Source organism: Actibacterium sp. (assembly GCF_055134745.1).
Genome location: NZ_JBSRVX010000018.1, coordinates 1 through 49,891 on the forward strand (window position 1 = coordinate 1; position 49,891 = coordinate 49,891).

At 61.1% G+C, this 49,891-nt stretch carries 55 protein-coding genes, 2 tRNA genes, 1 pseudogene and 1 riboswitch; of the genes and pseudogenes, 42 read left to right on the plus strand and 16 right to left on the minus strand.

What is annotated here, in order from left to right:
• The 5 genes from ACTCHC_RS03700 to ACTCHC_RS03720 form a co-directional block, all read left to right on the plus strand.
• A partial coding sequence (locus tag ACTCHC_RS03700; RefSeq protein WP_463021111.1) for an SDR family NAD(P)-dependent oxidoreductase occupies positions 1-677 on the plus strand: 677 nt, incomplete at its 5' end.
• A complete protein-coding gene (locus ACTCHC_RS03705) occupies positions 674-2,401 on the plus strand; it encodes an FAD-dependent oxidoreductase (RefSeq protein WP_463021112.1) in 1,728 nt (575 codons plus the stop codon). The genes ACTCHC_RS03700 and ACTCHC_RS03705, both read left to right, overlap by 4 nt.
• Positions 2,388-3,257: a hypothetical protein gene (locus ACTCHC_RS03710; RefSeq protein WP_463021113.1), complete on the plus strand. Its 870-nt coding sequence runs from the start codon at positions 2,388-2,390 to the stop codon at positions 3,255-3,257. Before ACTCHC_RS03705 ends, ACTCHC_RS03710 begins: the two co-directional genes overlap by 14 nt.
• Positions 3,239-3,574, plus strand: coding sequence for an NIPSNAP family protein (locus tag ACTCHC_RS03715; protein WP_463021114.1), 336 nt, complete (start codon positions 3,239-3,241; stop codon positions 3,572-3,574). The genes ACTCHC_RS03710 and ACTCHC_RS03715 overlap by 19 nt, the downstream gene beginning before the upstream one ends.
• A gap of 80 nt (positions 3,575-3,654) precedes the next feature.
• A complete protein-coding gene (locus ACTCHC_RS03720; protein ID WP_463021115.1) occupies positions 3,655-4,056 on the plus strand; it encodes a cupin domain-containing protein in 402 nt (133 codons plus the stop codon).
• Between the two features lie 31 nt (positions 4,057-4,087).
• On the opposite strand, the gene ACTCHC_RS03725 is transcribed toward ACTCHC_RS03720, so the two are convergent.
• Positions 4,088-4,288, minus strand: coding sequence for a hypothetical protein (locus ACTCHC_RS03725; RefSeq protein ID WP_463021116.1), 201 nt, complete (start codon positions 4,286-4,288; stop codon positions 4,088-4,090).
• Between the two features lie 111 nt (positions 4,289-4,399).
• Here ACTCHC_RS03725 and ACTCHC_RS03730 point away from each other — a divergent pair, with 111 nt between their 5' ends.
• The 6 genes from ACTCHC_RS03730 to ACTCHC_RS03755 all read left to right on the plus strand — a co-directional run bounded on the left by ACTCHC_RS03730 (position 4,400) and on the right by ACTCHC_RS03755 (position 10,685).
• The gene (locus ACTCHC_RS03730; RefSeq protein WP_463021117.1) at positions 4,400-5,542 is read left to right on the plus strand and encodes an acyl-CoA dehydrogenase family protein; all 1,143 of its coding nucleotides are present in this window, start codon (positions 4,400-4,402) and stop codon (positions 5,540-5,542) included.
• 33 nt (positions 5,543-5,575) lie between these two features.
• A complete protein-coding gene (locus tag ACTCHC_RS03735; protein ID WP_463021119.1) occupies positions 5,576-6,022 on the plus strand; it encodes a MaoC/PaaZ C-terminal domain-containing protein in 447 nt (148 codons plus the stop codon).
• Between the two features lie 396 nt (positions 6,023-6,418).
• Positions 6,419-7,975 (plus strand): OpgD/OpgG family glucan biosynthesis protein, encoded by a 1,557-nt coding sequence (locus ACTCHC_RS03740; RefSeq protein ID WP_463021167.1) that lies wholly within the window; start codon positions 6,419-6,421, stop codon positions 7,973-7,975.
• Positions 7,972-8,169 carry a hypothetical protein gene (locus ACTCHC_RS03745; RefSeq protein WP_463021120.1) on the plus strand — a complete coding sequence of 66 codons (198 nt, stop codon included), beginning with the start codon at positions 7,972-7,974 and terminating at the stop codon, positions 8,167-8,169. The genes ACTCHC_RS03740 and ACTCHC_RS03745 overlap by 4 nt, the downstream gene beginning before the upstream one ends.
• Complete coding sequence (gene mdoH, locus ACTCHC_RS03750; RefSeq protein ID WP_463021121.1) at positions 8,156-9,946, plus strand: glucans biosynthesis glucosyltransferase MdoH; 1,791 nt, start codon at positions 8,156-8,158, stop codon at positions 9,944-9,946. Before ACTCHC_RS03745 ends, mdoH begins: the two co-directional genes overlap by 14 nt.
• A gap of 358 nt (positions 9,947-10,304) precedes the next feature.
• A complete protein-coding gene (locus tag ACTCHC_RS03755) occupies positions 10,305-10,685 on the plus strand; it encodes a response regulator transcription factor (RefSeq protein ID WP_463021122.1) in 381 nt (126 codons plus the stop codon).
• 12 nt (positions 10,686-10,697) lie between these two features.
• Here ACTCHC_RS03755 and ACTCHC_RS03760 read toward each other — a convergent pair whose 3' ends face one another.
• The 3 genes from ACTCHC_RS03760 to ACTCHC_RS03770 all read right to left on the minus strand — a co-directional run bounded on the left by ACTCHC_RS03760 (position 10,698) and on the right by ACTCHC_RS03770 (position 13,075).
• A complete protein-coding gene (locus ACTCHC_RS03760) occupies positions 10,698-10,919 on the minus strand; it encodes a nitroreductase family protein (RefSeq protein WP_463021123.1) in 222 nt (73 codons plus the stop codon).
• 107 nt (positions 10,920-11,026) lie between these two features.
• Positions 11,027-12,265, minus strand: coding sequence for a CaiB/BaiF CoA transferase family protein (locus tag ACTCHC_RS03765; protein ID WP_463021124.1), 1,239 nt, complete (start codon positions 12,263-12,265; stop codon positions 11,027-11,029).
• A 6-nt stretch (positions 12,266-12,271) separates the two neighbouring features.
• Positions 12,272-13,075, minus strand: coding sequence for an enoyl-CoA hydratase/isomerase family protein (locus tag ACTCHC_RS03770; RefSeq protein WP_463021125.1), 804 nt, complete (start codon positions 13,073-13,075; stop codon positions 12,272-12,274).
• Between the two features lie 545 nt (positions 13,076-13,620).
• Between ACTCHC_RS03770 and ACTCHC_RS03775 the strand changes: the two genes are divergently transcribed.
• The 6 genes from ACTCHC_RS03775 (at position 13,621) to ACTCHC_RS03800 (ending at position 17,948) form a co-directional block, all read left to right on the plus strand.
• Positions 13,621-14,805 carry an acetylornithine transaminase gene (locus tag ACTCHC_RS03775; RefSeq protein WP_463021126.1) on the plus strand — a complete coding sequence of 395 codons (1,185 nt, stop codon included), beginning with the start codon at positions 13,621-13,623 and terminating at the stop codon, positions 14,803-14,805.
• A gap of 38 nt (positions 14,806-14,843) precedes the next feature.
• Positions 14,844-15,770: an ornithine carbamoyltransferase gene (argF, locus tag ACTCHC_RS03780; protein ID WP_463021127.1), complete on the plus strand. Its 927-nt coding sequence runs from the start codon at positions 14,844-14,846 to the stop codon at positions 15,768-15,770.
• Between the two features lie 287 nt (positions 15,771-16,057).
• Positions 16,058-16,345, plus strand: a complete 288-nt coding sequence (gene rpmB / locus ACTCHC_RS03785; protein ID WP_463021128.1) for a 50S ribosomal protein L28 — start codon at positions 16,058-16,060, stop codon at positions 16,343-16,345.
• Between the two features lie 100 nt (positions 16,346-16,445).
• A complete protein-coding gene (locus tag ACTCHC_RS03790) occupies positions 16,446-16,802 on the plus strand; it encodes a hypothetical protein (protein ID WP_463021129.1) in 357 nt (118 codons plus the stop codon).
• Positions 16,803-16,842: 40 nt separating this feature from the next.
• Positions 16,843-17,316 (plus strand): copper chaperone PCu(A)C, encoded by a 474-nt coding sequence (locus ACTCHC_RS03795; protein WP_463021130.1) that lies wholly within the window; start codon positions 16,843-16,845, stop codon positions 17,314-17,316.
• Between the two features lie 80 nt (positions 17,317-17,396).
• Positions 17,397-17,948 (plus strand): 2OG-Fe(II) oxygenase, encoded by a 552-nt coding sequence (locus ACTCHC_RS03800; RefSeq protein ID WP_463021131.1) that lies wholly within the window; start codon positions 17,397-17,399, stop codon positions 17,946-17,948.
• A 6-nt stretch (positions 17,949-17,954) separates the two neighbouring features.
• On the opposite strand, the gene ACTCHC_RS03805 is transcribed toward ACTCHC_RS03800, so the two are convergent.
• Complete coding sequence (locus tag ACTCHC_RS03805; RefSeq protein ID WP_463021132.1) at positions 17,955-18,650, minus strand: NAD-dependent deacylase; 696 nt, start codon at positions 18,648-18,650, stop codon at positions 17,955-17,957.
• Positions 18,651-18,689: 39 nt separating this feature from the next.
• Between ACTCHC_RS03805 and ACTCHC_RS03810 the strand changes: the two genes are divergently transcribed.
• Complete coding sequence (locus ACTCHC_RS03810) at positions 18,690-19,154, plus strand: low molecular weight protein-tyrosine-phosphatase (protein ID WP_463021133.1); 465 nt, start codon at positions 18,690-18,692, stop codon at positions 19,152-19,154.
• Here the strand turns inward: ACTCHC_RS03810 and ACTCHC_RS03815 are convergent.
• Positions 19,142-19,441, minus strand: a complete 300-nt coding sequence (locus tag ACTCHC_RS03815) for a hypothetical protein (RefSeq protein WP_463021134.1) — start codon at positions 19,439-19,441, stop codon at positions 19,142-19,144. The genes ACTCHC_RS03810 and ACTCHC_RS03815 overlap by 13 nt on opposite strands.
• Before the next feature lie 225 nt (positions 19,442-19,666).
• Between ACTCHC_RS03815 and ACTCHC_RS03820 the strand changes: the two genes are divergently transcribed.
• Positions 19,667-20,452: an SDR family NAD(P)-dependent oxidoreductase gene (locus ACTCHC_RS03820; RefSeq protein WP_463021135.1), complete on the plus strand. Its 786-nt coding sequence runs from the start codon at positions 19,667-19,669 to the stop codon at positions 20,450-20,452.
• A 2-nt stretch (positions 20,453-20,454) separates the two neighbouring features.
• Here ACTCHC_RS03820 and ACTCHC_RS03825 read toward each other — a convergent pair whose 3' ends face one another.
• Positions 20,455-21,225, minus strand: a complete 771-nt coding sequence (locus ACTCHC_RS03825; RefSeq protein WP_463021136.1) for an enoyl-CoA hydratase-related protein — start codon at positions 21,223-21,225, stop codon at positions 20,455-20,457.
• Positions 21,226-21,371: 146 nt separating this feature from the next.
• On the opposite strand from ACTCHC_RS03825, the gene lepA reads away from it, so the two are divergent.
• From lepA to gcvP, 6 genes are all read left to right on the plus strand, one after another.
• Positions 21,372-23,171 (plus strand): translation elongation factor 4, encoded by a 1,800-nt coding sequence (gene lepA / locus ACTCHC_RS03830; RefSeq protein WP_463021137.1) that lies wholly within the window; start codon positions 21,372-21,374, stop codon positions 23,169-23,171.
• A gap of 62 nt (positions 23,172-23,233) precedes the next feature.
• A complete protein-coding gene (locus ACTCHC_RS03835; protein ID WP_463021138.1) occupies positions 23,234-23,863 on the plus strand; it encodes a DUF5343 domain-containing protein in 630 nt (209 codons plus the stop codon).
• A complete protein-coding gene (locus tag ACTCHC_RS03840) occupies positions 23,860-24,390 on the plus strand; it encodes a hypothetical protein (RefSeq protein ID WP_463021139.1) in 531 nt (176 codons plus the stop codon). The genes ACTCHC_RS03835 and ACTCHC_RS03840 overlap by 4 nt, the downstream gene beginning before the upstream one ends.
• 411 nt (positions 24,391-24,801) lie before the next feature.
• Positions 24,802-24,892: riboswitch (glycine riboswitch) on the plus strand.
• 136 nt (positions 24,893-25,028) lie between these two features.
• Positions 25,029-26,156: a glycine cleavage system aminomethyltransferase GcvT gene (gene gcvT / locus ACTCHC_RS03845; protein ID WP_463021140.1), complete on the plus strand. Its 1,128-nt coding sequence runs from the start codon at positions 25,029-25,031 to the stop codon at positions 26,154-26,156.
• A 9-nt stretch (positions 26,157-26,165) separates the two neighbouring features.
• Complete coding sequence (gcvH, locus tag ACTCHC_RS03850; RefSeq protein WP_463021141.1) at positions 26,166-26,525, plus strand: glycine cleavage system protein GcvH; 360 nt, start codon at positions 26,166-26,168, stop codon at positions 26,523-26,525.
• A gap of 55 nt (positions 26,526-26,580) precedes the next feature.
• Positions 26,581-29,430: an aminomethyl-transferring glycine dehydrogenase gene (gene gcvP / locus ACTCHC_RS03855; RefSeq protein WP_463021142.1), complete on the plus strand. Its 2,850-nt coding sequence runs from the start codon at positions 26,581-26,583 to the stop codon at positions 29,428-29,430.
• 1 nt (position 29,431) lies between these two features.
• Here gcvP and ACTCHC_RS03860 read toward each other — a convergent pair whose 3' ends face one another.
• Positions 29,432-30,688, minus strand: coding sequence for a DUF2254 domain-containing protein (locus tag ACTCHC_RS03860; RefSeq protein WP_463021143.1), 1,257 nt, complete (start codon positions 30,686-30,688; stop codon positions 29,432-29,434).
• Positions 30,689-30,816: 128 nt separating this feature from the next.
• Between ACTCHC_RS03860 and trxC the strand changes: the two genes are divergently transcribed.
• Positions 30,817-31,263 carry a thioredoxin TrxC gene (gene trxC, locus ACTCHC_RS03865; protein ID WP_463021144.1) on the plus strand — a complete coding sequence of 149 codons (447 nt, stop codon included), beginning with the start codon at positions 30,817-30,819 and terminating at the stop codon, positions 31,261-31,263.
• A gap of 36 nt (positions 31,264-31,299) precedes the next feature.
• Positions 31,300-31,375 (plus strand) — tRNA-Ala (locus tag ACTCHC_RS03870).
• Between the two features lie 127 nt (positions 31,376-31,502).
• On the opposite strand, the gene ACTCHC_RS03875 is transcribed toward ACTCHC_RS03870, so the two are convergent.
• Positions 31,503-31,709: a cold-shock protein gene (locus tag ACTCHC_RS03875; protein ID WP_463021145.1), complete on the minus strand. Its 207-nt coding sequence runs from the start codon at positions 31,707-31,709 to the stop codon at positions 31,503-31,505.
• A 209-nt stretch (positions 31,710-31,918) separates the two neighbouring features.
• Between ACTCHC_RS03875 and ACTCHC_RS03880 the strand changes: the two genes are divergently transcribed.
• Both ACTCHC_RS03880 and ACTCHC_RS03885 read left to right on the plus strand, forming a co-directional pair.
• The gene (locus tag ACTCHC_RS03880) at positions 31,919-32,443 is read left to right on the plus strand and encodes a PhnA domain-containing protein (RefSeq protein ID WP_463021146.1); all 525 of its coding nucleotides are present in this window, start codon (positions 31,919-31,921) and stop codon (positions 32,441-32,443) included.
• A gap of 7 nt (positions 32,444-32,450) precedes the next feature.
• Positions 32,451-33,131: an FkbM family methyltransferase gene (locus ACTCHC_RS03885; RefSeq protein ID WP_463021147.1), complete on the plus strand. Its 681-nt coding sequence runs from the start codon at positions 32,451-32,453 to the stop codon at positions 33,129-33,131.
• Positions 33,132-33,171: 40 nt separating this feature from the next.
• Here ACTCHC_RS03885 and ACTCHC_RS03890 read toward each other — a convergent pair.
• Together ACTCHC_RS03890 and metG are read right to left on the minus strand one after the other, a co-directional pair.
• Positions 33,172-33,248: transfer RNA gene (locus ACTCHC_RS03890), tRNA-Met, on the minus strand.
• 92 nt (positions 33,249-33,340) lie between these two features.
• Positions 33,341-35,056 (minus strand): methionine--tRNA ligase, encoded by a 1,716-nt coding sequence (gene metG / locus ACTCHC_RS03895; protein ID WP_463021148.1) that lies wholly within the window; start codon positions 35,054-35,056, stop codon positions 33,341-33,343.
• A gap of 78 nt (positions 35,057-35,134) precedes the next feature.
• Here metG and ACTCHC_RS03900 point away from each other — a divergent pair, with 78 nt between their 5' ends.
• Positions 35,135-36,067 (plus strand): EamA family transporter, encoded by a 933-nt coding sequence (locus ACTCHC_RS03900; RefSeq protein WP_463021150.1) that lies wholly within the window; start codon positions 35,135-35,137, stop codon positions 36,065-36,067.
• 5 nt (positions 36,068-36,072) lie between these two features.
• Here the strand turns inward: ACTCHC_RS03900 and ACTCHC_RS03905 are convergent, their stop codons facing one another.
• Positions 36,073-36,756 carry an NUDIX hydrolase gene (locus ACTCHC_RS03905; RefSeq protein WP_463021151.1) on the minus strand — a complete coding sequence of 228 codons (684 nt, stop codon included), beginning with the start codon at positions 36,754-36,756 and terminating at the stop codon, positions 36,073-36,075.
• Positions 36,740-37,126: a DUF983 domain-containing protein gene (locus ACTCHC_RS03910; protein WP_463021152.1), complete on the minus strand. Its 387-nt coding sequence runs from the start codon at positions 37,124-37,126 to the stop codon at positions 36,740-36,742. The genes ACTCHC_RS03905 and ACTCHC_RS03910 overlap by 17 nt, the downstream gene beginning before the upstream one ends.
• A gap of 206 nt (positions 37,127-37,332) precedes the next feature.
• Here ACTCHC_RS03910 and ACTCHC_RS03915 point away from each other — a divergent pair, with 206 nt between their 5' ends.
• From ACTCHC_RS03915 to ACTCHC_RS03930, 4 genes are all read left to right on the plus strand, one after another.
• Positions 37,333-37,869 (plus strand): EF-hand domain-containing protein, encoded by a 537-nt coding sequence (locus ACTCHC_RS03915; protein WP_463021153.1) that lies wholly within the window; start codon positions 37,333-37,335, stop codon positions 37,867-37,869.
• Between the two features lie 61 nt (positions 37,870-37,930).
• Complete coding sequence (locus ACTCHC_RS03920) at positions 37,931-38,515, plus strand: RNA polymerase sigma factor (protein WP_463021154.1); 585 nt, start codon at positions 37,931-37,933, stop codon at positions 38,513-38,515.
• Positions 38,508-38,882, plus strand: a complete 375-nt coding sequence (locus ACTCHC_RS03925) for a hypothetical protein (protein WP_463021155.1) — start codon at positions 38,508-38,510, stop codon at positions 38,880-38,882. Before ACTCHC_RS03920 ends, ACTCHC_RS03925 begins: the two co-directional genes overlap by 8 nt.
• Entirely contained in the window at positions 38,879-39,373 is a 495-nt protein-coding gene (locus tag ACTCHC_RS03930; protein WP_463021156.1) for a periplasmic heavy metal sensor, read from the plus strand. The genes ACTCHC_RS03925 and ACTCHC_RS03930 overlap by 4 nt, the downstream gene beginning before the upstream one ends.
• 21 nt (positions 39,374-39,394) lie before the next feature.
• Here the strand turns inward: ACTCHC_RS03930 and ACTCHC_RS03935 are convergent, their stop codons facing one another.
• Complete coding sequence (locus ACTCHC_RS03935) at positions 39,395-40,768, minus strand: diguanylate cyclase (RefSeq protein WP_463021157.1); 1,374 nt, start codon at positions 40,766-40,768, stop codon at positions 39,395-39,397.
• A 109-nt stretch (positions 40,769-40,877) separates the two neighbouring features.
• On the opposite strand from ACTCHC_RS03935, the gene ACTCHC_RS03940 reads away from it, so the two are divergent.
• The 4 genes from ACTCHC_RS03940 to ACTCHC_RS03955 all read left to right on the plus strand — a co-directional run bounded on the left by ACTCHC_RS03940 (position 40,878) and on the right by ACTCHC_RS03955 (position 43,636).
• Positions 40,878-41,156 (plus strand): DUF3572 domain-containing protein, encoded by a 279-nt coding sequence (locus ACTCHC_RS03940; protein ID WP_463021158.1) that lies wholly within the window; start codon positions 40,878-40,880, stop codon positions 41,154-41,156.
• Positions 41,157-41,268: 112 nt separating this feature from the next.
• Entirely contained in the window at positions 41,269-41,970 is a 702-nt protein-coding gene (locus ACTCHC_RS03945) for an HAD family hydrolase (protein WP_463021168.1), read from the plus strand.
• 71 nt (positions 41,971-42,041) lie between these two features.
• Entirely contained in the window at positions 42,042-42,629 is a 588-nt protein-coding gene (locus ACTCHC_RS03950) for a heme NO-binding domain-containing protein (protein WP_463021159.1), read from the plus strand.
• Between the two features lie 5 nt (positions 42,630-42,634).
• Entirely contained in the window at positions 42,635-43,636 is a 1,002-nt protein-coding gene (locus ACTCHC_RS03955) for a diguanylate cyclase domain-containing protein (RefSeq protein ID WP_463021160.1), read from the plus strand.
• 193 nt (positions 43,637-43,829) lie between these two features.
• Here the strand turns inward: ACTCHC_RS03955 and ettA are convergent, their stop codons facing one another.
• Complete coding sequence (gene ettA, locus ACTCHC_RS03960; RefSeq protein WP_463021161.1) at positions 43,830-45,461, minus strand: energy-dependent translational throttle protein EttA; 1,632 nt, start codon at positions 45,459-45,461, stop codon at positions 43,830-43,832.
• Positions 45,462-45,606: 145 nt separating this feature from the next.
• Between ettA and ACTCHC_RS03965 the strand changes: the two genes are divergently transcribed.
• The 3 genes from ACTCHC_RS03965 to ACTCHC_RS03975 all read left to right on the plus strand — a co-directional run bounded on the left by ACTCHC_RS03965 (position 45,607) and on the right by ACTCHC_RS03975 (position 48,491).
• Entirely contained in the window at positions 45,607-46,209 is a 603-nt protein-coding gene (locus tag ACTCHC_RS03965; protein ID WP_463021163.1) for a nicotinate-nucleotide adenylyltransferase, read from the plus strand.
• A gap of 68 nt (positions 46,210-46,277) precedes the next feature.
• Positions 46,278-47,768, plus strand: coding sequence for a D-alanyl-D-alanine carboxypeptidase/D-alanyl-D-alanine endopeptidase (dacB, locus tag ACTCHC_RS03970; protein WP_463021164.1), 1,491 nt, complete (start codon positions 46,278-46,280; stop codon positions 47,766-47,768).
• Positions 47,769-47,855: 87 nt separating this feature from the next.
• Positions 47,856-48,491 carry a TVP38/TMEM64 family protein gene (locus ACTCHC_RS03975; protein ID WP_463021165.1) on the plus strand — a complete coding sequence of 212 codons (636 nt, stop codon included), beginning with the start codon at positions 47,856-47,858 and terminating at the stop codon, positions 48,489-48,491.
• Positions 48,492-48,498: 7 nt separating this feature from the next.
• On the opposite strand, the gene ACTCHC_RS03980 is transcribed toward ACTCHC_RS03975, so the two are convergent.
• Positions 48,499-48,921 (minus strand): tellurite resistance TerB family protein, encoded by a 423-nt coding sequence (locus ACTCHC_RS03980; protein ID WP_463021166.1) that lies wholly within the window; start codon positions 48,919-48,921, stop codon positions 48,499-48,501.
• 115 nt (positions 48,922-49,036) lie between these two features.
• Between ACTCHC_RS03980 and lysK the strand changes: the two are divergent.
• A pseudogene (gene lysK, locus ACTCHC_RS03985) lies at positions 49,037-49,891 on the plus strand (lysine--tRNA ligase); the annotation flags it as partial.

Below are 49,891 nucleotides of genomic sequence, written 5' to 3' on the forward strand. Positions count from 1 at the left end.
GCCCACAGGCCGATACGGCGTCGGTGCTTGCCGAATTGCAAGCCAATGGCGGGCTGGCGGCGGCCCATGACTGTGACGTTGCGGATGCGCACAGCTGGGCCGATCTGGCACGACGGGTGCTGGCCGATTGCGGGCCTGCCGCCGGGCTGGTGAACGCAGCCGGTATCTTGCGTCCGGGTCCTATTGCAGACTTGGGATATGACGAATGGCGCCAGGTGCTGGCGGTGGATCTGGACAGTTGTTTTCTGGGCGCGCAGGCGTTCCTGCCGCAACTGGCGCAGGCAGATGGTGGATCAATCGTTCATATTTCATCTATTGCGGGGCAGGTGCCGCAAACCGGGGGCGGTGCCTATTCGGCGGCCAAGGCGGCGTTGATCGCGCTCAGCCGTCAGATCGCGGTGGAATCCGGCGCGCAAGGCGTGCGCAGCAATACGCTGAGCCCCGGCATGATCGACACGCCGATGGCGGCGGCCTTCAACCGCGATCCCGACATTCGTGCGGCCCGCGAAAGGTTCGTGCCGCGCCGTGCGATTGGTCAGCCGGACGAAATTGCCAATGTCGCGCTGTTCCTGCTCAGCCCGCGATCATCTTTCGTGAACGGTGCCGATATCGCCGTTGATGGCGGGATGAGCAGCATGTTGATGGATCTTTTGCCGCGCCCGGGTTTTTCGCAATGACGCAAGGCCCGGACGATGAATATGACGTGGTCGTGGTTGGCAGCGGTGCCGCCGGCCTGGCCACCGCAATAACGGCCTGCAAGCACGGGCTGCGGGTCTGTGTTCTGGAAAAGGAACCGCTGTTCGGCGGCACGACAGCGCGATCGGGCGGGGTGCTGTGGATACCCGGAAACCCCGTCAACCAGCGCGAAGGGGTCAGCGATAGCCCGGCCGCCGCGCGTGCCTATCTTCGCGCGATCACCGGCAATTTCTTTGACGCGCCCAAGATGGATATGTTTCTGGAAACCGGCCCCGAAATGGTTTCGTTCTTTGAACGTGAAACCCGCGTGGCGTTTCAGCCGCAAACCGCCTTTCCAGATTACCGCCCCGACCTGGACGGCGCCAGCCCCGGCGGGCGCTCCATCGTCGCCGCCCCGCTGGATGGTCGGCTGTTGAGGGCCGATCTGAAACGCCTGCGGCCGCCCCTGCGTGAAATCACATTTGTCGGCATGATGTTCAATGCCAGCATGGAGGTGCAGCATTTCTTCAAGGCCACCAAATCGGTGCGCTCGGCCTTCTATGTGATGCGGCGCCTGATGGCGCATACGGTGGAAATGGCCCGCTTTGGCCGCGCGATCCGGTTGACGAATGGCAATGCGCTGGCCGGACGTCTGGCGCTGAGCGCGCTTGATCTGGGCATACCGATTTTTACTGATACGCCCATGGTCGATCTGGTGATGGATGGCGCGCGTGTCGCCGGGGTGCGCATTGGCGGTGACAGGCCCCCGCGCGATATAATGGCGGCGCGCGGCGTGGTGATGGCGGCGGGTGGTTTTCCGCTGGACAGGGCGCGGCGGGCGGCGGTGTTCCCGCATGGCAACGCGCATTATTCGCCCGCCCCGCCCGGCAATACCGGCGATGGCATACGCATCGCCGCCGCCCATGGCGCGGCGCCCCAGGATGCCTTTCCCAATGCCGCGGCGTGGATTCCGGTATCGGTTGTGCAACACCGCGATGGCAGCACCGGACATTTCCCGCATCTGATCGACCGATATAAGCCCGGTATCATCGCGGTGAACGCCGCCGGCCAGCGATTTGTGAACGAGGCCGAGTCCTATCACCAGGTGGGGCAGGCCATGCTGGGGCAGGCCAATGGCGGCGATCCCTTCGCCTGGCTGATCTGTGATCACCGGGCGCTGAACCGGTATGGCATGGGCTTTGTCAAACCCTTTCCGGTGCCGCACGGTCGGCTGATAAAATCGGGCTATCTGAAACGCGGGCGCACGCTGCGCGATCTGGCCGGGCAGATCGGCGTGCCGCCAGATGCGCTGGCGGCGACGGTGCAGGCCTATAATGGGCCAGCCGCGCAAGGGCAAGATCCGCAGTTCGGCAAGGGCAGCACGGTCTACAACCGCTATCTGGGTGATCCCGAACACCGCCCCAATCCCTGCAACGCGCCGCTGGCGCGGGGGCCGTTTTATGCAATCCGCATGCAATTGGGCGATCTGGGCACCTTTGGCGGTCTGAAAACCGATGCGCTGGGCCGGGTTTTGAACAGCGCGGGCCAGCCGATTGCGGGCCTGTTCGCCGCGGGCAATGACATGGCGTCGGTCATGGGCGGGCAATATCCGGGCGGCGGCATCACGCTGGGGCCCGCAATGACCTTTGGCTATGTCATCGGGCGGTATCTGGCCGGGGTCGCCGACAATGAAATTCAACAGGAGAACAAACATGGCACAGCATGATCATCTGGCGGACGGATCAATCCGGGTTCGGTTCGAACAGGGCGGCACACGGATCATTACCTTTGATTCCGCCACCTTTGTCACCGGGTTCTATCAGACCGACGGCGGGGCGGGCGATGTCGTGGTGGCGGCGTCCTATGCCGGGGTGCTGTGCGCCCGTATGGTGATGCGGGGCCGCCCAAAGGGCGTGATCGTGCTGGATTGCGCCATCGGCAAAGAGGCCGCCGGAATCGCCGGGCTGTTCTATTACGAGGCCCTTGGCGTGCCAGCCGCCGCCGCCGATGTGATGACCGCCGAAATGGGCAACGGCACCGATCTGTATGACGAGGGCGTGATAAGTGTCGCCAACGAACTGGCCCAGCTGCTGGGCGTGCGGGTCGGCATGTCGGTGACACAGGCCGCCAAGGTGCTGTTTGATGCGGATGTTTCGACCCTTGATCTGACATCTGACCGAGAGAACCGCGAGGTCATGCTGACCAATGACAAGGGCAGGGCGATCATCTGCACCGATTCCATTGCCTTTGCCCGGCCCGAAGACAAGGGCGCCAACGTGCTGTGCACCGCCGGGCATACCGGGCGCAGCGTGGTTAATTACATCATCGATTCAGCGCCCTGGGGGTTCATCTGTTCCGATGGCGGGATCGGCAAGAATGACAGCGGCATTACCGCGTTGCCGCTGGCCAATGCGGCCGGTATTCCCGGTGCATCCGTCAGCGCCCAAAGCGCGCGCATGGGCGACGGGCACAGCACCTATCTGGATGGGGAAATCAGCGCCTGCAACGATCTGGCCAGCGCCAAGGGCGTATTCGTGGGCCAGTCGGCGGTGGACGCCGCAAAATGCCTATTGGGGGACTGACCATGATCGTCGAGGAACGTATTTACCGCATTCAGCCCGGCAAGATGGGTGAAATGTTGAAACATTATGAGGCGGTGGGGTTGAAGGTGCAGACCCGGATACTGGGCAATCTGATCGGCTATTTTCAGACCGAAATCGGCGGGCTCAGCACTCTGGTGCATCTGTGGGGGTATGACAGTTTCGAAGACCGCGAAACCCGCCGGGCGGCGTTGGCGGGCGAACCGGACTGGCAGGAATATCTGCGCCTGTGCACGCCGCTGATCCAGCAAATGGAAAACCGTATTCTGGTGCCCACGTCGTTTTCACCGATCCGCTAGCGCGAATTTGATCTGAGTCATATCGTTTAGCGGGAAGTCATGCAGATTCCACATATGTAATAATATGAGAGAAATCCGAAATGACCGCCGTTACCCCGTTCATGAAGGGCCACGAAAATCTTGGCCCGCTGGAATCGCGCTATGTCGATGTGGCGTCGCTGCCATGGAAGAAGACGCCGACAGAAGGTGTCGACATGAAAATCCTGATGGAGGACAAGGAAACCGGCATGTTGACCGCCCTGTTCCGCTGGGCACCCGGATCGGTTCTGGGCAAACATGAACATGTCGAGATCGAACAAACCTATGTCCTGTCGGGCAGCATCGTCGATGACGAGGGCGCGGCGCTGGAAGGCAATTTCGTCTGGCGGCCCGCCGGGCATCAGCATGTGGCGCGGTCGCCAAATGGCGCGCTGGTAATCTGCTTTTTCCTGAAACCTAACAAGTTTCTGGAAGGCGATCTGGCCGGACAGGAACTTAAATAGATCGGGGTCGACCGCCCTGACGATGCAAGGTTCATCGGCCTGACAGCCCGTCGATGGGCTGCATCGGCCAGGGTGCAGCTTCGAACAGGCGCGCGCGGATGTGGTTCTGGCGATAATCGCGCAGGCCACACAGGTGGCGCGCCAATTCGCCATTCACGCGGACCCAGTAGTTGGTGAAGGTCTTCAGGCTGTCGCCGTCGCGCCTGCAGATTGCCTCGATCATGTGACTCATATGCGTTCCGCGCGGGTGCTCCGCGGAATTGCCAAAAGCTGTAGACATGTCGCCTTGACGAGAGATAACCATTGTGATCTCTTTATTTGAGATTTTTTGGAGGATATGAGATTGCTGAATCTGGCCGGCTTGGATGACACCCAGAAAGTGATGCGCGAAAGCGTATTGGAGCTGCTGCGGCGCGAACTGCCCGAAGAAAAGATACGTGAACTGGATGAAAAAGGCGAATTCCCCTCGCAAGCCTATGATGCGCTGGCCGCAGCGGGCTGGATGGGGCTGTTCTTTTCGGAAGAATTCGGCGGCATGGGCGGCAGCCACAAGGATCTGACCACATTCGTCGAGGCGCTGGGCTATCACTATGGCGGAATCACGGTGGGCTATCTGCAAACCGCGGTCAACGCGGCGGGCCATCTGAAACTGGGCAGCAAGGAATTGCAGCAGATGGTATTGCCCAAGATCATCTCGGGCGAAGTAAAGCTGGCGCTGTCCATGACCGAACCCGGCGCCGGCTCGGACGCGGCTGCCATAACCACCCGCGCGGTGCGCGACGGGGATGAATATGTGCTGACCGGGCAGAAGCTCTATACTACCTGCGCCCATGTCGCCGATTACCTGATCGTCAGCGCCAAGACAGCGCCCGAATTGGGGCGGCGCGGCATCAGCATGTTCCTGGTAGACGCCAAGGCGCCAGGCATCACGATCAATCGCATCAAGACGCTTGGCCGCAACACATCGGCCACCAACGAAGTCTTTTATGACAACGTGCGCACGCCGGCATCATGGCTGATCGGCGAAGAAAACGGCGGCTGGGGCAATCTGATGAAATGCCTCAACGTGGAACGGCTGGGGATTTGCGCAATGGGAGCGGGGGATACTTTCCGCATTCTGGACGACGCCATCGCCTATGCCAAGGACCGGGTGCAGTTCGGCCAGGCCTTGTCCGATTTCCAGGTCATCCAGCACAAGCTGGCCGATATCAGGATCCTGGGCGAAACCGCACGCCTGTATAGCTATCGCGTGGCCGAATTGCTGGATGGCGGCCATGACGCCGTTACCGAAACCGCCATGGCCAAGGTCGTGGCGACCGAAGCCAATTTCGAGGCTGCCGATATCGGCATGCAGATCCTGGGCGGGGCTGGATACACTATGGAATATGGCATGCAACGGCATTTCCGCGATTCGCGCATCACCCGGATCGGCGGCGGCGCGTCCGAGGTCATGAAAAACGTCATCGCCAAGCGTCTGGGCGTCTAGGGCGCGCGCGGCCCGTTATTCAAGGAGGACATGATGGTCAAATACCTGGAAGATTTCGAGATTGGTGAAGTATCGAAAAGCGATGGTCGGACATTCACCGAATCGGACCTGACCGCTTTTTCGAACCTGTCTTGGGATACCAACCCGGCCCATACCGATGAAGAATTCTGTAAAAAGAACAGCCCCTTTGGGCAACGCATCGCGCAGGGCGCACTGGGTTTCGCGATCGCAACGGGCCTGAGCGGGCGTATCGGCGATTTCCACGGTTCTGCAATCGCCTTTCTGGGTGTGGAGAATCTGCGATTCATGTCGCCGCTGATGATCGGCGATACCGTGCATCTGGTGGGCGAAATTCTGGATACCCGGGCGACATCGACACCCGGTCGGGGCATCGTCAAGCGCAAGACGACGCTTGTGAACCAGCGCGGCCAGATCGTGCAGGAAGGCATTTACAACGTGATGGTCTATACCCGGCCCTGATCTGCTGACAGCGATCCCGCGGCGTTCCACCAAGGCTAGGTGGGCGCCGGATGGTCAAGCGCCTGCTTTGGGGCGTAAAATGGTGCTTGGCCGCACCATTGTGATCACATTCATATGAATTTTCTTGCAGGTATAAATCGAAGGCGCTAGGTGATTTCAATCATGCTGCGCTTGCAAGAATCTGCGCCAACCCGTCTAGCCCAGGATCATGAAAATGGTTTGATCCCCGGGGGAAAGGCGTATTCCCGCACATCATGACGCGAAAATCCGCCGTTCTGCGGCGCGGCATTTGCAGCCATCTAATCTGTGCGTATTTTATATGAAATGCGTAAAATGAAAGTGTCGCCTGTCGTGAATTCCAAACTCTGTGCTTCTGTTGATGAACCCGCCCGCGGGATGACGCGGCGCGGTATGCTTGCCTTGGCGCCTGCCCTCGGGGCATTGCTGGCTGGCGGCATGCTTCCGGCTGAATTGCTCGCACAAGAAGCGGCCGGGCAGCCATTCTCTTACGACATCCTGACGGAAATGATGCGCAATCGGGCCGCAACCCCGGATGCGCCCCCCGCCGCGCCCGCCAGTTTTCTGGATAATCTCAGCTATGATGACTATCAGCGTATCCAGTTCTGGCCAGACCGCGCCCGCTGGAACGATCCGGGCAGCCTGTTCCGGCTGCAGGCCTTTCACATGGGCTGGCTGTTCAAGGAACCCGTGCCGATCTACGAGGTGACTGACAGCACGGCGCGCGAGATCGTGTTCACCACGGATGATTTTGAATATCGCGGCGAACTTGCCGCGCGTGTGCCGCAGCACGCCGCCTTGCCCGGCGTTGCCGGTTTCCGGCTGAACATGCCGCTGAACCGCGCCGACAAGTTTGATGAAACTGTTGCCTTTGTTGGGGCCAGCTATTTCCGGGCGTTGGGGCGCGATAATGCCTATGGCCTGTCCGCGCGCGGCCTGGCGATCAATACCGGGCTGTCGGGCGCGGAAGAGTTCCCCCGCTTTTCGGCTTTCTATATCGAAAAGCCCGCACCGGGCAGCTTGCATGTCGTGATCTATGCCACGCTCGAAAGTCGCTCTGTGACGGGCGCCTATCGTTTCGTGACCACGCCGGGCGCAGAGACCGTGATGGATGTGACCGCCCGCCTGTTCTTTCGGGCCGATGTCGAACAACTGGGTGTGGCGCCGCTGACCTCGATGTATCTTTATGGCGAAGGCGACGCAGGCCGGTTTGACGATTTCCGCCCCGAAGTGCATGACAGCGACGGGCTGATGCTGGTCAACAATGCGGGCGAGCCGTTCTGGCGGCCGCTGAACAACCCGCGCCGCCTGTCCGGCGCCTATCTGCAAAGCCCCGGGCTGCGTGCCTTTGGCCTGCATCAGCGTGACCGCAATTTCGACAACTATCTTGATGTGCCCGCCGCCTATGACCGCCGCCCGTCACTGACGGTCGAACCGATGGGCGACTGGGGCAATGGCATGGTGCGGCTGGTTGAAATCCCCTCCGATCTGGAAGTGAACGACAATATCGTCGCTTTTTGGGTGCCTGAGACGCCTGTAAAGGCCGGAGATATGCGTGAATTCGCCTATCGGCTGCATTGGGGGATGCTGCCGGTTGATCCGGGCACCGATCTTGCCCATGTTCGCTCTACGCGTACGGGGCACGGGGGCACCTCGGGCGTGGCTGACAATCCTGATACACGTAAATTCGTGATAGATTTTGCAGGGGGGTTGATGGGCGATCTGAATGAAGACGCCGATCTTCACCCTGTTGTGACAATCAACAAGGGCAAAATCGCCGAGCAGGATTTGTCGAAAGTGCCGGGAACACATATGTGGCGCCTGGTGATTGATATCGAGGCCCCCAAAGGTACGACGGTCGAATTGACGGCGCATATCGCCGGCTATGACCGCAAGCTGTCTGAAACCTGGCTTTATCAATGGATAAAGGAATGAAACCGGTAGAACTTATTTCTGGTGCAACTGACCCTGTTCAGACCATGACCGGTCTGGACCATGGCTTGCCTTCTGCGCCGCTGGTCATGCCACGACAGCAGCTGGAGGATCAACGCGGCTGGTTCAGGCTGGCCCGCGCCTTGCATTTGTCCGGGCCGGGGGCGCATGGGCCTGCCGCACATGATCAAAGTTGATCAGGCTGCCGGCTCTGTACTCGCAGCGCGCTCGATTGCACTGATCTTCAGCGCCACGGTCGGCGTCGGTGCCTTCTCGCTGTTTCTGCAGGCCGGTGCCGAAGACGGGCTGCACTGGATCGACGTGTTGCGTTCGACCCTGATCCTTGTTTCGACATGGTGGCTGGCATGGGGGGCGGCGGGGGCCTTGCTGGGCCTGCCGGGGCGGCGGTTCGGCGTGACACCGCCCGCAGCGACCGATCTGCCGCCGGGGCGCACCGCGATCCTGGTGCCGGTGTGCAACGAAGATCCTGTTGCCACATTTGCCCGCATTGCTGCAATGGATGTGTCGTTGCACCATGAAGGGCTGGCCGATCACGTCGATTTCGCGGTTCTGTCAGACACCTCTAACCCCGACATTGCCGGGCAGGAACAGCACTGGTTCGCGCGCCTGGTGACGGAACGCAACGGCCAGGGCCGCATGTTCTATCGTCGCCGCACCGTGAACACCGGGCGCAAGGCGGGCAATATCGAGGATTTCATAAAAACCTCGGGCGCACGCTATGATTATGCCGTGATCCTGGATGCCGACAGCCTGATCGAAGGGGGCACCATCGGTGAAATGATCCGCCGCATTGCCGCCCAACCCGATCTGGGCTTGCTGCAGACCCTGCCCAAGGTGATCGCGGCGCAATCGGTCTTTGGCCGCGCCATGCAGTTTTCGGCCAGCTTCTATTCCCCGGTCTTTGCACGCGGGCAGGCGCGGATGCAGGGCCGGACGGGCCCGTTCTGGGGCCATAACGCCATCATCCGTGTGCGCGCCTTTGCCGAAAGCTGTGGCTTGCCTGTGCTGAGGGGCGATCCGCCCTTTGGCGGCCATATCCTCAGCCACGATTATGTAGAGGCCGCGCTTTTGGCGCGGGCGGGTTGGCGGGTGCGACTGGATGAAGATATCGAAGGCTCATTCGAGGATGGCCCCGAAAACATCGTCAGCTATGCCAAGCGTGACCGGCGCTGGTGCCAGGGCAATCTGCAGCACGCGCGGCTGCTGGCCGCCCCGCGGCTGAAATTCTGGAGCAGATTCGTGTTCCTGCAGGGCATCCTGGCCTATCTGTCATCGCTGTTGTGGGGAATGTTCCTGATCTTCAGCGTGCTGGCGACGGTGACAGCCCCAGCGCCCGATTATTTCCCCGAACCTTATCAGCTGTTTCCGGTGTTTCCGGGGGACAGGACCAAGGAAATCATCGGACTGGCCATCGGCATCGTCGGCCTGCTGGTGTTGCCAAAGTTTCTGATCCTGGGGCAAGCCATAGCAACGGGTCGGGCGCGCGGCTTTGGCGGTGCGATGACGGCGCTGGCCTCGTCACTGGCGGAACTGGTTCTATCGTCAATCACCGCGCCGGTGATGCTGATGTATCAGTCGCGCGCCGTGCTTCAGGTCTTGCTGGGGCGTGATGGCGGGTGGCCCACCAACCAGCGCGGCGAAGGGCGTCTGACGATCCGGCAGGGCTGGGTCGCCAGTCGCTGGATCGTGGCGACAGGGGCGCTGGTGCTGGCCACGACGCTGAAATTCGCACCCGGCCTCGTCATATGGCTGTTGCCGATCTGCCTGCCGATGCTGCTGTCTCCGCTGCTGATCGCGCTGACCTCTCGCCCGTTGTCGGGGCCGCTGTTCGCCGTGCCCTCTGAAACCGCGCCCGTTGATGTCATCACTACCTATCACAAGATTCTGGCCCGCTGGACCGGCGCGGTATCACACACCCAGGCCGCGCCCGGGGCGATGCCGTCGCCGGCCTAGAAAGACGACAAGGCTGCCATGATGGCTGCAATCCGACGCTGTGCCTATCGTCGGGCCGACGGATTTGATCTTCTCTATATGCCGTACCCGATACCTGAGCCGCCAAATTGCGGGCTGATAGCACCGAACGACGCGCTGCGATCATGTTTGCTGATATCAAAACTGGTACGGAATACCATTTTGTTGCGGGCGAAGCCTGACAAATTCACATCTGTGGGATCATGCCGCCGCTTCGGACGGTATCGACAGGGGCAGGGACAAATCCAGCCAATATTTGCGCGGCAAGGCAACGCATAGCCGGGTGCCAAAGACCGGGGTATTCGGGGCGGGTGATACTGCAAGAATTGGGAGGATTACCGTGACCTCGCCGATTGCCAAGCATGTTTGCCAGTGGCGAAATTCCAGCCCGTCCCATTCGCTTACCACGTTAAGCGTGATCGAGGATTGCCTTGCCTCTGCGCCAAACCTGTTTTCCCCGCGTGAGGCCGAGGTTTGCGCGCGCATTCTGAACGGTGTTTCTACCGCCGGTATCGCTGACGAGCTGGGGATTTCGGAAGAAACGGTTTCGACCTATCGCAAGCGTGCCTATCACCGGTTGGCGATCGGATCGCAGCGAGAACTGTTACTGTGGTATCTCGACTTTTGGGCGCAATGCAAAAGAGAGCTTCAGATGCGCCCGTCACAATTTACTGACGATACCGCCAGCGGGCGATATCGCCAGATGATCGCACATCGCTGAGGCCAGAGCCGGTTAGCCGATCCAGTCGACCACATTGGCGATGTTTTCGCGCGAGGTTCTGAACGCATTGGCCACATTCTCGCGGTCTTCATGCCCGAAAGAGATACCGCAGACCACGTTGCGGTCAGCGGCAATGCCCTGACGCTGTTTCAGAAAACCTGAATAGTTTGCCACCGCGGCCTGCGCGATTGCAGCCACACCCATGCTTTGGGCCGCCAGCAGGAAGCTTGACACATAAGCCCCCAATCGACCGCGCAGCAACTGTTAGACAACCTGATCGGGGTTGGCGGGGTTTGGCTTGCTGTTCATTGACTTCTCCTTTGGGCGAGATGGCGCGGGGACTAATCCGTTTGGCTGCCGCCAAACGCGCCGGCCGCGCGCGCCTGTTGGTATTGCTGATCGTCATATCCGAGCACCTCGCGCACAACCTCTTCGCTGTGCTGCCCGGCTGAGGGGGCCGCGACAGGGCGTATGACAGGCGTGTCGGAAAAATGCAGCGGCAGCGCGATATTGGGAACCTTGCCGGCAGTCGGGTGGGGGATATAGGACACCAGCCCACGTTCGGCCATCAGGTCCGAAGCGAAGGCTTCGGGAAGGTCATTGACGGCACCTGCCGGGATATTGGCCTTGCCCAGGCGGCGCAGCCAGTTTTCGCGCGTGTCCTTGCGAAACTCGGGTATGACGATCTCGTATATCCGGTCGCGGTGCAGGTTGCGCGACGAGCTGACCTGCAATTCGGGGTCTTCAGCGATTTCCGGCATTCCAAGAACATCGCCGAACAGGCGTTTGAACTGCGGAGTCGCCGCGCAGGTCACAAAAATCGGACGATCGGCGGTTTCGAAAATGCCGCTGGGGGTGGCGTCATTGCTGAGATTGCCCGTTCGTTTGGGAATTCGGTCGCTCATCAGATAATTCATCGCGGCGAAACCGTTCATGATGACCGAGGTGTCGAACAGTGGAACTTCCACGAATTGGCCCCGTCCGGTATGCGCACGGGCCAGCAGCGCAATAAGGATCGCGTTCGAGGCCATCATCGCGGTTGAAATATCCATGATCGGCGATCCGGCGCGGGTGCCCACATCCTCGGCGCGGCCGCTGAGCGACACAAAGCCGCTTTCGGCCTGCATGATCGTATCGAAACCGGGACGATCGGCATGTGACCCGCTTCTGCCGAAGGCCGATACCGAACAATAGATCAGCCGCGGGTTTTCCTTGGCCAGCGTGTCATAATCCAGCTGGTATTTCGTCATGACCCGGCTGGTGAAATTCTCGACCAGCACATCGGCACTGCGAACCAGGTCCTGTGCGATCTTGCGGCCGGCCTCGGTGCGCAGATCAAGCGTGATCGACCGCTTGTTTCTGTTCGCCCACAAAAAGCTGGCCCCTTCGCCATTCAGCCGTTCGTCACGCGGCGGAAAATGGCGCTGATCGTCACCACCGGGTTTCTCGATCTTGATAACCTCGGCCCCGGCATCGGCCAGGATCATGGTGGCGAGCGGCCCCGCGATATAATGCGTGAAATCAACGACACGCAGGCCTTTGAGGGCGGTTGGGGTGACAGATTCATGATCGTTGTTCATAGGGTATTACTCGCCTCTGAATTGTGGAATGCGTTTCTGTGTAAAGGCTTCCAGACCTTCGTGCCGGTCAAAGGACTGGTTGTGCCGCGCGACCATGTCCGCCTCGGCGGCCAGCGCCTTGGCCAGCGGTTGATCCAATCCTTCGTCAACCAACTGTTTCATGCGCCGAATGCCCAATGGGCTTTTATCCACGATTTGTGCCGCCAGCGCATCTGCAGCCTGTTGCAGCGCGTCAGCTGAATGAACTTCGTTCACCAGCCCCCAGTCCATCAGCATCGCGGCGGGAACATGCCGGGCGGTGAACATCAGGTATTTGGCGCGGTTGGCCCCGATCTTGCGCGGCAGCCGTGCCGAGGCGCCCCAACCGGGCAACAGACCATAGCGCGCATGGGCATCACCAAACTTGGCGGTGTCGGCGGCAATAACCAGATCGCAGACCAGCGCAATCTCAAGCCCGCCAGCCAACGCCAGCCCGTTCACGGCGGCAATCACCGGAACCGGCAGCGTTTCGATACGCTGCAACAATTTGGTCATCCGGGTCAGGAAGGCCTGCGATGCCTGTTCGGGATCGGCACCCGACGCCGCAGCCTTGACCGCCTTGAGATCGGCCCCGGCGCAAAAGCTGCGCCCGGTGGCGGTCAGGATGATGCACCGGATTTGCGGATTTGCCAGAATTTCGTCCAGCGCGCGGTCCAGATCATCCGCCATTGCCGGGCTGATCGCATTCATGGCATCGGCCCGGTCAAAGATGATGCGCGCCGTTCGCTCGTCAAGCTCGACGATCAGGGTTTCGAAACTGGAAGGGGTCATATGGTATTGTCCCTGATGCCGGCCGTTAGGAATGTTAATCCGGTTGGATTATCGGTCGCTTTCTGCGCAACATCGGCGCTGGTTCTATTCACACCCACCGAACGACGCTGGTCGCGATCGGGCCCGGCTAGGGTATCCGCATCAGTTCAAAGTCGCATGTCCCTGTCCGGGGGAACCGGACGGGGCTGATACAACCTCTCTGCATCTATGCAATAGCATCCGGCTGGTCGCAACATGAGATGCGAACCGGCCAGTACACCGGTCGCCCGTTATGCACAGTCGGCCCGGTCTGTGACCCGGTAGGGAATGGCTGTTGCAACTCCGGCGGTGCGGGATCATTCTTGCGCTTTACAGCGCATCCGTTCCCCGCTAGATGCAGCCGCATGATCACATGTGCCGCCCTTTTCGCGCTGCCCCGACGCCGACGCACCCGCGCCTGACGTCTGATCCCGCATGCTCTGTCGCATGCCTGTTTACCGCAAATCGTTGACTTGGCCCGCCGCCTTTGGCACCTATCGGGCTTCCCTGTTTTCAAGGATATGACCATGATCACGCCCATTCTGCCCACTTATGCACGTGCTCCCGTCGGTTTTACCAAGGGTGAAGGCCCCTGGCTGACAGCCGAGGACGGCAGCCGATATCTGGATATGGGGGCAGGGATCGCGGTCAATGCGCTTGGTCATGCCAACCCCGCGCTGGTTGCGGCGCTGACCGAACAGGCGGGCAAGCTGTGGCATGTCTCCAATCTGTACCAGATCCCCGAACAACAGCAACTGGCCGAGGCCCTGGTGGACAACACCTTTGCCGATACGGTGTTCTTTACCAATTCCGGCACCGAGGCCTGCGAACTGGCCGTCAAGATGGCTCGCAAATACTGGTATGACAAAGGGCAGCCCGAGCGGGTCAAGATCATCACCTTTTCCGGCGCATTCCACGGCCGCTCCTCGGCCGGTATTGCGGCGGCGGGATCGGAAAAAATGACCAAGGGGTTCGGCCCCCTTCTGCCGGGCTTTGTGCATCTGGAATTCGGCGATCACGGCGCCCTTGCCGAAGCGATGAAAGACCCTGCAGTTGCCGCAGTGTTGATCGAACCCATCCAAGGCGAGGGCGGCATCCGTGTCGTGCCCGATCAATGCCTGAAGGGGTTGCGTGATGCCTGCGACGAAACCGGCGCGCTGTTGATCCTTGACGAGGTGCAATGCGGCATGGGCCGCACCGGCAAGCTGTTCGCCCACGAATGGGCCGGGATCACACCCGACATCATGATGGTCGCCAAGGGCATCGGCGGCGGCTTCCCATTGGGCGCGGTGCTGGCGACCGAAGACGCTGCCAGCGGCATGGTGGCGGGCACGCACGGGTCCACCTATGGTGGCAACCCGTTGGCCTGCGCCGTGGGCCTGGCCGTGACGCGCATCGTGGCGGACCCCGCGTTTCTGGACGCGGTGAACCGCAAGGCCGGGCAGTTGCGGCAAAGCCTGGAGGGGCTGGTGGCCGCCCACCCGGATGTGTTCGAATCCGTGCGCGGCACTGGCCTGATGCTGGGTGTAAAATGCGTGCTTCCCAATACCGATGTGGTCAAGGCCGGCTATGCCCAACATATCCTGACGGTGCCCGCCGCCGATAACGTGATCCGCATCCTGCCGCCCCTCAATATCGACGAGGCAGATATCGCCGAGGCCGTGGCCCGGCTGGATCGTGCGGCACAGGCATTGGCGCCGACAACAAACTGAACATTTTGCAAGGGGCGATATTGCCCGAAGGACAGCAGATGCCGCATTTTCTGGATATCAACATGACCGATCCCGCCGAACTGCGGGCGATGATCGACAAGGCCCGCACGATGAAGGCTGCCCGCACCGGCCTGCCCAAAGGCGCGCCCGATGCCGATCAGCCGCTGGCCGGGCATATGGTCGCGCTGATCTTCGAAAAGCCATCTACCCGCACGCGGGTCTCATTCGATGTGGGGGTGCGGCAGCTGGGCGGGCAGACGATGATCCTGTCGGGCAGCGACATGCAGCTTGGCCATGGCGAAACCATCGCCGATACAGCCCGCGTTCTGTCGCGCTATGTCGATCTGATCATGATCCGCACCTATGAAGAGGCCACCCTGCTGGAAATGGCTGAATATGCTACCGTGCCTGTGATCAACGGGCTGACGAACCGAACCCATCCCTGCCAGATCATGGCCGATATCATGACGTTCGAGGAACATCGCGGTCCGATCAAAGGCAAAAAGGTGGTGTGGTCGGGCGATGGCAACAATGTCTGCGCCAGCTTCATCCAGGCCGCCGGGCGCTTTGGGTTCGATTTCACCTTTACGGGCCCGCCGACGCTCGACCCCGAGGCCGTGTTCATGGACGAAGCCCGCGCGGCCGGAGTTCAGGCCGATATCGAGCGTGACCCCTATCGTGCCGTGCAGGGCGCCGACCTGGTGGTGACAGATACCTGGATATCCATGCACGATCCGCAATCGGCGCGTGAACGTCGCCACAACCAGTTGCGCCCCTATCAGGTGAACGCAGCCCTGATGGAACGCGCCAATCCCGGCGCGCTGTTCATGCATTGCCTGCCGGCCCATCGTGATGAAGAAGCCACCAGCGCCGTAATGGATGGCCCCAATTCGGTGATTTTTGACGAGGCCGAGAATCGCCTGCACGCTCAAAAGGCAGTGCTGCGATATTGCCTGGGCCTTTGATGATATTGGGCGCCTGGCGGCGCAAACCATTCCTGATCCGGGCCTGAGGCCCGGAAGTATGAGTATTTGATCCAAGGTGATAGGGAAAGATCCTGTTATCACCTTGGTCCAAATACTCTCTCGCCGAAGGCGTGCGGTGTGATTGGCGGTGCCTTTCGTGCAAACAATGCAGGGCAGAGCATGAATCGCTTGACGCCCCGCGCCACAGCCCTTAAAGCAGCCCAACAGATTTCGGGGCGTCGCTGTCATGCGGCGCCTGAGTATTTATCGAGACAAGGAAGAACCCCATGTCACGCGTGTGCGAACTGACAGCAAAAGGCCCGATGTCTGGCAACAATGTCAGCCATGCCAACAACAAGACCCGCCGCCGGTTTTTGCCGAACCTGAACGAGGTGACGCTGATTTCCGACGTTCTGGGGCAATCGTTCAAGCTGCGGATTTCGGCGGCGGCGCTGCGCACCGTTGATCACCGCGGTGGGTTGGATGCGTTCATGGCCAAGGCGAAAGATGCCGAACTGTCGGCCAAGGCGCTGAAAATCAAGAAAGACATCGAAAAGGCGCGGGCCACAGCCTGATTTCGCCATTCGGTCTTGCCAGATCCGGCCCTGCCCATCGTGGCGGGGCCGCTTCGTTTTGACGCCTTTCTTTTTATCGGCAAGGGCGCTAAAGCGCAGCATGGTCTTGCGATATCTGCCTTTCCGGATTTTTGCGGCGCTGGTTCTGGCGCTGGTGATGGGCGTTACGTCGCTGTCGTTGGCCATCGCGCGTGGCCAGTCGGTGGGAACGATTGAAATCTGTTCCAGCTTTGGCCTGCAGACCATCAGCGTCGATGCAGACGGCCAGCCTGCAGGACCGCCACATCTTTGCCCCGATGGCATAGCTGCCTTCGTGGCACCGGCGCTGGCCGCGCCCTGCCTGCCGGCGCTGGCGCTGGGGGTAGTAGGGGAAGCGCTTCCGGTCTGGCAGGCCGATCCCGTATGCAGCCCTGTCTTGCCGGTTGTAATGGCGCGTGGGCCCCCCGTTCTTTCCTGACACCCCCAATTTTTGCTAATTTCAGTCAGGAGAGAACAACATGTTCCTTAAATATACCGCTGCGGCGGCCCTTCTTGCCATATCAAACGTTCTGCCGGCGATGGCGGGCGATATCACCATTTCGGATGCCTATGCACGCGTGTCATCCGGAATGGCCAAGTCAGGCGCGATTTTCATGGTCATCGAAAACGGCGGCGATCAGGATGACCGCCTGGTCGCCGCCCGCAGCGATGTGGCCGAACGCACGGAATTGCATACCCATGTCCAGCAGGCCAATGGCGTCATGCAGATGGTCGAGGTCAAGGAGGGATTCGTCGTGCCCGCGAACGCCGCGCATGCCTTGGCGCGGGGCGGCGATCATGTGATGCTGATCGGGCTGACGGGCCCGCTGGCGCAGGGTGACATCGTCAAATTGACCCTGCAATTCGACAAGGCCGGCGAAGTTTCGCTGGATGTTCCCGTCGACAACGATCGCGCGCCCGAAATGGGCATGGGCATGAAAAAACACAACTAGCCAAAGATCGCGGGAAACGGCATTAGACTCGTTTTCCGCGACATTCTGCTGGCTGTCGCGGTTTTCGGGGCAGGAGCAGGATGCACACCCACTATTTCTGTAACGATGCGTTTTCGGTGCCGGAATGCGACAGGATTGTCGCGCTGGCGCAGGCGCGGGCGCTGGAGCCTGCCGGCCTTGTGGGCGGGCAGTCCGATCACAACCTGCGCCGCGCCGATGTGGCCTGGCTGGATGAGCGCGCCGATACCGGCTGGATCATGGACAGGCTGATCGCGCTGGTGGCTGATGCCAATCGCACGGCCTTTGATTTCGATCTGCGCGAATTTGCGGAAAGCGCGCAGGTCGCGCGGTATGATGCGGTGGCGGGCGGGCATTTCGCCTGGCATTCCGATATCGGTGACGGTCCGGTTGCCCGTCGGCGCAAGCTGACGATGGTTGTGCAATTGTCCGACCCGGCTGACTATGATGGCGGTTTGCTTGAACTGATGCCTGACGCCAATGTTCACGTCGCGAACCGCGATCGCGGTGCGGCCATGTTGTTTCCCAGTTTCGTGTTGCATCGGGTCACCCCCGTCACCCGTGGCGCGCGTCATTCGCTGACGATCTGGGTGCATGGACCCGCGTTCAGATAGGTCTGTCTAACGCCCTGAAAGAATTTCCTCGACCCAGGCTGGAACGATGTTGCTGGCGGGGCCATGGCGGGCCTGTGCGAAATCGGTAATGGTCTGCGAAGGTTCCAGGTTCAGCTCCAGGCTGTCGGCGCCGGCCAAGTTTGCCATCTGCACGAATCCGGCGGCAGGATAGACATTTCCCGATGTCCCGATCGCCACGAACAGATCGGCCTGTGACAGCGCCTGTTCGATATCGTCCATATGAAAGGGATACTCGCCGAACCACACGATATCAGGCCGTGTTTTGGGGGCTGTGCAGGCGGGGCAGGGGTGTTGGACCGCCATGACAGCCGGCGCATCCCAGCGGTGGTTGCAGGAGGCACAGCGCGCCCGTGCCAGACGGCCATGCATGTGCCAGACATCGGTGCTGCCGGCCTGTTCATGCAAGTCGTCGACATTCTGGGTGATGATCTGCACCTGTCCGGGCAGGGCGGCCTGCAGGCGCGCCAACGCATGATGCGCGGCATTGGGGTGGGCAACTGCGGCATTGGCGCGACGGGCATTGTAAAAGTCGTGAACCAATCCGGGGTTGCGGGCAAAGCCCTGCGGCGTGGCCACCTCGTTCAGGTCATAGCGTGTCCAAAGCCCGTCCTTGTCGCGAAAGGTGCCCAGGCCGCTTTCGGCGGAAATGCCTGCGCCTGTCAGTATTACGATCTTGGCCATGCTGCCCCCTTTCATGTATGATTCCAGATGGAGGCACATATGGCGACCCGCATTCTGTTCGTCTGTCTGGGAAATATCTGCCGATCACCCACGGCGCATGGTGTATTTGCCCACAAGGCCGCCCTTGCCGGGCTTGATGTCATGATCGAAAGCGCGGGAACCGGCGGTTGGCATGTCGGCGATCCGCCAGATCCGCGCACGATACAGGCCGCGGCGGGGCGGGGATATGATCTGGCCGGTCTGCGCGCGCAGCAGGTTACCGCTGCCGATTTCAGGCGTTTCGACCTGATCCTTGCGATGGACCACAACAATATTGCGGCGTTGGAACGCATGCGGCCCATTGACAGCGAAACGCCCGTGGCGCTGTTTCTGTCTTATGCCGATCTGCCATATATCGAGGTGCCGGACCCCTATTATGATGGCGGTTTCGACCTTGTTCTGCACCTGATCGAACAGGCCAGTCAGGGGCTGATCGCGCATCTGGCCGCCCGTCAGCGGCAATAGGCCTCGGCGGTGGCGCCAAAGGCCTTGTAGCGGCCCCAGAAGGCGGCGTCCTTGTCGCGGTCGGACTGACGTATTTCCTGTGCCTTGTGCGGATCGGTAAAAAACTTGGCGGCAAGCCGCTGGTCGGCCCCGCGCAGGGTGATGTCGGCCGCATCCTGAATGCAGCCGCACAGCGACCGCGATACGCCTGACCGGCCTGACCCAAGGCAGGCCTGTTCGATGACACCGGCCTGCAGCCCCGATGCCGTGCTCAACACCGCGACGATCGCAAGATGATATGGTTTCATGTCCGTGCCTCTGATTTTTTAACCCGGCGCTGTTTCGCAGCCGGGCGTGTTTTTTTCCATTATGCCAGAAAACGGCGCATTTTCAATTCGCGATCATCCGCTTCCCGCTGCCTGCCGACCGGATTTTATCCTTCTGAAAGCGACAAAACGCCGCAAAGGCTCTGGCCATCGGCCAAACGAGGCGGCAATACAGATGCGACCAAGCCAAGAATGACCGGAGGAACCATGACACCGCGCCCCTTGAACGAATGCACCGCCCTGATTACCGGCTCCAGCGCCGGAATCGGCTGGGAGATCGCTGCCCAACTGGCCGAGGCCGGCGTGCCGCGTGTGATGGTCAATGGCCGCAATGCCGAGCGCGTAGAGGCCGCCGTGGCCCGCTTGCGTGAACGTGTGCCCGGCACCCGGTTTCAGGGCGTCAACGCCGATGCCACCAAACCCGCCGATGCCCGCAAGGCCGTTGACGAAACACTGGCCGCCTTCGGGGCGATCGATATTCTGGTCAACAGTATCCCCAGCCCCTCGCAGCATTCGCCGCGCCCGTTCCACCAGGCGGAACCGGCCGAAATCGACGCCCAGATTGCCGCCCATATGATGAGCGTGATCTACACCTGCAATGCCGCCATGGCCCATATGATCGAACGCAAGAACGGCGTGATCGTCAACATCGCCTCGGATGCGGGCAAGATCGCCACGCCGGGTGAATCGGTGATCGGCGCGGGCAAGGCCGGCACGATCATGTTCTCGCGCGGGATGGCGCTGGAACAGTCGCGGCACGGCATTCGCGTGAATGTGGTTACCCCGTCGATTGTCGCCGGCACCGATGGCTATAACCGGGTCATGGCGCAGGAGTTCAGCCGCAAGGTATTCCAGAAGGCCGAATCCAAGGCCCGGCTGGGTGTCGTCACGCCTGCCGACATCGCGCCGCTGGTGGTGTTTCTGGCCAGCCCGGCCGCATCCAAGCTGACCGGGCAGGCAATCAGCGTCAATGGCGGCATTTCTGCCGCCTGACGTTATTTGCCCTGAAACTGCGGTTGCCGCTTTTCGAAGAATGCGGCGACCCCTTCCTGCATGTCTTCCGAACCCGACAGGATCAGCACCGCCTTGCGCTCCAGGCTCAGTCCCACCTCCAGTTGGGCGTCGGCCCCGGTTAGCACGATATCCTTGATCTGACGTGCCGCCAGTGGCGCATTGGCCGCAATACGGCCTGCCATGTCGACCGCGGTGGCAATCACCTGATCATCTGGCAGAACTTCGGCCACCACGCCCAGGTCGCGCGCTGTATCCGCCGACATCACATCGCCGGTCAGAAGATAGCGCATCGCGGTGTATTTGCCGACCGCCCGCACCAACCGCTGTGATCCGCCCCCGCCCGGCAACAGGCCCAGCTTGATCTCGGGCAGGGAAAAGCGTGCCGATTGCCCAGCCAGAATGATATCGGCATGCAGGGCCAGTTCAAACCCGCCGCCAAAGGCGACGCCGCGCACCGCTGCGATCATCGGCTTGGGAAAGGCGGCCCAGGCTTTCCAGTGTTTGTCCACCTCCAGCCAGACCGGGCTGTTGGGGCGGCGCGACGCCAGTTCCTTCAGATCCGCGCCCGAGGCAAACACCTTTTCCCCGCCTGCAATCACCACGCAGCGCACCGCATCATCATCGCGACAGGCGGCCAGCGCATCGGTCAATTCCTGCCGCAGCGCGATCGACAGCGCGTTGCGGGCCTCGGGCCTGTCCAGCGTCAGCAGCACCACGCCGGGTGCCGGGTTTTCGGTTTTGATGAATGCCATGTCTTCCCCCGTCATTTGTTTGGTGTGCAGGTTATGGGCGCCAGAGGGCCAAGTCCATCGGCGATGGGCGCGATGACGCAATATCTGCCGATCGCCTGATGCGGCGACCGCTTGACCACGCCCCAAAACCCAATCATATCGGCGCAATGACCGAGCTTGCAAAAATCCGCAATTTTTCCATCGTGGCGCATATCGACCACGGTAAATCCACGCTTGCCGATCGGCTGATCCAGCTGACTGGCACTGTGGCCGAGCGTGACATGAAGGCGCAGATGCTCGACAGCATGGATATCGAGCGCGAACGCGGCATCACCATCAAGGCCCAGACCGTTCGCATCGAATATCCCGCCAAAGACGGCAATACCTATGTCCTGAACCTGATCGACACGCCCGGCCATGTCGATTTCGGATATGAGGTGTCGCGTTCGATGCGCGCCGTGGAGGGATCGCTGCTGGTGGTGGATGCCACCCAAGGCGTCGAGGCGCAGACGCTGGCCAATGTCTATCAGGCGATTGATGCGAACCACGAAATCGTCCCGGTTCTGAACAAGATCGACCTGCCGGCGGCCGATTGCGCGCGGGTGGCCGAACAGATCGAGGATGTGATCGGTATCGATGCCAGCAACGCCATCCAGATCAGCGCCAAGACCGGCATCGGCATCCCGGATGTGCTTGAGGCCATCGTGACCCGCTTGCCCGCGCCAAAGGGCGATCGCGATGCGCCGCTGAAGGCGATGCTGGTCGACAGCTATTACGACAGCTATCTGGGCGTCGTCGTCATCATCCGCGTGATCGACGGGGTGCTGCACAAGGGCGACCGCATCCGCATGATGAAGACGGGCGGCCTGTATCCGATTGAAAAGCTGGGCGTTTTCCGCCCCAAGATGCAGGATATCGCCGAACTTGGCCCGGGCGAGATCGGCTTTCTGACCGCATCCATCAAGCAGGTGCGCGACACCCGCGTCGGCGACACGATCACGACCGAGAAAAAGGGCTGCGAAACCCCATTGCCGGGTTTCAAGCCCGCGCAACCGGTGGTGTTCTGCGGCCTTTTCCCGGTCGATGCCAATGAATTTGAAGACCTGCGCGAGGCGATCGAGAAACTGGCGCTGAACGACGCATCCTTCAGCTATGAGATGGAAACATCGGCCGCCCTTGGCTTTGGCTTTCGCTGTGGCTTCCTCGGCCTGCTGCATCTGGAGGTGATCCGCGACCGGCTGGAACGCGAATACGATATCGACCTGATCACCACCGCGCCCTCGGTCGTGTTCCACCTGCACATGAAGGATGGCGAGGTGCGCGAATTGCACAACCCCGCCGACATGCCCGATCTGACCTTCGTCGATCATATCGAGGAACCGCGCATCAAGGCGACGATCCTGGTGCCCGACGAATATCTGGGCGATGTGCTGAAACTGTGCCAGGACCGGCGCGGCATCCAGATGGACCTGACCTATGCCGGCAACCGCGCGATGGTGGTCTATGACCTGCCCTTGGCCGAGGTGGTGTTCGATTTCTATGACCGGCTGAAATCGGTCACCAAAGGCTACGCCAGTTTCGATTACCAGATGCTGGGCTATCGCGAGGATTTCCTTGTGAAAATGTCGATCCTGGTGAATGACGAACCCGTCGATGCGCTGTCGATCATGGTGCATCGCGACCGGGCCGAGGCGCGCGGCCGCGCCATGGTCGAAAAGCTGAAAGACCTGATCCCCCGCCACATGTTCAAGATCCCCATCCAGGCCGCCATCGGTGGCCGCGTCATCGCGCGCGAGACGTTGTCGGCGATGCGCAAGGACGTGACCGCGAAATGCTATGGCGGCGATGCGACCCGCAAGAAAAAGCTGCTGGAAAAGCAGAAGGCGGGTAAGAAGAAGATGCGCCAGTTCGGGAAAGTGGAGATCCCGCAGACGGCGTTTATTGCTGCGTTGAAGATGGATGAGTAGTGTTTGCTTGACAAGTGCGCGCTAAATGTAGTGCCATGCTCAAAGTCTTCGGAGTTTGACATATGGCCTATGAGTTCCCTCAAGTGATGGCGCCTGACAAGTTCAAAGCATTTATGGAAAAGATTAAGGGCATCGGCGTGCCGGCGAAGTTCGATGCTAAGTCGTTGGATGCGTTGGGTTATAAGAGTAGCCATGATCAGAGATTTTTGAATGTTCTTAAGTTTATTGGATTGTTGGAGAACAAGCGGAGTGGCGCGCCAACCGACCTTTGGAAGGAAATGCGAGGTAGTTCGCGCGTCGCCATTGCAAAAGGGGTAAGGCAGGGTTACGCGAACCTATTTGCAATGTATCCTGACGCCCATATGCGGGACGCGGAAGTTCTAACAAACTACTTTGCCGCTAACTCGACTGCTTCAAAGGATTCAGTACAACGGATAGTCACCACGTTCCAAACGTTGTGCGGATTGGGAGATTTTAGTTCTTCGATCGACGGGCAAGCCGCAGAAACCGCGCTGCGTGAACCAAGTGAATCGCCTTACGAGCAAAGATCGGGAGTTGCGGGCGGCAGCGCAACCAGCTTTGCCAATGCGCCGGTCATTAACATCAATATTCAAATGCAACTCCCGCCCGATGCGACCGGTGAGGTCTATGAGAAGTTCTTTGAGGCGATGAAGGCAAAACTTCTAACATGACTTTCAACCTAGGCACGTTGCTTGTCAATGTACGCGAATTTGAGGCGGATGCTTCGTCAATACTCGGCACCAGCGATGGCTCAGTACGCCAGCGGGCTTATAACGCCCATTTGGCGCTTGAGAACGTATCAAAATTAACGATAGCGCAAGCAGATCTCCTCAAGCAATCCGTAAGATGCATTGAGGCTGGGGTATTTCGCGCCGCAATAGTGATGGCTTGGGCTGCCGTGGCTGATCTAATACTTAAGCTTTGTGTTAAGAATTCTATTTCGGTGAAGGCTTTGAGGTCTAATTGGAACTTCACAGACGAGGTTTCGCTGGCCGAAGCAAACGGAGATTTCGCAATTATACAAACGCTAAAAGAAGTGGGAGTATTTTCGAAAGGCGAAATGAAAGCGTTACATGGAATGCTTCACAAGCGGAATGAATGCGCACACCCCTCATCCTATTTTCCGGGTGCCAACGAAGCACTCGGATTCTTGGATGAAGCGATTGCTAAGGCAACATTGCTGACCTCAAAAATTTAGCAAACGTATCGTGCATGCAACTCATCTACCCCTTTCTGCCCGATTTGTCCCGTGACAAATCGGACCGCGCCTGCCTGCCCCTCGGCAGGCGCGTTTCCGCGCCCGCCCAGGCAGACGCGCCCCGATTTCCGAACGTAAGACCTGGCGGAAAACCCCGCCCGGCCCCTTTGACCGGGCGGCGCCCGAACCGCCCCCGTCGTGCCAAAGGCACGCCTGTGGCGCGACGCGGGCGCGTCTCGCCCATCCCACGGTTCGGGCGCTGCCCTCTGTTGTGATCCCCGTCAGCGGCGCAATTGCGTCACGCCCCGGGGCACCGCCCGTTCGGCCCGGGCGCTTCCCGCGCCACAATTTCCAAACCGTGCGGCAGGCGCGAAATCCCTTGCCGCCTTATCGTGGCTGATCTAATTTGACGTATCCGCATCGGGAGAATCCGGGGGCAACCCCGGTGCCGAAGGAGCAACCGCCCCGGTAAACTCTCAGGCAAAAGAACCCTTGCGGGGCAGGACACTCTGGAGAGAGGCGCGCGCGCCCGCCGAAGGGATAACGATCTCAGGCAAAGGGACAGAGGGGGCATCGGACCTGCGGCCAATCGGGGGCGCGGGCGGTGCCGGGTTTCCGGCCAGGACGGGATGGGCCGCATGGCGGATCTGAAACGAACGGGGCTTTACGACCTGCATCTGGAACTTGGGGCAAAGATGGTGCCCTTCGCGGGCTATGCGATGCCCGTGCAATATCCGTTGGGCGTGTTGAAGGAGCATCTGCAGTGCCGTGCTGCGGCGGGGCTTTTCGATGTCAGCCATATGGGGCAGGTGATCCTGCGCGCCGCCACGGGTGACGTGGCCGATGCCGCGCGGGCGCTGGAAACGCTGGTGCCGGCCGATCTGCTGGGGCTTGCACCGGGGCGGCAGCGCTATGGTCTGTTCACCAATGACGATGGCGGCATTCTGGATGATCTGATGATCGCCAATCGCGGCGATCACCTGTTTCTGGTCGTCAATGCTGCCTGCAAGGCCGATGATATCGCCCATATGCGGGCGCATCTGGCGGGCATTGAGGTTCAGGAAATCACCGATCGCGCCCTGCTTGCCCTGCAGGGTCCAGCGGCCGAAGCTGTTCTGGAAAACCTTGTGCCCGGTGCGGCGGCGATGCGCTTCATGGATGTGGCGATCCTGCCCTCGGGTTTTGGTGATCTGTGGATCAGCCGGTCGGGCTATACCGGCGAGGATGGCTATGAGATTTCAGTGGCGGATACCCATGCGGTTGCCTTTGCGCGGGCGCTGTTGGCCGATCCCGCCGTCGCACCCATCGGGCTCGGCGCGCGCGACAGTCTGCGGCTGGAGGCGGGCCTGTGCCTTTATGGCCATGACATCGACACCACGACCACCCCGGCCGAAGCGGCCCTTGGCAGGGCGATCCAGAAGGTGCGGCGCAAAGGCGGCGCGCGGGCTGGCGGTTTTCCCGGGGCGGGGCGCATTCTTGACCAACTGGAACAGGGTCCGGCGCGCCTGCGGGTCGGTCTGCGCCCCGACGGGCGCGCGCCCATGCGCGACGGCACCTTGCTGTTTGCCGACGAGGCCGCCGCCGATCCGATCGGCCATGTCACCTCGGGGGCCTATGGCCCGTCAATCGAAGGGCCGATGTCGATGGGCTATGTCCCCGCTGGACAAGCCACCCCCGGCACCACAATCTGGGCCGAGGTGCGTGGCAAGCGCCTGCCCGCCACCATCACGGCGCTGCCGTTCAGAACAGCAACCTATAAACGTTGAGGAACGATGATGAAATTCACCGAAGAACATGAATGGCTGAATGTCGAGGGCGATGTGGTGGTCGTGGGCATCACCGAATATGCCGCCGAACAGCTGGGCGATGTGGTATTCGTCGAACTGCCCGAGGAAGGCGATATCGTGACCAAGGATGACGAGGTCGTGGTGATCGAAAGCGTCAAGGCCGCATCCGATATTCTGGCCCCGCTGGATGGCGAGATCGTCGAGGTGAACACGGCGCTGGTCGATAACCCCAGCCTTGTGAATGACGATCCGCAGGGGGACGCCTGGTTTTTCAAGATGAAGGTCGAAGACCTATCCGCGCTGGACGATCTGATGGACGAGGCCGAATACAAGGATTTCATCGCGTGATCCCGCCGAAACGCTTTTGACTATACTGACCCATTCCGCCTGACCGGAGCATATGATGCCCTTCACCCCCACCGATTACGATCCCTATGATTTCGCCAATCGCCGCCATATCGGCCCCTCGCCCGAGGAAATGGCCGAGATGTTCAAGGTGCTGGGGGTGGACAGTCTGGACCAGTTGATCGACCAGACGGTTCCGGCCAGCATCCGCCAGGCGCAGCCGCTGGAATTCGGCCCGCCCTTGTCGGAGCGCGAATTGCTGTGGCATCTGCGCCAGGTGGCCAAGCAGAACCGGGTCTTTACCTCGATGATCGGGCAGGGGTTTCACGGCACGGTCACCCCGCCCGCGATCCAGCGCAACATTCTGGAAAATCCCGCCTGGTATACCGCCTATACCCCCTATCAGCCGGAAATCAGCCAGGGTCGGCTAGAGGCATTGCTGAACTTTCAGACCATGGTGACCGATCTGACCGGGCTGCCGGTGGCCAATGCGTCCCTGCTGGACGAGGCGACAGCCTGCGCCGAGGCGGTGACCATGGCGCAGCGCCTTGCCAAATCGAAAGCGACGGCAGTTTTCGTCGATGAAAACTGTCACCCGCAGAATATCGCGGTGATCCGCACCCGCGCCGAGCCGCTGGGCATCGCGGTGATTGTCGGCGATCCCGCCGATCTGGAACCGGCGGCGGTCTTTGCCGGGGTGTTTCAGTATCCGGGCACCCACGGCCAGGTCACCGATTTCACCGATGTGATCGCGTCCCTGCACGACAAGGGCGCGCTCGGCATCGTCGTGGCCGACCCGATGGCGCTGACCCTGTTGAAGGAACCGGGCGCGATGGGGGCCGATATCGCGGTGGGCAGCACCCAGCGGTTCGGCGTGCCGATGGGCTATGGCGGGCCGCATGCGGCCTATATGGCCTGCCGCGATGACTATAAGCGCGCGATGCCGGGCCGGATCGTCGGCGTATCGGTCGATGCGCGCGGCAACAAGGCCTATCGTCTGGCGCTGCAAACGCGCGAACAGCATATCCGCCGCGAAAAGGCCACATCGAACGTCTGCACCGCGCAGGCGCTGCTGGCGGTGATGGCCGGGTTTTACGCGGTGTTTCATGGGGCCAAGGGGCTGAAGGCGATCGCGCAAGGTATCCATTCCAGGACCGTGCATCTGGCCGACGGGCTGGAAGAGGCCGGGTTCATCGTCACGCCTGATACGTTCTTTGACACGATCACGGTCGAGGTCGGGCCGATGCAGGGCGTGATCCTGCAAAACGCCCGCGCGCGCGAGATCAACCTGCGCAAGGTCGGCCAGACCCGGATCGGCATCACGCTGGATGAAACCACCCGCTGGGAAAGCATCCGCAATGTCTGGGCGGCCTTTGGCGTGGAGCGGTCCGATGCCGACCGCGCGCCCCGCTATCGGATTCCCGACGCGCTGTTCCGCCAGAGCGATTATCTGACCCATCCGGTGTTCCAGATGAACCGGGCCGAGACCGAGATGATGCGCTATATGCGCCGTCTGGCCGACCGCGATCTGGCGCTGGACCGGGCGATGATCCCGCTGGGCAGCTGCACGATGAAGCTGAACGCGGCGGTCGAGATGATGCCAATCTCCTGGCCGGAATTCGCGCATCTGCACCCGTTTGCCCCGGCCGATCAGGCGCTGGGGTACGCCCATGTCGTGGCCGATCTGTCGGCACGGCTGTGCCAGATCACCGGCTATGACGCGATGTCATTGCAGCCCAATTCGGGCGCGCAGGGCGAATATGCCGGTCTGTTGACGATTGCCGCCTATCATCGGGCGCAGGGACAGGGGCACCGCAAGGTCTGCCTGATCCCGGTCTCGGCCCATGGCACCAACCCGGCCAGCGCACAGATGTGCGGCATGAAGGTCGTCGTGGTGAAATCGGCCGCCAATGGCGATATCGATCTGGACGATTTCCGCGCCAAGGCCGCGGCGGCGGGCGATAATCTGGCCGCCTGCATGATCACCTATCCCTCCACCCATGGCGTGTTCGAGGAAACCGTGCGCGAGGTTTGCGCGATCACCCATCAATATGGCGGGCAGGTCTATCTGGACGGGGCCAACATGAACGCGATGGTCGGCCTGTCGAAACCCGGCGAGATCGGCGCCGATGTCAGCCACCTGAATCTGCACAAGACCTTTGCCATTCCGCATGGCGGCGGCGGGCCGGGCATGGGGCCGATCGGGGTCAAGGCGCATCTGGCGCCCTTCCTGCCGGGCGACCCGCGTACCGGGACGGGTGAAGGGCCGGTTTCGGCCTCGCCCTATGGATCGGCCTCGATCCTGCTGATCTCCTGGGCCTATTGCCTGGCGATGGGCGGCGCGGGGCTGACCCAGGCGACCAAGGTGGCGATCCTGAACGCCAATTATATCGCGGCACGGTTGCAGGGCGCCTATGGCGTGCTGTTCAAGGGCAAAGAGGGCCGCGTCGCCCATGAATGTATTCTGGATACCCGCCCCTTTGACGACAGCGCCGGTGTGAGCGTCGAAGATATCGCCAAGCGGCTGATCGACAACGGTTTTCACGCGCCCACCATGAGCTGGCCGGTGGCCGGAACCCTGATGGTGGAGCCGACCGAAAGCGAGACCAAGGCCGAGCTGGACCGGTTCTGCGATGCGATGCTGGCGATCCGCGCCGAGATTGCCGCGATCGAGGCGGGCGAGATGGACCGCGCCAACAACCCGCTGAAAAACGCGCCCCATACGGTCAACGATCTGGTCGCCGACTGGGACCGGCCATACAGCCGCGAACAGGGCTGTTTCCCGCCGGGATCGTTCCGGGTGGACAAATACTGGCCCCCCGTGGGCCGCGTCGATAACGTCTGGGGCGACCGGAACTTTACCTGCACCTGCCCGCCGGTCGAAAGCTATGCCGAGGCGGCGGAATAGGTCACTTTACCGACAGTTCTGTCAGCCTGTCCCTGTCTTCGTCCAGCCTTTGCTGCTGTAACGCGACTGTCAGCGCCCGCTGCGAGGCGTCGCGGGCTGCCTGCGCCATGGCGGAATCCGGGCTTTGCGCCAGGCGCGCCAGCGCCTTTTGCAGCCGGATTTGCACCTCGATCATGCCAGCACCATCGCGCATGATCGGTTCAAACCCGTCCTGAAGCAGCGCCTTTGCAGTGACCGGAACCATCCACAGTCGTGGAAATTTGACATTGTCGCGCAGCCGTGTTTCGTCGCGGAACGGGATCAGAACGCGCAGCAGCCGACCGATGATGTCAATTGCGGTGCCCGGATCGTTGATGCCGGGGGATAGGGCGCGCTGGGCAATCTCGGCCAGCACCACAGCACCAAAGCGGGGGTCTTGATCGAACCGGCGGGTATCACCGATCGTATGGGCCCGGCGCAGCGCGGTTTCGTCGATATCACCGGTATAGAACAGCAGAGTTTCGCCGGGGGTCACCAATTTTCCAGGCGCCGCAAGGATAAATACATTGCCGCCCGCCTGTTCGGCGCATCTGGACAGCCCGCTCAGATCGACATGCTGGATATAGCCGGTGCGTTGCGCGGCCAGGACTTGCGCCCGCGCCGGAATTTCCAACTGGCCATCGGTCAGCGCATTGGCCCCAAGGCAGGGGAATTCTACCCGCTGTTCCAACGCCCCAGCAGCCGCTTCCTCGACTCGCTTGGTTGTTTCCACGACACTGCCCAAATCGGACAGGTGATTGATCCAGCGCAAAATGGCGACCACCACCATGCTGATCACCAGTAATGTAAAGGCAAGGATCACCACTGCCGACCGTTGCCCGTAGAACCCGGTAGTCAATTCAATAAGCGCCACCAACGAAAACACGAAGGCGCCCAAAAACGTTGCCAGAACCGAATGGGTCACGGTGTCCTCAAGCAGCAGCTGATGCGAGCGTGGCGTGACCTGGGTCGAGGCCGCCTGACGCGCCGATACCATCACCGACAGCGAAAAGATCGTGACCGCCAGCATGCTGGAGGCCATGATCTCTAATATCTGCGCAACCGAACCGTCGCTGATGGCCTTGACCACCACTTCGGGGATTATGAAGTTCAGCAACCGACTTGCGATCGCCGCAATGATGGCCATGCAGGCGATCAAGATCGTGCGCACCCACAGCCGCCGTGACCATTTATGCACAGCAAACATTGTTCCCGAGAACGTCACGTCTTGAAGCTTCACAATACGCCCTCCGGGGCCGACATGCAGATTACAACTTGGCACGGCCTTGCAAATTGTCCAACGATAAGGGCTTGCAGAATGCGTGGCCGGCCACAATATATTCCTTAAGTTGAATATAGGGGGCGCGAATGACAGCCAATGTAAAGCTTGTTTGTCTTGAATGCGGCACCACCAACAGGGCACCGGCTGATCGGGTGGGGGCGGGGCCAAAGTGTGGCACTTGCGGTACGAAACTGGCGGATGGCAAGGTGCGTGCCCTGGACGCGGCCATGCTGGACAAGGCCGCGCGCACCGATGATCTGCCGCTGCTTGTCGATTTCTGGGCACCCTGGTGTGGGCCATGCCGGATGATGGCGCCACAGTTTGCCCAGGCCGCGCAGGCGTTGGGCCCCAAAGCGCGTTTGGCCAAGATCGACACCCAGGATCATCCGCAGGTATCTACGAAATATAATATTCGCGGTATTCCCGCCCTGATCCTGTTTCAGAATGGCCGCGAGGTGGCGCGCCTTGCCGGGGCCCGTCCGGCCGCGGAGATCGAGGCCTTCGTGCGCCAGCACAGCCGCCAGCCTGCTTGACTATTGCGGGGCATTTCGCCTAATGCAACGCCTGTTGGGGTCGTAGCTCAGTTGGGAGAGCGCGTCGTTCGCAATGACGAGGTCGTCGGTTCGATCCCGATCGACTCCACCAAATCTCTGCATGATCTGACTTTGAATATAATGCCGACAAGGCGGATGCGCCTTTGGTGTCGTGACATGTGAGCCGGCATGAAAAAGGGCGCCAAAGGCGCCCTGATCCGGAATATCTGCGAAAAGGCTTACTTCAGCGCGATATTGGTGGCGCTTTCGCGACCATCACGGCCGGCTTCGATGTCGAAGCTGACTTTCTGATTGTCGGCCAGCGTGCGCAGGCCAGCGCGTTCCAGTGCAGTGATGTGCACGAACACGTCTTTGCTGCCGCCATCGGGGGCAATGAAGCCGAAGCCTTTAGTTTCGTTGAACCATTTTACGGTGCCAGTAGCCATACCGTAGTCTCCTTCAAAATGCTGCCCGCGAGAGTGCGGCAGCCCGGCTTGGTCAGGGTAGGATCGAAAGACTGACAGCCGTGTGAGGGAAGACAGTGGTCGATACAGAATAACGTCGCACAGGGAACATGGGCGTTTGTGCGTGACATTGCAAGAGAATTCGGTGCACCTGTTTCCCGACCCTTGGACGAAGAAGAAAGAGAATTGCGATGGATGCAATGCTGACACAACGCAGTGGCGGTGCCTGTGAACTATGCGCCGGGCAGGCTGAAATCGCGGTCAATGTGCCGCCGCGCGACGATCAGGTGGCGCTGTGTGCGACCTGCGCCGGCGAGACCGCCGACACCCAGCACTGGCGCTGCCTGATGTCGTCGATGTGGTCCGAGGTTCCCGCGGTTAAGGTGCTGGCCTGGCGCAAGCTGTCGCAGCTGAAAGACGAACCCTGGGCCGCCGAGGCGCTGGATATGTTGTATCTTGAAGACGACATTCTGGAATGGGCCCAGGCCGGGGCCGGTGGCGATATCCTGCACCGCGACAGCAACGGCGTGGTGCTGGCGCAGGGCGATACCGTGACACTGATCAAGGATCTGCCGGTCAAGGGCGCTGGTTTTACCGCCAAGCGCGGAACGGCTGTGCGCGGGATCAGCCTTGTGGCTGATAATGCCGCCCAGATCGAAGGCCGTGTTGACGGTCAGCGCATCGTGATATTGACTGAATTCGTAAAGAAACGTTGAGCAGATGATGACACAGATTGCGGCCCATTGCCTGGGTGTTGATGTTCCCGCGTCACCATTTCTGAATGACACCCGCATCGCGCGGATCAATGCCGCCCGCTATGAAGGACAGGAAATTGCCGGGGCGCTGCATGTGGTGCGTGCTGGCGACCGGGTTCTGGAACTGGGGGCAGGGCTGGGCATCGTCGGGGCGGTGACCGCGCGCAACCGCGCACCCGCGCGCGTCGTATCGTTCGAGGCCAACCCGCATTTGATTCCCCATGTTCAGGCGCTCTATGCGGCCAATGGTCTGGACGGGGTGATATCGGTGCGCAATCAGGTGTTGGTCAGCGCCCCCGACCGTGCCGACCACATGACATTTCAAATACACAGCTCTTATCTGGGATCGTCGCTTGGGGGCGATCCTGATCGTGCGAAAGAACAGGTAGACGTGCCGACCGCGGATTTCGACGAGCTGCGGCAAGAGTTGAATCCGAATATCATCCTGATGGATATCGAGGGCGGCGAGCTGCCATTTCTTGAACATGCCGACCTGTCCGGCATCAGGGCGATGGTGATAGAGTTTCACCCCGGTATCTATGAGGTCGCCGGCATGAAGCGCTGCAAACGCATCCTGCGCGACGCGGGCCTGCAGCCCAATCCAGATCTGTCTACGCGCACGGTCTGGGTGGCTGAAAAGGCGGATTAGCCGGAAATCCCGCAGACATGATACCTGATTCAGGGATTGCTGGTAGCGGAGGAGGGACTTGAACCCCCGACACGCGGATTATGATTCCGCTGCTCTAACCAACTGAGCTACTCCGCCATGAGCGAGCGTTGACTAAGGGAGCACCGGCATAGCGTCAAGAGGAAAAGCTGCGCAGGCAGAGGGGTTTTTGCCAACAAGCCGCCTCTGCCTTAATGCCTGACCCCGGCGAATGTCGTCGACCAGTCTTCACGCTCTTCGTCGCTGATCTTGCGAAACAGGTTTTCGGGCACGCTGAAGCTGTCACCGGCGCGCGCCGCCGTCAGGGCCTGGGTCAGGTCATGGGGCCAGTCATCGCCACCGCCCATGGCCGCCAGCAACGTTTCGGCGGCATCCGGGATAAAGGGACGCGACAGGATTCCATACAGCCGGATCAGGTTCAGCGACAGGCGCACGATGGCGGCGGCGGCTTCAGGATCGGTCTTGAACACGGCCCAAGGCTCGGCACTTTGCAGGTATTCGTTGCCAGCCACCCAGATCGCGCGCAGCTCGGCCGCGGCCTTGCGCACCTCTATCGCCTCCATATGGCCTTCATAGGCCTTCAATCGCGCTGTCAGATCGGCAATCAACGCCTGTTCACGCGGCCCCATCGCGCCGCCGGTTGGCACCACCTCGCCGAATTTGGAGCGGCAGAACTTGGTGACGCGCGAGACGAAATTGCCCAGAACATCGGACAGGTCCTTGTTCACGCTGGCCTGAAAGTTTTCCCAGGTGAATTCACTGTCGCTGTTTTCGGGCGCATGGGACAAAAGCCACCAGCGCCAGTAATCCGCTGGCAGGATCGACAGGGCCTGATCCATGAACACGCCGCGCCCCTGACTGGTGGAAAACTGGCCGCCGTCATAGTTCAGATAGTTGAATGACTTGATGTAATCGACCAGCTTCCACGGCTCGCGCGATCCCATGATCGTGGCGGGGAAGGACAGTGTGTGAAATGGCACGTTATCCTTGCCCATGAATTGCACATATCGAACATCCTGCGCGCCCTTGTCAGTGCGCCACCAGCGTTCCCATTCCTTGTCCGACAATCCTTGCGCATCGGCCCATTCGGCGGTCGCCGCGATGTATTCGATGGGCGCATCGAACCAGACATAGAAAACCTTGCCTTCCATGCCGGGCCAGTCCTGATCGCCCTTCTTGACAGGCACGCCCCAGAACAGATCACGCGTGATGCCCCGGTCTTGCAGCCCGTCACCATCATGCAGCCATTTCTTGGCGATGGATGTGGTCAGCACCGGCCAGCCCTGCTGGCTGTCAATCCAGGCGTCGATTTCGCCCTTCAGGGCCGATTGTCGCAGATACAGATGCTTGGTTTCGCGAATTTCCAGATCTGTCGAACCCGATATCGCCGAGCGCGGGTTGATCAGGTCGGTCGGGTCCAGCTGTTTGGTGCAGTTTTCACACTGATCGCCGCGCGCCCGGTCATAGCCGCAATTGGGGCAGGTGCCCTCGATATAACGGTCGGGCAGAAAGCGGTTGTCGGCATGGGAAAAAACCTGTTTTTCGGTCACTTCCTCGATGAAACCGTTTTCGGCCAGCTTGCCCGCGAAATGCTGCGTCAGAGCGCGGTTGCGCGTCGAGGATGACCGCCCGTAATGATCGAATGACAGTCGGAACCCATGCGCAAGATCGGCCTGAACGGAATGCATCCGCGCGCAGTAATCGGCGACATCTTCACCGGTTTTCGCGGCGGCCAACTCGGCCGGGGTGCCGTGTTCGTCGGTGGCGCAGATGAACATCACCTCATGCCCGCGCTGACGCATGTAGCGGGCATAAAGATCGGCGGGCAACTGGCTGCCAACCAGGTTTCCCAGATGCTTGATGCCATTGATATAGGGCAGGGCAGAGGTGATCAGGATACGCGACATGGGCGGGCCTTTATATATGTTCGGCCCCGGTTTAGCGCAGCCCCCGACGCTTGGCCAGCGCACACAGGAATTGCCATTGTGTCGCCCGCTATTGCCATGACAAATGACGGGATGGAGCTTTGGATTATCGCCACCCTGGCCGCAGCAGGTTTTCAGACCGCGCGGTTCATGTTGCAAAAGCAGCTGAAGACCGCCGGGCTCAGCACCGGCGGCGCGACGTTTTCACGCTTTGTTTTCGCGGCGCCTCTGGCGGCGGGGCTGGCGCTGGTGCTGGTGGAACGAAGCGGCACGGCCATACCCGCAATGCCGGCGCGGTTCTGGATCTTTGCATTGGCCGGGGGGCTGTCGCAAATTCTGGCAACGCTGGCCACTGTCGCGCTTTTCGCGCAGCGCAATTTTGCCGTAGGTATTGCCTTCACCAAGACCGAAACCGTTTTGACGGCACTGTTCGCATTGATCATTCTGGGCGAAGGCATCAGCACCTGGGGCGTGATTGCCATCCTGCTGGGGCTGGTAGGGCTGATTGTCTTGTCGCGCCCACCCGGCACCGTGGTGGCTGGATGGCGCATATGGAACAAGGCGTCGGGGCTGGGCCTGATGGCGGGGGCGGGCTTCGGGATTTCGGCCATCGGATACCGGGGTGCGACACAGGCGCTGGATAGCGGCGATTTTCTCTTGCGTGCCGCGCTGACGCTGGCGGTCGTAACGGCCGCACAAACGCTGGCGATGGTGCTGTGGTTGCGTGTTCGCGAACCGGGGCAGGTTGCGAAAGTGCTGGCCCATTGGCGACGCACCACATTGGTCGGGGTCGCAGGCATGTTGGGATCGCTGGGCTGGTTTATCGCCTTTACGCTGCAACATGCGGCCTATGTGCGGGCTCTGGGGCAGATCGAGCTGATATTCAGCATATTCGTGTCGACCCTGATCTTTCACGAGCCCCTGCGCGGGCGTGAAACCGCCGGAATCGCCCTGATCGCCCTTTCAATCGTGATGATCGTCTTGCTGGCCTGATCGGGTTATTCGATCCGCAGCAGCTTTGAGCCGCTTTCGTCATTGCGAAAGAACGGCACGCTTTGCGGGGGCAAGCCGGTTTTCAGCAGACCCGAAACCTCGGACAGGACCACTTCCGTCACGAATGGCAGGTCGAATTGCTTGGCCTGTTCCAGCGGGATCCACTGAAGGTGCGACAGCTCGTCCTCGGCGCGGGAAAAATCATCCAGATCGCCCACCGCGCGATCGGCCTCGACCAGGAAGAAGCGCGCATCGAAGCGGCGGGGTTTGCCCGGCGGCGTCAATGCCCGGAATATGAAATTGAACCCACTGGGGTCAGGAAGATGGCCGGATGCCGCAAATCCGCGCCAGCCTTTCGGGGGCTCGATCGCCCATGCGCCGGCCGAGCCAAAAATCAGCCCGGTTTCTTCCCAGACCTCGCGTATGGCGGCGGCGATGAACGCCTGCGCCAGTGATGCATCGGCATCCACACGCAGGCGGGCGTCGCAGGCGGAATTGATCGGGCAGGCAAGAGGTATGGTGCCATCGACGGCATCAACTGCCCCACCGGGAAACACGAACTTGTTGGGCATGAACGCGGCCTGCGCGCCGCGCTGGCCCATCAAAACCTTTGGTTGGGTGGCCGCATCGCGCAGCAAAATAACCGTCGCCGCATTCCGAACGGCGGATTTGTCAATTGTATTCAGCATATTCCCCAAACCCGTGCATCCGCTTGGCCCATTGCAATGCGACCAGCGCCCCCTTGAACTTGGGCAGAAGATAAAGCGACAAACCGACGCAGCCAACTGTAAATGTGCTGGCCAAAACCAGAGGGTCTGGTCGGAAGGTCGCGAAGGCCCATAAAATCATGGGCGCCATCAGATGCCCGACGACCAAGATCGTCAGATAGGCTGGGCCATCATCGGCCCGGTGATGGTGCAACTCTTCCTGGCAGGCAGGGCAGGTCGGATGAACCTTTAGATAACTGTGCAAAACCGGCCCTGCCCCACAATTGGGACAACGACCACGCCAACCGCGCAGCAGGGCAGGCCGCAAGGGCCGTTCGGTTGGCTGTGTCATCATTTTGATCCTTTTGTCGCGCGGGGGCTGGCAGTCGATGGCTATATATCAGTTTGGCACCTCAAATACAGGGGAGCGCGTCGCCGTGTCGCAAGGGATGAAATTTCATGCGCTGCGCGACGGAAATCCTCGCGCCGCCCGTTTGGGGAAATGGGTGACGATACAGGATCGTGCCCGGCCCGCAGAGGCACAACAGGAGATACATGATGTCACGCAACAAGATTTTGACCCGCTGTTCGGCCCTGGTTTTGGGTGCGGCACTGGCGGTGAGCGCAATTCCGGCGATGGCAAAGGGGCCACAGGACCATGCAGGAATGGGTATGATGCAGGGCAGGTTCGAACAGGCCGATGCCAACAAGGATGGCGCGTTGACCCTGGAGGAAATCCAGGCCCGCATAGCCGAGCGTTTCGCCGAAATGGATACCGACAAGAACGGTTCTGTCGTGCCGGATGAAATCAGTGCCTTTGCGCGCAGCGCCCGCGACGAAAACCGCACGCAGTGGCGCACGATGCATGCGGAGCGCATGATCGGCCTGATGGACAGAAATGGCGACGACATGCTCAGCAAGGAAGAGCTTGGCGCCCCGCGCAGCGATATCATGTTCGCTCAGGCCGATACCGACAAGGACGGGGCCATCTCGAAGGAAGAGTTCGACAACGCGATGTCACGCTTTGCCGGCATGCGCCATGGTGACGACCACGGCGACCGCCACGGCGGCCGGATGTTCCACCGCGAAGACTGACCCAAGCCCGCGCCCCCGGCATATTGTGCGCCGGGGGCAGGCAGGATAGGCCTTGCGCAGGATGGATATGGCCCTGGATGCCCAAAGCGACACGTCGGACGAAGCATTGCTGATGGCCTATGGCCGGGGCGATGCTGCCGCGGCGCATGCACTGACCTTGCGCCTGACGCCACGTATCTTGCGCCTGGCCGCCCGCATGCTGGGCGACCCGGCCGAGGCAGAGGATGTCGCGCAAGAGGCGATGCTGCGGCTGTGGCGGATGGCGCCCGACTGGCGACCGGGCGAGGCGCAGGTGTCGACCTGGCTGTATCGGGTCGCGGCCAATCTGTGCACGGACCGGTTACGCAAAAAGCGGGGGCTGGCGCTGGATCAGGTGCCCGAGCCCGTTGATCCCCGGCCCGCCGCAGATGCGCAGATGCAGATGGCACAACGTGCCGCCGCGCTCGACCGCGCCCTGCAAACCCTGCCAGACCGGCAGCGGCAGGCGGTGGTGCTGCGCCATATCGAAGGGCTTGCAAACCCCGAGATTGCCGAGATCATGCAGCAAAGTGTCGAGGCCGTGGAAAGCCTGATCGCGCGGGGTAAACGCAGATTGGGCGAATTGTTGACAGGGCGCCGCGCCGAATTGGGGTATGAAGATGACTGACAAGCACCGCGACGACATCACCCTGGACATGTTCTTTGATGCGGCGCGCGAAACCGCCCCCGCGCCCTCAGTGACCTTGATGGAACGCGTCCTGGCCGATGCCCGCACAGCCCTGCCGCCGACTGCAGCGTCGGTGTCGCGGCGCGGTTCGTTTCGCTGGCCGGAGTGGTTGCAGGGGCTGGCCGTCAGCTGGCCCGAACTGGCCGGCATGGCGGCTGCGGCCGTCGCGGGCCTGTGGATCGGATATCGTGCGCCCGAGGGCATCAATACGGCTTTGGCGGCGCTTTGGCCAAGCGATACTGCAAGCTATCAGATGGCGGATTTCATACCCGGCTTTGACGGGATGTTGGCGGAGGACGGGATATGAGCAAAGATCCAAAATCGGCATTTCGTGGTTGGCGGATCGTGCTGGGCGCGTCGCTGATGTTGAACCTGTTGTGTGTCGGTCTGGTGCTGGGGGCGGTGCTGAACCATCGGCACAATATCCGGGACAGGCCCGCCGCGATAGAAGAGCTGTCCCGGTTCGGCCCATATGCGCGGGCCCTGACGCCACAGGATCAGGCAGAACTTCGGGCCGCCTTCCTGCAACAGGCCGGTGCGCTGCGCGAAAACCGCAGGGCCATGCGGCAGGATTTCGTCCTCGTGCTTGAGCTGCTGCGCGCGGATCCGTTCGATCCGGCCGCAACGCAGGGGGTGCTGGATCGTCAGCAAATGCGGGTGGATGATCAGGCCCGCATTCTGCGGCAGGTTCTTGTCAATCATGTCGCGGGAATGAACGCGGCAGAGCGTGCGGCATTCGCAGATCGCCTGACGGAAATGCTGCGGTACGGGCCCGGCCATCGGCGCAACGACGATTGATGGGCTTGGCGCGCCGCAGGTTCAGGCGGCTTTTCCGATGGTGACGCGGTTTCGCCCCTCGGCCTTGGCGGCATAAAGCGCATCATCGGCCAATGCGAACAACCGCTTTGTATCGGTCAGCGTCCGGTCTGAAATCGCCACCCCGATGCTGGCGCTGATCTGGATGGCGCGGGCCTTGCCGGGCAGGGGGATGGTGCTGCTGCAAACATTCTGGCGCAATCGTTCGGCCGTGGCAATCGCCCGCTCTGCGCTGGTTTCGGGCAGGACGATCAGGAATTCTTCGCCGCCGATCCGTGCGATCAGATCGACGGGCCGCAGATTATCAGTCAGAACCCGGGCGACGGATTGAAGGACACAATCGCCTGCGGCATGGCCAAATTGATCATTCACGGATTTGAACCGGTCGATATCCAGAAGCATCAGGGCAAATGACCGACCTGTATGCGCGGCGCTGTGGGCGATGGCATCAAGGTGCGGCATCGCATAGCGCCGATTGAACAGCCCTGTCAGCGGATCTGTCATCGCCAGACGCAGTTCATCCCTGACCGCGGCCCGCAACAGGTCGGCCTGATGTTTGCGCGCCAGTTGGGTTTCCATGCGCAGGGCCATTTCACGCGCATCGCAGGGCAGTGACAGCAGGTCATTGGCGCCAAGGTCCAGCGCCATGGCGGCATCATCCTGCGCGGATATGGGCACGACCATGACGATGGCTGAATGCCGCGTGGCCGGACGCGAGCGCAGATCGGTCAACAGGCGCAGGCCGTCGCCCGCCCGATCCAGATCGGTAGCGATGACAAACAGGTCGGGTGCCCGATCGGCATCGGGTTGTGCCAGCGCCTCGGCCCGCGTCATGATCTGCAGATCGGCCCTGATCTGGCCCGACAGCATGTTTTTCCACTGCATCGCCTGTGCAAGTTTGCCGCCCAGCAAAGCGATACTGCCGCGCCGTGTAAATTGCTGGGCGGGTTCCGCGAAGCCCAATGCCCGCCGCGTGCCGTCGCGCAGCGCCAGTTCGCGCGCGGTTTCCCGCGCACGCAAAAGGCTGCGCACGCGGGCCAGCAATGTGGCTTCGTCCAGGGGTTTCGACAGAAATTCCTCGGCGCCGGCGGCCAGGGCCTGCACCTTTTCATCGGTGTTCCGGCCTGCTGTCACCATGATGATGGGTATATCAGCGGTTGCGGGGTCGGATTTCAGCGCCCGGCAAACCGAAATGCCATCAAGATCAGCCATGACCACATCCAGCAGGATCAGATCGGGATGTTCACGCCGCGCGATATCCAGCGCGGCCAGCCCGCCATCTGCCTGAAGCACGTCATAGCAGGCCTCGGCCAGACGCACCTTCATGACGATCCGGTTGGTTGCCAGGTCATCGACCACAAGAATACGTCCCGGCATTCGCGTGCTCCTGTATCCATGCCCATGTTGTTGGTGTTTGTTTGCGCTGGCTTCAGTATTGGACAACAAGTCTTAACAAACTCTTTAACGATTCACTCCCGGAGGACCGATGACGCAGGATCAGGCAGAAATAATCGCCTTGCAGGCGCTGGCCTGGCTGGTTGGGAACGAAGACCTGCTGCCGGTGTTCCTGGGGGCCACCGGCGCCGACACGGCCGATATGGCCGCACGGGCCGATCAGCCCGATTTCCAGGTTGCGGTTCTCGATTTCCTGATGATGGATGATGCTTGGGTGATCGGGTTTTGCCGCATGCAGGGCCTGCCGCCAGACAGCCTGATGCGGGCCCGACAGGCGCTGCCCGGCGGCGCGGAAATAAGCTGGACTTGACGTAAGGGCGGCGAAACGTCGCCTATGCACGGACAATCAAGCCTGCCGGGCCGTAATTCGTTGAGAATCGTGACCTGTGCAGGCATATTCCCTGCAGGAGGACCGAACGATGATGCGACATATTCGCGGCATCCTTTTTGACAAGGATGGCACTTTGTTCGATTTTCAGATGTCGTGGAGCAGTTGGGCCCGCAGCTTTCTGAACGAGCTGGCAGGCGAAGATGCCCAACGCGCCCAGGCGCTGGGGGATGCGATCGGATTTGATATCCGAACGGGGGTATTTACCCCCGACAGCCCGGTAATTGCCGGCACGCCGCGCGAAATTTCGTTGTGCCTGTTGCCTTTATTGCCAGGGGCGACGCCCGCCGCCCTGGTGACGCGGATGAATTCGGTGGCGGCGCTGGCGCCGATGCAGCCGGCCACGCCGCTGTTGCCACTGCTGGGCCTGCTGCGCGCCAACGGGTTGAAGCTGGGCGTGGTGACGAATGATGCCGAGGCCCCCGCCCGCGCCCATCTGGCCGCCGCAGGAATCGCCGACTATTTCGATTTTATTGCCGGGTGTGATTCCGGCCATGGCGCCAAGCCTGCGCCGGGGCAGCTTTATGCCTTTGCCGACAGCCAGGGGCTTGATCCGACATCGGTGCTGATGGTCGGCGACAGCCGCCATGACATGATCGCAGGCCGTGCGGCGGGAATGGGAACGATCGGTGTTCTGACGGGCCTGGCCGTTGCGGATGATCTGCATGATGTGGCGGATATGATCCTGCCAGATATCGGGCATTTGCCGGATTACCTGACATCGCGCGCCGCCTGAAACCCTTTGCAATTCCAGAATTGTTAATGAATCGGGCCTAGCCTGTGGCGCGGAACAATCGGGGAAGGCGCATGCACGGGCTGATCAACAGATCGCTTCAGTATTTCATCGAAGAAACCTATGGCACTGAAATGTGGCGCAGCGTCGCGCGGCAGGCCGGTGTCGCGCCGGGCAGCTTCGAGGCGATGATGATCTATGACGATAGCCAGACCATCGCCATTCTGGAAACTGCGGCTTGCCTGCTGAACAAGCCGCAGTCAACTCTGGCCGAGGATCTGGGAACCTTTCTGGTCTATAATCGCTGGTCCGAACCGCTGCGCCGTTTGCTGCGCTTCGGCGGCGACAGTTTTCTGGAGTTCCTGCACTCGCTGGATGATCTTGCCGGACGCACCCGTATGGCGGTGCCGCAACTGGACCCGCCCGATCTTGAATTGTCCGAGGTCGGTCCGCAATCATTTCAGCTGATGTGCAAGTGGGGCTTCCCGGATGCATGCCACCTGATCATGGGAATATTGCGGGCATTGGCCGATGATTATGGTGCCCTGGCGGTGCTTGAGGTGACGCAGGCCGGCCCGACAGGCGGGGTGATTTCAATCTCGTTGCTCGATGGCTGTTTCGCCGAAGGCCGTCGGTTTGATCTTTCTGTGCGGCCGGATTGAATATCATGCCAGACAAACTTTTGCTTTCCGCCGATGCGATGGGAAAATTGATGCCGATGCATCTGTGGCTGAACCCGGCGGGCATGATCCTGCGCGCGGGGCCGACCCTGCAGAAGCTGCGCCCCGATCAGGCCCTGGCGGGTCGGCGGTTCTGGGATGTCTTCAACATCAGGCGTCCGCGCGACATGGATGTGATTCACCTGGCGGATGGCCAGCGCCTGACCGTGGCCTTTTGCCGACCGCCCCAGACGACGCTGAAAGGGTTGCTGCTGCGATTGCCCGGCGATCAGGGCATGCTGCTGAACCTGTCCTTTGGTGTTTCGGTGGTCGAGGCTGTTGCCGAATACAACCTGACCCTGGCCGATTTCGCCGCCACCGATCTGGCCATCGAAATGCTGTATCTGGTCGAGGCCAAAAGCGCCGTCATGGAAGAAACGCGGCGCCTGAATGAACGGCTGCAAGCGGCACATCGCGCCGCCGAGGCACAATCGCTGACCGACAGTCTGACCGGCCTGCACAACCGGCGCGCGTTGCAACGCATTCTGGCGCGGATGGCGGGCGAACGGCGCAGGTTCGCGTTGATGCATGTTGATCTGGATTTCTTCAAATCCGTGAACGATACGCTGGGCCATGCCGCGGGCGACGCCGTGCTGCAACAGGCCGCCCGCGTATTATGCGAGGAAACCCGGCAGGGCGATGCGGTTATCCGCGCGGGGGGCGACGAGTTCGTGATTGTTTTCGAAGGCCTTGCTGACCCGACCCGCCTGCTGGAGATTGCCGACCGGATCATCCGGCGCCTGGAGGAGCCAGTGATGTTCGAGGGAACGCCCTGCTGTGTTTCGGGCAGTATCGGTATTGCGGTGTCGGGCCGTTACGACCCCCCGAATGCCCCGCAGATGCTGCACGACGCCGATCAGGCCCTCTATGCCTCTAAACGCGCCGGTCGCGGCCGCGCCACGGTCTTTCAGGCAGAGGGCAAAGATGATGACGACCAGGTTGGTTGCTGAAACTGCCCGTGAAGGTCACAGGGGGCCATGGCCAAGTGTGAATACCGGGCAATGCGGCAGGCCGACGTTGATGCCGAAGCGCCCTTTGGCATCAACGCACAGAAACCGGTATCGTATCAGCGGCGTCATAGATCGCTTCTAGGTATTTCCGGCCATAGTCAGGCCCCCAGTCACCTCGTAAACTTCTTGTATTTCACCCGCTTCGGTTCGATGCTGTCTGGACCAGGCGGCGCACCTTGTCTTCTTCATAGGCCTCGAAGTTACCCTCGAACCATTCGACATGGGCGTCGCCCTCGAAGGCCAGCATATGGGTGCAGAGGCGGTCGAGGAAAAATCGGTCGTGCGAGATGATCACCGCGCAGCCGGCGAAATCCTCGATCGCCGCTTCCAGCGCCTGCAGGGTTTCCACATCCAGATCGTTGGTCGGTTCATCCAGCAACAGCACGTTTCCACCCGATTTCAGCAGCTTGGCCATATGCACACGGTTGCGTTCGCCGCCCGACAGCAAGCCGACCTTTTTCTGCTGATCGGCCCCCTTGAAATTGAAGCTGCCGCAATAGGCGCGGCTGCTGACCTCGGCATCGCCCAGCGCGATCAACTCGGCCCCGCCGGAGATTTCTTCCCAGACGGTCTTGGCCGGGTCCAGCGCGTCGCGCGACTGGTCGACATAGGAAAACTGCACCGTGTCGCCGAAACTGACGGAACCGCCATCGGGGGCCTCTTGCCCGGTGATCATCCGGAACAGCGTCGATTTACCCGCGCCGTTGGGGCCGATCACGCCGACAATCGCGCCGGGCGGCAGGCTGAAGGACAGGTCTTCGACCAGCAGTTTGTCGCCATAGCCTTTGCGCAGGTTTTCCACCTCGATCACCTTGCCGCCAAGACGTGGCCCGTTGGGAATGACGATCTGGGCGCGGGTCAGTTTTTCGCGCTCGGATTGATCGGCCAGTTCGTTATAGGCGTTGATCCGGGCCTTCTGCTTGGCCTGACGCGCCTTGGCGCCCTGCCGGATCCAGTCCAATTCGCGTTCCAGAACCTTCTGTTTCGACTTGTCCTCGCGCGCTTCCTGCTGAAGGCGCTTGGCCTTTTGATCCAGCCAGGCGGAATAGTTGCCTTCATAGGGGATGCCCCGGCCGCGATCGAGCTCAAGGATCCAGCTGGTGATATCATCCAGGAAATAGCGGTCATGGGTCACGATCAGAATCGTCCCCTTGTATTCGATCAGATGCTTTTGCAGCCAGGCGATAGTTTCGGCGTCCAGGTGGTTGGTCGGTTCATCCAGCAGCAGCATGTCAGGGGCTTCCAGCAGCAGCTTGCACAGCGCAACGCGGCGTTTTTCGCCACCTGACAGCGTGGTGATATCCGCATCGTCGGGCGGGCAGCGCAGGGCTTCCAGCGCCACGTCGATCTGGCTGTCGAGATCCCACAGGTTTTCGGCGTCGATCTGGTCCTGCAGGGCGGCCATCTCATCGGCGGTTTCGTCCGAATAATTCATTGCCAGTTCGTTATAGCGTTCCAGCTTGGCTGTCTTGCTGGCCACCCCCAGCATGACATTTTCACGCACTGTCAGGTTTTCATCCAGCTGCGGCTCCTGCGGCAGATAGCCGACACGCGCGCCTTTGGCGGCCCAGGCTTCGCCGCTGAAATCCTTGTCGATCCCGGCCATGATGCGCAAAAGGGTGGATTTACCGGCGCCGTTGACGCCGACCACGCCGATCTTTACCCCCGGCAGAAACGACAAATGAATGTTTTCAAAGCATTTCTTTCCACCCGGATAGGCCTTGGAAACACCTTCCATATGATAAACGTATTGATAAGATGCCATGAACGGGTTCCTTATGCGGTGATCGGGCGCAGGTGTAGCCTTTGGCTGGGCCAAGGGCAATCGCTTCGTGCGCGTTAAAGGGACGGAATGAAGATAGGGGCTGATCCGCAGATTTGCAGGTCAGGGGATGAGGTTCGAAAGAGCTATGGCCAGCAATTTACCACCGTCGCGGCGCGGCCAGGTGATCGGCCTGCTGGGCGGGTCGTTTGATCCTGCGCATGCAGGCCATGCCCATATAACGCGCGAGGCGATCAAGCGTTTCGGGCTGGACAGGGTCTGGTGGCTGGTCAGTCCCGGCAATCCGCTGAAGGTCCGCGGCCCGGCGCCGCTGGAGCGCCGGATGGAACAGGCGCGTACTGTCATGGCTGATCCGCGCGTGACGGTTACCGATCTGGAATCCCGGATTGGCACGCGGTTTACCGCCGAAACACTGGCGGCGTTGCAGTCGCTTTATCCGGGCGTGCGGTTCGTCTGGCTGATGGGGGCCGACAACCTGGCCACGTTTCACCATTGGGACAGGTGGGAATGGATCATGGAAAACGTGCCAATCGGCGTGATCGCGCGCCCCGGCACACGCCTGACGGCGCGTATGTCGAAGGCCGCCGAACGCTATGCGCGCTATCGGGTTTCCGGGTCTGCCGCGCGGACGCTGGGCCGCAGACAGGCCCCGGCCTGGTGTTTTGTGAACATTCCCTTGCTTGACATTTCGTCGTCGCAAATCCGGGCGCGCGGGGATTGGCGGCCATAGGCCAAGTGGCCGAGGCAGAGCCCTTGATCGCCCTTGTGGCGTCGCGGCGGATTTGCTTCACTCGCCGTATGAAAACATCGGGATCATCGGTTTCGCGCAGGTGGGTGCTGGCGGCTTCGCTGGCCGGGATGGCCGATGCGGCGCTGGCCGATCCGCTGGCGCGGTCGGTCATTCCGCCGTTGCGCCCCGGTTTGCCGGGGGTGGTGGCGGTGCCCCCCGCCGGTGCATTGATCGAAAAGGCGCGACTGGGCGGCCAGATCGGATATATGGTGGCCGATGCGGTCAGCGGCACCGTTCTAGAGGCCCTGAACCCCACATTACCGCTGCTGCCTGCCAGCACGGCCAAGGCGCTGACCACCCTGTATGCGCTGGATACCCTTGGGCCGGATTACCGGTTTGCCACACATCTGATTGCAACGGGGCCACTGCAAAACGGACGGCTGGAGGGCGATCTGATTTTGCAGGGCGGCGGCGATCCGGTTCTGGATACAGATGGGCTGGCCGAACTGGCCGCGGCCCTCAAGGCGGCCGGGCTGCGCGAGATAACGGGCAGTTTCCGATATGACGCCAGCGCCCTGCCCACGCTGGCTGCGATTGACCCCGGCCAGCCGGACCATGTCGGCTATAACCCGGCCATTTCCGGGCTGAACCTGAACTTTAACCGCGTCTATTTCGAATGGCGGCGTGGCACCTCGGGCTGGGATGTCACCATGGAGGCGCGCACCGAACGTCAGCGCCCGCCGGTCGGTATGGCGCGGATGCGCGTCGTGGATCGGGACTGGCCACTTTATACCTATGATACCGCGCAGGGGCGCGATGACTGGACGGTCGCGGCAAGCGCGCTGGGGCAGGGGGGCGGTCGGTGGCTGCCGGTGCGTCAACCCGCCCTTTACGTTGCGGATGTCTTTCGGACATTGGCGCGCGCGCAGGGGATCGAGCTTGGCCCGGCAAGTGCGACCGGCATTTCACAACAGAGCACCGTGCTGGCCCGGATCGAAAGCATTCCGCTGTCGCAGATCCTGCGCGGGATGCTGAAATATTCCAACAATCTGACAGCCGAGGCGATCGGCCTGACGGCAACCGCCATGCGCCATGGTCGGGTTGATACGCTGGCGGGATCAGCCGCATGGATGAATGCATGGCTGGCGCAAGGCCTGGGCGGCGAGCAAGCCGGCTTTGTCGATCATTCCGGGCTGGGGCCCCTGTCGCGCATATCTGCCCGATGCATGGTGCGCGCGCTGGGCCAGCACAGCGGGTTGCGCGATCTGCTGAAGGATATTCCGATGCGCGACGCCAGGGGACGCCCGGTGCCGGGGCATCCGGTTTCAGTGCGCGCCAAGACCGGCACGCTGAATTTCGCCAGCGCGCTGGCGGGGTTCGCCACCGCCGCCAGCGGGCGCGAACTGATCTTCTCGATCCAGATCGCCGACCAGCCCCGGCGCGATGCGCTGGGCCTCGCCGAAATGGAAAAACCGGCTGGCGGCCATGAATGGGCCGTGCGCGCGCGCAATCTGCAACTGGCGCTGATCGAACGCTGGGCAGGGCTGTATGCAACATGATTGCGCAGCTTGGCGTGGGGCGCGCGTGGCGCTAGGCTGTCAGGATCATGCCGATAAGCCGCAGGGGGCCGACGGATGTCGAGGCGCATGCGGCTGATACCATACGCAATCCTGGGGCTGGGCCTGTTGGGGATAGCCGCAACCCTTGCGATGGGCGGCATTGCCGTGACGCAGGCCGACATGACATCCTTGATCGACCGGATGGGCCCCTGGGGCCCTGCGGCTGTGATCGGGCTGATGATTGTCCACAGTTTCATTCCCTTCCCGGCCGAGATCGTCGCCCTGACGGCGGGCGCCATGTTCGGCGTGGCGCAGGGGGTTCTTCTGGTCTGGATCGGTGCGATGATGGGGGCGGCATTGGCTTTCGCCCTGTCGCGTTGGTTTGGAAAGACGGTGGTCATGCGGTTTTTGCCGCCTTCACAACGTGCGGCACTGGATCGCTGGACAGACCGTCAGGGGGCGCCGGCATTATTGGTTGCGCGCTTCATTCCGCTGATTGCATTCAATCTGATCAACTATGCCGCCGGGCTGACGCGGGTCAGATGGCACGTGTTCTTGTGGACCACAGGCGTGGGCATACTGCCCTTGACCGTAGTCATGGTGTGGCTGGGGGCGCATATGCGAACGCTCAGCTGGCCGGTAACGCTGGCGATATCCGTTTTGGGCCTTGCGGTGGTCTGGGGGCTGTATCGGTTTCTTCGCCGCGTGCGTGCGGGCCGCTGAACGCGGGTTACAAGGTCAAATGCCGGGCGCGCGCGCCCCGTTCGATGGCCGCGCCATGCAGCCGGTCTATATTCAGTTCGTACCGCATTTCTTCCAGCAGGCGCAGCTCGGGTTCCCTGAGTGTACCATCTGCGGCGGCCACGTCGCAGGCCAGCGCATAGGCGGTTTCAAACAGTTTTTCGGGCAGGGTTTCGCGCACCAGCCCAAAGATCGCATCCAGGCCGTCTTCCTCTTCCAGAAGGTCGAACACGGTGCGCGATACCGTTGCGATACGGTCGTCGTCATAATCGGCAAAGACCGGCAGATGGTTCACGATACGCTGGATCGTCACCAGTTCGGACGTGCGGATGGTTTCATCCGAGGCCGAAACGACGATCATGATGGCGACAAGGCTGTCCTGCGGGCTGAGCGACATAGCATCTTCTGTCATGGCGATATCCTTGTCAGTGTGTGTTGCAGTGCAGAATATTGACGCAAGCGCCCCGGCACAATAGGAAGCATGGCTTGGCGGGCACGGGGCCCGTTCACGATCAAGGTGTGATCCCATGTCCGATTTGCGCGATGCTGCGATGTCTTCCAAAGCCTGGCCCTTTGAAGAAGCGCGCCGTCTGCTGAAACGGTATGAAAAAGCACCACCCGAAAAGGGATATGTGCTGTTTGAAACCGGCTATGGCCCCAGCGGGCTGCCGCATATCGGCACCTTTGGCGAGGTCGCGCGCACCACGATGATCCGCCGCGCCTTTCAGGAAATCAGCGATATTCCCACGCGGCTGATCTGTTTTTCCGACGATATGGACGGGATGCGCAAGATCCCCGACAATGTGCCGCAACAGGCGATGCTGCGCGAACATGTACAAAAACCGCTGACATCCGTGCCCGATCCGTTTGGTGAATATCCCAGCTTTGGCGATCACAACAATGCCATGCTGCGCCGGTTTCTGGACACGTTCGGGTTTGAGTATGAATTCTATTCGGCCACCGACTTTTATACATCCGGTCAGTTTGACGCGGTGTTGCTGCGCGCGGCTGAACGCTATGACGCGGTGATGGAGGTGATGCTGGCATCCCTTCGCGATGAACGCCAGCAAAGCTATTCGATCTTTCTGCCGATCAGCCCGCAATCGGGGCGGGTTCTGTATGTGCCGCTGAAGAATGTCGATGCCAAGGCCGGAACGATCACCTTTGACGACGAGGACGGCACCGAGACCACGCTGCCCGTCACCGGCGGCAACGTCAAACTGCAATGGAAGCCCGATTTCGGCGCCCGCTGGGCCGCGCTGGACGTGGACTTTGAAATGTACGGCAAGGACCACAGCACCAATACCCCGATCTATGACGGGATCTGCGAGGTGCTGGGTGGCCGCAAGCCCAACCACATGACCTATGAACTGTTCCTTGAT

Excerpts from the sequence above, each read along its gene's own strand:
- ACTCHC_RS03705 (WP_463021112.1), top strand. The coding sequence starts at position 674 with ATGACGCAAGGCCCGGACGATGAATATGACGTGGTCGTGGTTGGCAGC.
- ACTCHC_RS03710 (WP_463021113.1), top strand. The coding sequence starts at position 2,388 with ATGGCACAGCATGATCATCTGGCGGACGGATCAATCCGGGTTCGGTTC.
- ACTCHC_RS03715 (WP_463021114.1), top strand. The coding sequence starts at position 3,239 with ATGCCTATTGGGGGACTGACCATGATCGTCGAGGAACGTATTTACCGC.
- ACTCHC_RS03720 (WP_463021115.1), top strand. The coding sequence starts at position 3,655 with ATGACCGCCGTTACCCCGTTCATGAAGGGCCACGAAAATCTTGGCCCG.
- ACTCHC_RS03725 (WP_463021116.1), bottom strand. The coding sequence starts at position 4,288 with ATGAGTCACATGATCGAGGCAATCTGCAGGCGCGACGGCGACAGCCTG.
- ACTCHC_RS03735 (WP_463021119.1), top strand. The coding sequence starts at position 5,576 with ATGGTCAAATACCTGGAAGATTTCGAGATTGGTGAAGTATCGAAAAGC.
- ACTCHC_RS03740 (WP_463021167.1), top strand. The coding sequence starts at position 6,419 with ATGACGCGGCGCGGTATGCTTGCCTTGGCGCCTGCCCTCGGGGCATTG.
- ACTCHC_RS03745 (WP_463021120.1), top strand. The coding sequence starts at position 7,972 with ATGAAACCGGTAGAACTTATTTCTGGTGCAACTGACCCTGTTCAGACC.
- mdoH (WP_463021121.1), top strand. The coding sequence starts at position 8,156 with ATGATCAAAGTTGATCAGGCTGCCGGCTCTGTACTCGCAGCGCGCTCG.
- ACTCHC_RS03765 (WP_463021124.1), bottom strand. The coding sequence starts at position 12,265 with ATGAACAACGATCATGAATCTGTCACCCCAACCGCCCTCAAAGGCCTG.
- ACTCHC_RS03770 (WP_463021125.1), bottom strand. The coding sequence starts at position 13,075 with ATGACCCCTTCCAGTTTCGAAACCCTGATCGTCGAGCTTGACGAGCGA.
- ACTCHC_RS03775 (WP_463021126.1), top strand. The coding sequence starts at position 13,621 with ATGATCACGCCCATTCTGCCCACTTATGCACGTGCTCCCGTCGGTTTT.
- argF (WP_463021127.1), top strand. The coding sequence starts at position 14,844 with ATGCCGCATTTTCTGGATATCAACATGACCGATCCCGCCGAACTGCGG.
- rpmB (WP_463021128.1), top strand. The coding sequence starts at position 16,058 with ATGTCACGCGTGTGCGAACTGACAGCAAAAGGCCCGATGTCTGGCAAC.
- ACTCHC_RS03790 (WP_463021129.1), top strand. The coding sequence starts at position 16,446 with ATGGTCTTGCGATATCTGCCTTTCCGGATTTTTGCGGCGCTGGTTCTG.
- ACTCHC_RS03795 (WP_463021130.1), top strand. The coding sequence starts at position 16,843 with ATGTTCCTTAAATATACCGCTGCGGCGGCCCTTCTTGCCATATCAAAC.
- ACTCHC_RS03800 (WP_463021131.1), top strand. The coding sequence starts at position 17,397 with ATGCACACCCACTATTTCTGTAACGATGCGTTTTCGGTGCCGGAATGC.
- ACTCHC_RS03805 (WP_463021132.1), bottom strand. The coding sequence starts at position 18,650 with ATGGCCAAGATCGTAATACTGACAGGCGCAGGCATTTCCGCCGAAAGC.
- ACTCHC_RS03810 (WP_463021133.1), top strand. The coding sequence starts at position 18,690 with ATGGCGACCCGCATTCTGTTCGTCTGTCTGGGAAATATCTGCCGATCA.
- ACTCHC_RS03815 (WP_463021134.1), bottom strand. The coding sequence starts at position 19,441 with ATGAAACCATATCATCTTGCGATCGTCGCGGTGTTGAGCACGGCATCG.
- ACTCHC_RS03820 (WP_463021135.1), top strand. The coding sequence starts at position 19,667 with ATGACACCGCGCCCCTTGAACGAATGCACCGCCCTGATTACCGGCTCC.
- ACTCHC_RS03825 (WP_463021136.1), bottom strand. The coding sequence starts at position 21,225 with ATGGCATTCATCAAAACCGAAAACCCGGCACCCGGCGTGGTGCTGCTG.
- lepA (WP_463021137.1), top strand. The coding sequence starts at position 21,372 with ATGACCGAGCTTGCAAAAATCCGCAATTTTTCCATCGTGGCGCATATC.
- ACTCHC_RS03835 (WP_463021138.1), top strand. The coding sequence starts at position 23,234 with ATGGCCTATGAGTTCCCTCAAGTGATGGCGCCTGACAAGTTCAAAGCA.
- ACTCHC_RS03840 (WP_463021139.1), top strand. The coding sequence starts at position 23,860 with ATGACTTTCAACCTAGGCACGTTGCTTGTCAATGTACGCGAATTTGAG.
- gcvT (WP_463021140.1), top strand. The coding sequence starts at position 25,029 with ATGGCGGATCTGAAACGAACGGGGCTTTACGACCTGCATCTGGAACTT.
- gcvH (WP_463021141.1), top strand. The coding sequence starts at position 26,166 with ATGAAATTCACCGAAGAACATGAATGGCTGAATGTCGAGGGCGATGTG.
- gcvP (WP_463021142.1), top strand. The coding sequence starts at position 26,581 with ATGCCCTTCACCCCCACCGATTACGATCCCTATGATTTCGCCAATCGC.
- trxC (WP_463021144.1), top strand. The coding sequence starts at position 30,817 with ATGACAGCCAATGTAAAGCTTGTTTGTCTTGAATGCGGCACCACCAAC.
- ACTCHC_RS03875 (WP_463021145.1), bottom strand. The coding sequence starts at position 31,709 with ATGGCTACTGGCACCGTAAAATGGTTCAACGAAACTAAAGGCTTCGGC.
- ACTCHC_RS03880 (WP_463021146.1), top strand. The coding sequence starts at position 31,919 with ATGGATGCAATGCTGACACAACGCAGTGGCGGTGCCTGTGAACTATGC.
- ACTCHC_RS03885 (WP_463021147.1), top strand. The coding sequence starts at position 32,451 with ATGACACAGATTGCGGCCCATTGCCTGGGTGTTGATGTTCCCGCGTCA.
- metG (WP_463021148.1), bottom strand. The coding sequence starts at position 35,056 with ATGTCGCGTATCCTGATCACCTCTGCCCTGCCCTATATCAATGGCATC.
- ACTCHC_RS03905 (WP_463021151.1), bottom strand. The coding sequence starts at position 36,756 with ATGCTGAATACAATTGACAAATCCGCCGTTCGGAATGCGGCGACGGTT.
- ACTCHC_RS03910 (WP_463021152.1), bottom strand. The coding sequence starts at position 37,126 with ATGACACAGCCAACCGAACGGCCCTTGCGGCCTGCCCTGCTGCGCGGT.
- ACTCHC_RS03915 (WP_463021153.1), top strand. The coding sequence starts at position 37,333 with ATGTCACGCAACAAGATTTTGACCCGCTGTTCGGCCCTGGTTTTGGGT.
- ACTCHC_RS03920 (WP_463021154.1), top strand. The coding sequence starts at position 37,931 with ATGGATATGGCCCTGGATGCCCAAAGCGACACGTCGGACGAAGCATTG.
- ACTCHC_RS03925 (WP_463021155.1), top strand. The coding sequence starts at position 38,508 with ATGACTGACAAGCACCGCGACGACATCACCCTGGACATGTTCTTTGAT.
- ACTCHC_RS03930 (WP_463021156.1), top strand. The coding sequence starts at position 38,879 with ATGAGCAAAGATCCAAAATCGGCATTTCGTGGTTGGCGGATCGTGCTG.
- ACTCHC_RS03935 (WP_463021157.1), bottom strand. The coding sequence starts at position 40,768 with ATGCCGGGACGTATTCTTGTGGTCGATGACCTGGCAACCAACCGGATC.
- ACTCHC_RS03940 (WP_463021158.1), top strand. The coding sequence starts at position 40,878 with ATGACGCAGGATCAGGCAGAAATAATCGCCTTGCAGGCGCTGGCCTGG.
- ACTCHC_RS03945 (WP_463021168.1), top strand. The coding sequence starts at position 41,269 with ATGCGACATATTCGCGGCATCCTTTTTGACAAGGATGGCACTTTGTTC.
- ACTCHC_RS03950 (WP_463021159.1), top strand. The coding sequence starts at position 42,042 with ATGCACGGGCTGATCAACAGATCGCTTCAGTATTTCATCGAAGAAACC.
- ACTCHC_RS03955 (WP_463021160.1), top strand. The coding sequence starts at position 42,635 with ATGCCAGACAAACTTTTGCTTTCCGCCGATGCGATGGGAAAATTGATG.
- ettA (WP_463021161.1), bottom strand. The coding sequence starts at position 45,461 with ATGGCATCTTATCAATACGTTTATCATATGGAAGGTGTTTCCAAGGCC.
- ACTCHC_RS03965 (WP_463021163.1), top strand. The coding sequence starts at position 45,607 with ATGGCCAGCAATTTACCACCGTCGCGGCGCGGCCAGGTGATCGGCCTG.
- dacB (WP_463021164.1), top strand. The coding sequence starts at position 46,278 with ATGAAAACATCGGGATCATCGGTTTCGCGCAGGTGGGTGCTGGCGGCT.
- ACTCHC_RS03975 (WP_463021165.1), top strand. The coding sequence starts at position 47,856 with ATGCGGCTGATACCATACGCAATCCTGGGGCTGGGCCTGTTGGGGATA.
- ACTCHC_RS03980 (WP_463021166.1), bottom strand. The coding sequence starts at position 48,921 with ATGACAGAAGATGCTATGTCGCTCAGCCCGCAGGACAGCCTTGTCGCC.